The 56,578-nt window shown below is 70.1% G+C and carries 52 protein-coding genes and 1 pseudogene (2 of these 53 running past the window's edge); 27 read left to right on the forward strand and 26 right to left on the reverse strand.

The genetic code is table 11. The features are described 5' to 3' along the window. From IEY84_RS05425 to IEY84_RS05435, 3 genes are all read right to left on the reverse strand, one after another. A protein-coding gene (locus IEY84_RS05425) for a Uma2 family endonuclease (protein ID WP_183544821.1) crosses the window boundary here: on the reverse strand, positions 1-394 show its 5' portion. 176 nt of this gene lie to the left of the window's left edge; the window shows 394 of its 570 coding nt (coding positions 1-394); it begins with the start codon at positions 392-394; its stop codon lies off the left edge, out of view. A 722-nt stretch (positions 395-1,116) separates the two neighbouring features. Next, entirely contained in the window at positions 1,117-2,379 is a 1,263-nt protein-coding gene (locus tag IEY84_RS05430) for an HNH endonuclease signature motif containing protein (RefSeq protein ID WP_183544820.1), read from the reverse strand. A 468-nt stretch (positions 2,380-2,847) separates the two neighbouring features. Further along, entirely contained in the window at positions 2,848-3,243 is a 396-nt protein-coding gene (locus IEY84_RS05435) for a hypothetical protein (protein WP_183544819.1), read from the reverse strand. Between the two features lie 106 nt (positions 3,244-3,349). Between IEY84_RS05435 and IEY84_RS05440 the strand changes: the two genes are divergently transcribed. Genes IEY84_RS05440 through IEY84_RS05455 form a run of 4 tightly spaced genes read left to right on the forward strand, consistent with a single transcriptional unit; the run spans position 3,350 to position 6,742 of the window. After that, complete coding sequence (locus IEY84_RS05440; RefSeq protein WP_183544818.1) at positions 3,350-4,564, forward strand: homogentisate 1,2-dioxygenase; 1,215 nt, start codon at positions 3,350-3,352, stop codon at positions 4,562-4,564. Beyond that, a complete protein-coding gene (fahA, locus tag IEY84_RS05445) occupies positions 4,561-5,763 on the forward strand; it encodes a fumarylacetoacetase (RefSeq protein WP_183544817.1) in 1,203 nt (400 codons plus the stop codon). Before IEY84_RS05440 ends, fahA begins: the two co-directional genes overlap by 4 nt. Next, the gene (locus tag IEY84_RS05450; RefSeq protein ID WP_183544815.1) at positions 5,760-6,149 is read left to right on the forward strand and encodes an acyl-CoA thioesterase; all 390 of its coding nucleotides are present in this window, start codon (positions 5,760-5,762) and stop codon (positions 6,147-6,149) included. The genes fahA and IEY84_RS05450 overlap by 4 nt, the downstream gene beginning before the upstream one ends. 53 nt (positions 6,150-6,202) lie before the next feature. Then, entirely contained in the window at positions 6,203-6,742 is a 540-nt protein-coding gene (locus IEY84_RS05455) for a pyridoxamine 5'-phosphate oxidase family protein (RefSeq protein WP_183544813.1), read from the forward strand. On the opposite strand, the gene IEY84_RS05460 is transcribed toward IEY84_RS05455, so the two are convergent. Genes IEY84_RS05460 through IEY84_RS05470 form a run of 3 tightly spaced genes read right to left on the reverse strand, consistent with a single transcriptional unit; the run spans position 6,717 to position 10,197 of the window. Then, complete coding sequence (locus IEY84_RS05460; RefSeq protein ID WP_183544811.1) at positions 6,717-8,264, reverse strand: acyl-CoA synthetase; 1,548 nt, start codon at positions 8,262-8,264, stop codon at positions 6,717-6,719. The two genes, IEY84_RS05455 and IEY84_RS05460, sit on opposite strands and share 26 nt — an antisense overlap. Positions 8,265-8,276: 12 nt before the next feature. Then, positions 8,277-9,413 carry a DUF5938 domain-containing protein gene (locus IEY84_RS05465; protein WP_183544809.1) on the reverse strand — a complete coding sequence of 379 codons (1,137 nt, stop codon included), beginning with the start codon at positions 9,411-9,413 and terminating at the stop codon, positions 8,277-8,279. A gap of 1 nt (position 9,414) precedes the next feature. Continuing rightward, entirely contained in the window at positions 9,415-10,197 is a 783-nt protein-coding gene (locus tag IEY84_RS05470; protein ID WP_183544807.1) for an SDR family NAD(P)-dependent oxidoreductase, read from the reverse strand. A 137-nt stretch (positions 10,198-10,334) separates the two neighbouring features. On the opposite strand from IEY84_RS05470, the gene IEY84_RS05475 reads away from it, so the two are divergent. Then, the gene (locus IEY84_RS05475; protein WP_183544805.1) at positions 10,335-10,967 is read left to right on the forward strand and encodes a TetR/AcrR family transcriptional regulator; all 633 of its coding nucleotides are present in this window, start codon (positions 10,335-10,337) and stop codon (positions 10,965-10,967) included. Positions 10,968-10,983: 16 nt separating this feature from the next. On the opposite strand, the gene IEY84_RS05480 is transcribed toward IEY84_RS05475, so the two are convergent. Beyond that, complete coding sequence (locus tag IEY84_RS05480) at positions 10,984-12,480, reverse strand: amidohydrolase family protein (RefSeq protein WP_183544803.1); 1,497 nt, start codon at positions 12,478-12,480, stop codon at positions 10,984-10,986. A gap of 82 nt (positions 12,481-12,562) precedes the next feature. Here IEY84_RS05480 and IEY84_RS26625 point away from each other — a divergent pair, with 82 nt between their 5' ends. The 12 genes from IEY84_RS26625 to IEY84_RS05535 all read left to right on the forward strand — a co-directional run bounded on the left by IEY84_RS26625 (position 12,563) and on the right by IEY84_RS05535 (position 25,712). Next, the gene (locus IEY84_RS26625; RefSeq protein ID WP_229788373.1) at positions 12,563-13,294 is read left to right on the forward strand and encodes a serine hydrolase domain-containing protein; all 732 of its coding nucleotides are present in this window, start codon (positions 12,563-12,565) and stop codon (positions 13,292-13,294) included. Then, positions 13,291-13,962 carry a serine hydrolase domain-containing protein gene (locus tag IEY84_RS26630; RefSeq protein WP_229788375.1) on the forward strand — a complete coding sequence of 224 codons (672 nt, stop codon included), beginning with the start codon at positions 13,291-13,293 and terminating at the stop codon, positions 13,960-13,962. The genes IEY84_RS26625 and IEY84_RS26630 overlap by 4 nt, the downstream gene beginning before the upstream one ends. A 94-nt stretch (positions 13,963-14,056) precedes the next feature. Beyond that, the gene (locus IEY84_RS05490; protein WP_183544801.1) at positions 14,057-15,613 is read left to right on the forward strand and encodes an ABC transporter substrate-binding protein; all 1,557 of its coding nucleotides are present in this window, start codon (positions 14,057-14,059) and stop codon (positions 15,611-15,613) included. An 11-nt stretch (positions 15,614-15,624) separates the two neighbouring features. Continuing rightward, positions 15,625-16,626: an ABC transporter permease gene (locus tag IEY84_RS05495; protein ID WP_183544799.1), complete on the forward strand. Its 1,002-nt coding sequence runs from the start codon at positions 15,625-15,627 to the stop codon at positions 16,624-16,626. Further along, on the forward strand, positions 16,626-18,479 hold the full coding sequence (locus IEY84_RS05500) for a dipeptide/oligopeptide/nickel ABC transporter permease/ATP-binding protein (protein ID WP_183544797.1): 1,854 nt from the start codon (positions 16,626-16,628) through the stop codon (positions 18,477-18,479). The genes IEY84_RS05495 and IEY84_RS05500 overlap by 1 nt, the downstream gene beginning before the upstream one ends. Next, positions 18,476-19,237: an ABC transporter ATP-binding protein gene (locus tag IEY84_RS05505; RefSeq protein ID WP_183544795.1), complete on the forward strand. Its 762-nt coding sequence runs from the start codon at positions 18,476-18,478 to the stop codon at positions 19,235-19,237. Before IEY84_RS05500 ends, IEY84_RS05505 begins: the two co-directional genes overlap by 4 nt. Beyond that, positions 19,237-20,622: a serine hydrolase domain-containing protein gene (locus IEY84_RS05510; protein WP_183544793.1), complete on the forward strand. Its 1,386-nt coding sequence runs from the start codon at positions 19,237-19,239 to the stop codon at positions 20,620-20,622. The genes IEY84_RS05505 and IEY84_RS05510 overlap by 1 nt, the downstream gene beginning before the upstream one ends. Next, entirely contained in the window at positions 20,623-21,747 is a 1,125-nt protein-coding gene (locus tag IEY84_RS05515) for a M20 family metallopeptidase (RefSeq protein WP_221208733.1), read from the forward strand. It begins immediately after the preceding gene. Next, positions 21,744-22,526, forward strand: coding sequence for a GNAT family N-acetyltransferase (locus IEY84_RS05520; protein WP_183544791.1), 783 nt, complete (start codon positions 21,744-21,746; stop codon positions 22,524-22,526). The genes IEY84_RS05515 and IEY84_RS05520 overlap by 4 nt, the downstream gene beginning before the upstream one ends. Continuing rightward, positions 22,523-23,653: an o-succinylbenzoate synthase gene (gene menC, locus IEY84_RS05525; RefSeq protein ID WP_183544789.1), complete on the forward strand. Its 1,131-nt coding sequence runs from the start codon at positions 22,523-22,525 to the stop codon at positions 23,651-23,653. Before IEY84_RS05520 ends, menC begins: the two co-directional genes overlap by 4 nt. Before the next feature lies 1 nt (position 23,654). Beyond that, positions 23,655-25,304, forward strand: a complete 1,650-nt coding sequence (locus tag IEY84_RS05530; protein WP_183544787.1) for a PucR family transcriptional regulator — start codon at positions 23,655-23,657, stop codon at positions 25,302-25,304. Between the two features lie 144 nt (positions 25,305-25,448). Continuing rightward, entirely contained in the window at positions 25,449-25,712 is a 264-nt protein-coding gene (locus tag IEY84_RS05535; protein ID WP_183544785.1) for a hypothetical protein, read from the forward strand. 3 nt (positions 25,713-25,715) lie between these two features. On the opposite strand, the gene IEY84_RS05540 is transcribed toward IEY84_RS05535, so the two are convergent. Further along, positions 25,716-26,582 (reverse strand): hypothetical protein, encoded by an 867-nt coding sequence (locus IEY84_RS05540; RefSeq protein ID WP_183544782.1) that lies wholly within the window; start codon positions 26,580-26,582, stop codon positions 25,716-25,718. Positions 26,583-26,669: 87 nt separating this feature from the next. Between IEY84_RS05540 and IEY84_RS05545 the strand changes: the two genes are divergently transcribed. Together IEY84_RS05545 and IEY84_RS05550 are read left to right on the forward strand one after the other, a co-directional pair. Next, a complete protein-coding gene (locus IEY84_RS05545) occupies positions 26,670-27,239 on the forward strand; it encodes a DoxX family protein (protein WP_183544780.1) in 570 nt (189 codons plus the stop codon). A gap of 77 nt (positions 27,240-27,316) precedes the next feature. Then, entirely contained in the window at positions 27,317-28,708 is a 1,392-nt protein-coding gene (locus IEY84_RS05550) for a hypothetical protein (RefSeq protein WP_221208732.1), read from the forward strand. Positions 28,709-28,735: 27 nt separating this feature from the next. Here IEY84_RS05550 and IEY84_RS05555 read toward each other — a convergent pair whose 3' ends face one another. The 3 genes from IEY84_RS05555 to IEY84_RS05565 form a co-directional block, all read right to left on the reverse strand. Continuing rightward, complete coding sequence (locus IEY84_RS05555; RefSeq protein ID WP_183544778.1) at positions 28,736-30,010, reverse strand: HNH endonuclease signature motif containing protein; 1,275 nt, start codon at positions 30,008-30,010, stop codon at positions 28,736-28,738. 635 nt (positions 30,011-30,645) lie between these two features. Further along, positions 30,646-32,529, reverse strand: coding sequence for a Na+/H+ antiporter NhaA (gene nhaA, locus IEY84_RS05560; RefSeq protein ID WP_229788376.1), 1,884 nt, complete (start codon positions 32,527-32,529; stop codon positions 30,646-30,648). Between the two features lie 53 nt (positions 32,530-32,582). Then, positions 32,583-33,980 (reverse strand): PQQ-binding-like beta-propeller repeat protein, encoded by a 1,398-nt coding sequence (locus IEY84_RS05565; RefSeq protein WP_183544776.1) that lies wholly within the window; start codon positions 33,978-33,980, stop codon positions 32,583-32,585. A gap of 356 nt (positions 33,981-34,336) precedes the next feature. On the opposite strand from IEY84_RS05565, the gene IEY84_RS05570 reads away from it, so the two are divergent. Both IEY84_RS05570 and IEY84_RS05575 read left to right on the forward strand, forming a co-directional pair. After that, positions 34,337-35,050 carry a TetR/AcrR family transcriptional regulator gene (locus tag IEY84_RS05570; RefSeq protein WP_229788377.1) on the forward strand — a complete coding sequence of 238 codons (714 nt, stop codon included), beginning with the start codon at positions 34,337-34,339 and terminating at the stop codon, positions 35,048-35,050. 51 nt (positions 35,051-35,101) lie between these two features. Next, positions 35,102-35,518 carry a VOC family protein gene (locus tag IEY84_RS05575; protein WP_183544772.1) on the forward strand — a complete coding sequence of 139 codons (417 nt, stop codon included), beginning with the start codon at positions 35,102-35,104 and terminating at the stop codon, positions 35,516-35,518. Here the strand turns inward: IEY84_RS05575 and IEY84_RS05580 are convergent. The 10 genes from IEY84_RS05580 to IEY84_RS05625 form a co-directional block, all read right to left on the reverse strand. After that, positions 35,507-36,382, reverse strand: coding sequence for an NAD(P)-dependent oxidoreductase (locus IEY84_RS05580; RefSeq protein WP_183544770.1), 876 nt, complete (start codon positions 36,380-36,382; stop codon positions 35,507-35,509). The genes IEY84_RS05575 and IEY84_RS05580 overlap by 12 nt on opposite strands. A gap of 78 nt (positions 36,383-36,460) precedes the next feature. Next, the gene (locus tag IEY84_RS05585; RefSeq protein WP_183544767.1) at positions 36,461-37,279 is read right to left on the reverse strand and encodes a sulfurtransferase; all 819 of its coding nucleotides are present in this window, start codon (positions 37,277-37,279) and stop codon (positions 36,461-36,463) included. A gap of 133 nt (positions 37,280-37,412) precedes the next feature. Next, the gene (locus IEY84_RS05590; protein WP_183544765.1) at positions 37,413-38,954 is read right to left on the reverse strand and encodes an AbgT family transporter; all 1,542 of its coding nucleotides are present in this window, start codon (positions 38,952-38,954) and stop codon (positions 37,413-37,415) included. Positions 38,955-38,960: 6 nt separating this feature from the next. Continuing rightward, complete coding sequence (locus tag IEY84_RS05595; protein WP_183544763.1) at positions 38,961-39,941, reverse strand: CE1 family esterase; 981 nt, start codon at positions 39,939-39,941, stop codon at positions 38,961-38,963. 108 nt (positions 39,942-40,049) lie between these two features. Continuing rightward, on the reverse strand, positions 40,050-40,811 hold the full coding sequence (locus IEY84_RS05600; RefSeq protein ID WP_183544762.1) for a creatininase family protein: 762 nt from the start codon (positions 40,809-40,811) through the stop codon (positions 40,050-40,052). Next, positions 40,808-41,497, reverse strand: coding sequence for a FadR/GntR family transcriptional regulator (locus IEY84_RS05605; protein WP_183544760.1), 690 nt, complete (start codon positions 41,495-41,497; stop codon positions 40,808-40,810). Before IEY84_RS05605 ends, IEY84_RS05600 begins: the two co-directional genes overlap by 4 nt. 33 nt (positions 41,498-41,530) lie before the next feature. Beyond that, positions 41,531-42,694, reverse strand: a complete 1,164-nt coding sequence (locus tag IEY84_RS05610) for an NAD(P)/FAD-dependent oxidoreductase (protein WP_183544758.1) — start codon at positions 42,692-42,694, stop codon at positions 41,531-41,533. A gap of 28 nt (positions 42,695-42,722) precedes the next feature. Beyond that, positions 42,723-42,917 (reverse strand): ferredoxin, encoded by a 195-nt coding sequence (locus IEY84_RS05615; protein ID WP_183544756.1) that lies wholly within the window; start codon positions 42,915-42,917, stop codon positions 42,723-42,725. Beyond that, positions 42,914-44,323, reverse strand: a complete 1,410-nt coding sequence (locus IEY84_RS26640; protein ID WP_183544754.1) for a fatty acid desaturase — start codon at positions 44,321-44,323, stop codon at positions 42,914-42,916. Before IEY84_RS26640 ends, IEY84_RS05615 begins: the two co-directional genes overlap by 4 nt. Positions 44,324-44,409: 86 nt before the next feature. Continuing rightward, entirely contained in the window at positions 44,410-45,639 is a 1,230-nt protein-coding gene (locus IEY84_RS05625) for a PucR family transcriptional regulator (protein WP_183544752.1), read from the reverse strand. Positions 45,640-45,737: 98 nt separating this feature from the next. Between IEY84_RS05625 and IEY84_RS27055 the strand changes: the two are divergent. The 6 genes and pseudogenes from IEY84_RS27055 to IEY84_RS05650 all read left to right on the forward strand — a co-directional run. After that, a pseudogene (locus IEY84_RS27055) lies at positions 45,738-46,268 on the forward strand (MFS transporter); the annotation flags it as partial. 62 nt (positions 46,269-46,330) lie between these two features. Next, positions 46,331-46,939, forward strand: coding sequence for an MFS transporter (locus IEY84_RS26645; RefSeq protein WP_229788378.1), 609 nt, complete (start codon positions 46,331-46,333; stop codon positions 46,937-46,939). Positions 46,940-46,979: 40 nt separating this feature from the next. After that, positions 46,980-47,540, forward strand: coding sequence for a Uma2 family endonuclease (locus IEY84_RS05635; protein WP_183544750.1), 561 nt, complete (start codon positions 46,980-46,982; stop codon positions 47,538-47,540). A gap of 266 nt (positions 47,541-47,806) precedes the next feature. Continuing rightward, positions 47,807-49,432 carry an ABC-F family ATP-binding cassette domain-containing protein gene (locus IEY84_RS05640; RefSeq protein ID WP_183545394.1) on the forward strand — a complete coding sequence of 542 codons (1,626 nt, stop codon included), beginning with the start codon at positions 47,807-47,809 and terminating at the stop codon, positions 49,430-49,432. A gap of 116 nt (positions 49,433-49,548) precedes the next feature. Beyond that, a complete protein-coding gene (locus IEY84_RS05645; RefSeq protein WP_183544748.1) occupies positions 49,549-51,882 on the forward strand; it encodes a molybdopterin cofactor-binding domain-containing protein in 2,334 nt (777 codons plus the stop codon). 10 nt (positions 51,883-51,892) lie between these two features. After that, positions 51,893-52,387, forward strand: coding sequence for a (2Fe-2S)-binding protein (locus IEY84_RS05650; RefSeq protein WP_183544746.1), 495 nt, complete (start codon positions 51,893-51,895; stop codon positions 52,385-52,387). Between the two features lie 19 nt (positions 52,388-52,406). On the opposite strand, the gene IEY84_RS05655 is transcribed toward IEY84_RS05650, so the two are convergent. From IEY84_RS05655 to zwf, 5 genes are all read right to left on the reverse strand, one after another. Continuing rightward, positions 52,407-52,976, reverse strand: coding sequence for a TetR/AcrR family transcriptional regulator (locus IEY84_RS05655; RefSeq protein WP_183544744.1), 570 nt, complete (start codon positions 52,974-52,976; stop codon positions 52,407-52,409). Positions 52,977-53,037: 61 nt separating this feature from the next. Continuing rightward, positions 53,038-53,499, reverse strand: a complete 462-nt coding sequence (locus tag IEY84_RS05660; RefSeq protein ID WP_183544742.1) for a GNAT family N-acetyltransferase — start codon at positions 53,497-53,499, stop codon at positions 53,038-53,040. Beyond that, on the reverse strand, positions 53,496-53,957 hold the full coding sequence (locus tag IEY84_RS05665) for a hypothetical protein (protein WP_183544741.1): 462 nt from the start codon (positions 53,955-53,957) through the stop codon (positions 53,496-53,498). Before IEY84_RS05665 ends, IEY84_RS05660 begins: the two co-directional genes overlap by 4 nt. A 20-nt stretch (positions 53,958-53,977) precedes the next feature. Next, complete coding sequence (locus IEY84_RS05670; protein WP_183544740.1) at positions 53,978-55,381, reverse strand: MFS transporter; 1,404 nt, start codon at positions 55,379-55,381, stop codon at positions 53,978-53,980. 401 nt (positions 55,382-55,782) lie between these two features. Then, positions 55,783-56,578, reverse strand: partial view of a glucose-6-phosphate dehydrogenase gene (gene zwf / locus IEY84_RS05675; protein WP_183544739.1) — the 3' portion only. 647 nt of this gene lie beyond the right edge of the window; only the last 796 of its 1,443 coding nucleotides appear in the window; its start codon lies off the right edge, out of view — the gene reads right to left on this strand; it ends in the stop codon at positions 55,783-55,785.

Below are 56,578 nucleotides of genomic sequence, written 5' to 3' on the forward strand. Positions count from 1 at the left end.
CGGCGTACTTCTGCGGCTTGACGGCCCGGTCGCGGTGCTCGGACTCCGGCGAGACCACCTCGACCACCAGAACCACCGTGTCGGCCTCATAGAACGAGGCCTGGTCCGAGATCCGCGCCGTGCTCACCAGCACGTCCGGCTCCGGCCGGTTGCGCCTGTCGAGCACCACCGTCAGCTCCCGATCCACCTCGAACCCGTCAGGCGCCTGCGCCGTCAGCGCGTTGGTCAGGGCCGTGACGAGCCGACTGTGCCAGCGGCGCTGCGGTGACATGTTGAAGACCAGGGCTCCGTCGATGAGTTCGGTATGACGCGGCGCCTCGACGAGCATGTCAAGGTCTTCGGAGTACCAACCCTCCTCACGAGGAGGGTGCATCCACTCGGGCAACGCGGTCATAGTTCGAGGATACCGTCCCTTGCTGGTGTCGGTGGTCGAGCTTTTCCGTCCCGGTTTGGTCTCGGGAAGCCTCGCGGAAGTGACTGTTGCTGGACTCGGTGTTCGCCGCCGACCCTCGTTCAATTGTTTCTCGATCGCGCACCGCGTCAAGGACGGGCTTCGCCCGCCGCTTCGCGGTGGCCTGCGGCCATCCTTGACCCGGCACCCGATCGAGAAAGATTTCGCCTGTATCGGGTCGGCGGCGGGGTTTGGCGCAGCGGACTCAGTTCGGCACGGGCTTGAGAGCCGTGGCCGGCGTGTTGCTGCTGGGCGAGGGGCCGGGTCGCTGGTGCCTACGCCAGTGGGCGAGACCTTGTGAATCGCTCACAAGGCTGCCTGAACCGGCGACGAGCCGCAGGGCGGCGGTTCTCCACTCCTCCACACTGACGCCCACCCCCACGGAGTTTTCCCACCCTCCGGAGCGTGGGGAAGCTCCGTGAGCGTGGGGAAAGATCTGCACGCGTGGGAAAGTCCGCCAGGTGGGGACATCAGGCTGTGCGGGCGGCGCGAGTCCGCCCCTGCTCTGCGAGCGGCATCGGCGAGGGTCTGAACCATTGACGCGATGCCACCGAGGCCACCTCGAGAGCCCAAGTGAGCCGTCCTGGCCCGGGGCAGGCGTAAGTGCCCGCGCATAGGCGGGGTCTTGGCGCGATGCCGTGGCGGGGTGGTCTCGGCTTGCCGGTTTAGGGCCGGCGGGTGAACCGGACGGTGCCGTCGGGCAACCGCTCATGGACATAGGCAGGGTTGTGCGCCAGACGGTGATGATGCGGACACAACAGGACCCCGTCCTTCAGGTCCGTTCTTCCGCCGGCTGCCCATGGTTCTAGATGGTGGGCGTCGCACCATTCCGGTGGCATGTCACACCCTTCGGCTTGGCAGCACTTCTGCTGGAGTCGGAGTGCTTTGCGCTGGATAGGCACGAAGAACCTGCTGCCTCGACCGACATCGAGGACCTCACTGTCACCACCCAACACCCACGGGATGATGGTGGCGTTGCACGCCATTCTGCGGGCTTCGGCGGCGGTGATGGTGGTGCCGTTGGTCTCGTCGTAACCGAGGGTCGCGGTGCCGAGATCTTTGCGGAGCTCCTCAAGCGAGATCACGACATTCACGACCGTGGCGTCGCCACCGTGACGGGGCAGCGCAGTCGGGTCGATGGTCTCGATCAGCCGGGCGAAGCCCTGACCCATCATCCGCTCCCACGGCGGCAACGGCGCACCCTTGTCCACCAGTCGCTGCTTACGCGGCTGGGCCCAGGCTTCGACCTGCTTCTTGAACCGCATTCCGATCGATGTCGGGAGAACACCGTCGAAGCCGATGGTGCCGTCGTGGTTGTCCCACACCCGCAGCGCGGTCTTCTGCTGGGCCCGTTCTTCTTCAGCGAGGAGGGCTTTGGCTTCGGCTTCGTCGAACCGATCGGGGTCGATCGCAGTCAGGACCCGTTTACCGGCGTTGTGGAGTTCTTTGGCGGTGGCCTGGGTGGCGTAGTCGACCAGCAGCTTCCCAGCGAGGACCAGGTCCTCACCGGTGGTGACCGGGTCGGCCTCGATCTTGTCGAGTGTCTCGGTGATCACCCGAGCCTTCGCCTCAGAGACGACACCGGCAGTGAGGCCGGCGGCGACCAACTCGTACTTCGCCACCGCACGGGCGAGCTTGATCTGCGAACGAGCCGCACCTTTGTCGACGAGCAGCTCGGCCCGCATCCACGCCGAGGCGTCTTTGTCGCCGGTCTCTGCGGCGATGTCACCCGAAACGGCCAGCACCCGCAGCGTCAACGCCGTCTGTTGGGCTTGGAGCTTCTCCACCCGGGCCAGGTAGTCCTTCTTCTGACTGGTGCGCCAATAGGTCGGGTCCATCGCGAGCAGCTGCTCGAGGGAGGTTTCGATGGCAGCAAGAGCCACCTCAAGAACGTCTCCAGGACTGGTGCCCCAGTGGTCGATGCTCATTGCTGTCTCCTCCCTTCAAAGGCGTGTCGTAGTGCCTCCGATTCTATGCCAACCGAGCCTTCTCGAAAACCTATTTGTGCAGGTCAAACCGACTGTTCGCGGTGAGTGAACGGCCTCAAACCTGTGGATGGTAAGTGGCCCGAAGGGCCACCCTCGCACCCCACGCGCCCCACCGTTTCGAAGCATGATTTCGCTGCGCCACACCCGGGCCGCCGCCCCGATAGCCAGCCAAATCTTTTCTCGACATGGTCCGGTGTCAAGGATCGCCGAAGGCGACCGGCGTAGCCGGCGCCCGGAGGGCGTCCTTGACTCCGGGGCAGGTCGAGAAGACCCTCGAAGGAGGGTCGGCGGCCCCGGCCGGCGTTCGGGTGGGAGGTTCCGGTAGGGAGGTCTCGACAAGCTCGACCACCGGGGGCTGGTCGTCCAGGCAGGGAGGTCTCGACAAGCTCGACCACCGGATCTCCAGATTCACCCGAAGTCGATGAGCCGCCCATCCTCGTGCATGACACACCCTCGCCCGATCCAGGCAACCGCATGCTCCTTGTCCCCGACCGCGATGTAGGAGTAGCTGGGCGGAACCCAGACGAGGTCGTAGTCGACGCCGCCCAGCGCCCGCTCGGTAGGGCGAACCGCGTCGCCGGAGGGGTCGAGGGTGCGTACCGCCTGCTCGACGGAGTCGAAGTACCTTCGACCGTTCTCGGAGAGCTCCTTCGCGCACCAGGCACACGTGCCGAGCGCCTCGATCTGTGCGGAGGTGGCGGGGACCGGGGCGTCCAGACCGAGAAGCTGGGGGCAGGCCCGGACGTGCAGGAGACGGCCGCGCGCATGCGCCACGAAGAGGGTCTCGGGAGTCTCGGAGGGCATCTTCGGAGCCTAGGGGAGCGAGTCATGCCCCTGGAGGTATCTGAGACGAATTCGGGACGTTCGGCCCCCGTAATCGGTGTGGTCGAGGTCACGTACGATCCGGGGTATGGCGCATTACCAACAGCGCGGGCACATCCCGCCCAAGCGGCACACCCAACACCGCGACGGAGAAGGGAACCTCTACTACGAAGAACTCATGGGCGAGGAAGGGTTCTCCTCGGACTCCTCCCTGCTCTACCACCGCCACATCCCCTCGGCGGTGAAGGACGTACGCATCTGGGAGCTGCCCGACCACGGCACCACCCCCAACCATCCCCTGCGCCCGATGCACCTCGGGCTTCACGACCTCGTCCCCGGCGAGGACTGGAAGGGCCACGACGCGGTCACCGGGCGCCGACTGGTGCTCGGCAACGGCGACGTACGCATCCACTACGCGGTGGCGGGGGAGACCTCGCCGCTCTACCGCAACGCGATCGGCGACGAGTGCGTCTACGTCGAGTCCGGGACCGGTGTCGTCGAGACGGTCTTCGGCGACCTGATGGTGGGGCAGGGTGACTACGTGGTGATCCCACGCGCCACCACCCACCGCTGGGTGCCGGTCGGCGATGCTCCGCTGCGGGTCTACGCGATCGAGGCGAACTCCCACATCGCCCCGCCGAAGCGCTACCTGTCCCGGTACGGCCAGTTCCTCGAGCACGCGCCCTTCTGCGAGCGCGACCTCCGGCTCCCGACCGACCCGCAGGCGGTGGACGCGTCCGAGGCCGAGGCCCAGGGAGTCGAGGTCTACATCAAGCACCGCGGCCCCGGTGCCGGCGGTATCGCCGGCTCGGTCCACGTCCTCCCGCACCACCCGTTCGACGTCGTCGGCTGGGACGGCTGCCTCTATCCGTACGTCTTCAACATCGCCGACTACATGCCGATCACCGGCAAGGTCCACCAGCCGCCGCCGGCCCACCAGGTCTTCGAGGGCAACAACTTCGTGATCTGCAACTTCGTGCCACGCAAGGTGGACTACCACGAGCTCGCGGTGCCGGTGCCCTATTACCACTCAAACGTCGACTCCGACGAGGTCATGTTCTACGTCGGCGGCGACTACGAGGCCCGCAAGGGCTCCGGGATCGGCATCGGCTCGATCACCCTCCACCCCGGCGGCCACGCCCACGGCCCGCAGCCGGGCGCGATGGAGCGCAGCCTGGGCGCGGAGTTCTTCGACGAGCTCGCGGTCATGGTCGACACCTTCCGGCCGCTCGAGATCGGCGAGGCCGGAGCCGCTGTCGACGACGGCAAGTACGCCTGGACCTGGGCAGGGGGCCGCAAGTGAGTTCGTGGCTGGACATCGAGGACAGTCAGTTCGGCCTCGAGGCGCTTCCGTACGCCACCTTCCGCACCACCGCCGACGCGACCCCGCGGCTCGGGGTGCGGATCGGTGACCTGGTGCTCGACGTCGCCGCGGCGGCCGAGGATCTGGCCGAGCACTGCGAAGGCGGGCTCGACGGGCTGCTCGCCGCGGGGCCCGAGGTGTGGGCGGACGTACGGGCGGAGGTGACCCGGCTGCTCAGCGATCCTGCCTGCGAGGCCGAGGTCAGGCCGCACCTGGTGACTCTGGCGGACGCAGAGCTGCTGCTGCCGTTCACGGTGGCCGACTACGTCGACTTCTACGCCTCCGAGCATCACGCCTCCAACGTCGGGAAGATGTTCCGCCCCGACTCCGAGCCGCTGACGCCCAACTGGAAGCACCTGCCGATCGGCTACCACGGCCGCTCCGGCACCGTGGTCGTCTCCGGCACGGACGTCGTCCGGCCGACCGGGCTGCGGAAGACCCCCGACGGGATCGTCGACGGCCCCTCGATCCGGCTCGACATCGAGGCCGAGCTGGGCTTCGTGGTCGGCGTCGGCTCCGAGATGTCCCACCCCGTCCCGCTCGCCGAGGCGGCCGACCACATCTTCGGGATCACGCTCCTCAACGACTGGTCAGCCCGTGACATCCAGGCCTGGGAGTACGTCCCGCTGGGCCCGTTCCTCGGCAAGTCGTTCGCCACCTCGATCTCGCCCTGGGTGCTCCCGCTCTCGGCGCTCGCGGCGGCACGGGTGAGCCCGCCGAAACGAGACGTCCCGCTGACCGGCTACCTGGACGACTCCAGGCTGGAGCCGTGGGCTCTCGACCTCGCCCTCGAGGTCCGGCTCAACGGGTCGGTGGTCTCCGAGCCGCCGTACGCCACCATGTACTGGACCGCGCCGCAGATGCTCGCGCACATGACCGCCAACGGCGCCTCGCTGCGCGTCGGCGACCTGTTCGCCAGCGGCACGATCAGCGGCCCCGATCCGGGCCAACGCGGCTCGTTCCTCGAGCTCAGCTGGTCGGGGGCGGAGCCGTTCAAGCTGGAGGACGGTTCGGTGCGTACCTTCCTGGAGGACGGCGACGAGGTCACCATCACGGCGACCGCGCCGGCGCCGAGCGGCGGCCGAATCGCTATCGGCGAGGTCAGCGGGCGGATCCTGCCCGCGAAGGAGCGTCCGTGACGACGGTCTACGAATTCACGCCCCGCTACCTCGAGGTCGACATGCAGGGGGTGATGTTCAACGGCTGGTACCTCACCTACGTCGACGAGGCGATGACCCACTTCATCGACACCCGCGGGGTGCCGTACAGCCGCTGGCAAGAGCTGGGCGTCGACGTCCAGCTCGCCCACGCCGACCTGGACTGGAAGGCCGGCATCGGTTTCGGCGACCGGGTCCAGGTGCCGGTGCGCACCACCCGCATCGGCACCAAGAGCTTCACGCTCGAGTTCGAGTTCCGCCGGGGCGAGGACGTCGCGTGCGCGGTGTCGGTCGTCTACGTGGTCGTCTCCGCCGACGGGTCGGGGTCGACCGCCATCCCGCCGGAGATCGCCGCCGCGATCGGCTGATCTGCGCAAGAACGGTCAAGCGTCCAGGAGGCGGGCGGTGTGAGACTTCTCGTGTGCACGAGACAGACGAAGAGATCACCGACCTGCAACGCCTCCTGGACGCCTCGATCGGCCGCGCGAACGGCCATCTGACCGGAATCGTCAACGACGAGAGCCGCCTCGATGCCCGTCAGCTCGTGACCGAGCTGACGGGCATGAAGGTCTTGGTGCTGGCCACCGTGACCGCAGCAGGCGAACCGCGGACCAGCTGCGTCGACGGCCACTTCCGCAACGGTCGCTGGCTGTTCGGGACCGCTCCCACCGCCGCCAAGGCCAAGCACATGCTCGCCCGACCGGCGGTGAGCGCCACCTACGTCGACGGCGAGCGCATCGGCGTCTTCACCCACGGCAAGGCGCACGTGGTCTCCGAGGGGCCGGAGTTCGAGGACTACAACGCCTTCTTCACCGAGTACTACGGCTCGGACCCGCAGACCTGGGACGGGCCGGGCGTCGTCTACGCCACCATCGAGCCGAGCTGGATGGTGGCATACGCAGCCGAAGCCTCCACGTTCCCGAGGGACTCAGCGGCTACGGCCCGATCAGCTCCTTCTTGATCTCGGTCTTGAGCACCTTGCCGACCTTCGAGCGCGGCAGATCCGGCCACACCTCGATCTGCTTGGGGGTCTTGACCGCGCCGATCCGCTCCTTGACGTACGCCTTGAGCTCGGCGACGTCGACCGCGGCGCCGGGCCGGGGGAGGATGACGGCGGTGACGCGCTCGCCCCACTTCTCGTCAGGCAAGCCGACCACGGCGCAGTCGGCGACGGCGGGGTGGGTCATCAGCGCCTGCTCGACCTCGGTCGAGTAGACGTTGAAGCCACCTGTGATGACCATGTCCTTGGCGCGGTCGACGATGTGCAGGAAGCCGTCTTCGTCGAGGAAGCCGATGTCGCCGGTGTGGTGCCAGCCGTGTGCGCTCGCCTCGGCGGTGGCCTCGGGGTTGTCGAGGTAGCCGCGCATGACCAGGGAGCTGCGTACGACGATCTCGCCACGCTCCCCGGATCCGAGCAGCGCACCGCGCTCGCCCATGATCGACACGGTCACCAGGGGCGCGGGCCGACCGGCCGAGGAGAGCCGTTCGGTGGCGACGGTCCCGTCGCCGTGGAAGTGGTCGGCGGGCGACATGGTCGCGATCATCATCGGCGCCTCGGTCTGCCCGAACAGCTGCGCCATCACCGGCCCGATCCGGGTGAGCGCCTCCTCGAGTCGCGTCGCCGACATCGGCGCCGCGCCGTACCAGAAGCAGCGCAGCGACCTCAGGTCTGAAGAGGGCAGCGCCGGATGGTCCAGCACCAGGTAGATCAACGTCGGTGGCAGGAACGTGTGGGTGACCCGCTCCCGCTCGATGTGCTCGAGGAAGGCCCCCACATCGGGAGTACGCATCACGACGATCTTGCCGCCCAAGCACAGCACCGGGAAGCAGAGCACTCCGGCGGCGTGGGTGAGCGGTGCGAGGGCGAGGTAGGTCGGCCGTTCCGGGGCGGCGGGCCACGGGTAGGCCATCAGGGTGATCGCCGACATCGACTCCAGGTTGGTGCCGGTGAGCATGACGCCCTTGGGGCGCCCGGTGGTGCCCCCGGTGCCGACGACCATCGCGAGGTCGTCGGCACCGGGGGGCTCGTGCGCCTCGACCGGCTCAGTCGCCGGCGGGGCGAACTCGTCCCACGTCAGCGCCCAGTCGTAGGACCCGTCGAGGCAGACCAGTGTGGTCAGCTCCGGCAGGTCCGAGCGGATCTGGTCGACCAGCGCGGCGAAGGCCGACTGGAAGATCAGCGCCGAGCAGCCGAAGAGCTCGAGGAGCTCCCGGTTCTCCGCGGCCTCGCTGCGTGGGTTGATCGGACACCAGACGCCCCCTGCGCGACTGATGCCGAAGACCGAGGCGAAGGCGACCGGGTCGTTGGCCGACAAGATGGCCACCTTCGCGCCCGGTGCGACGCCGCGGTCCCGAAGGCCCGCGGCGACGCGGTTCGAGAGGTCGACGACCTCGGCGTACGTCCAGGTGTCCTCGCCGCAGACGAGACAGGGAGCGTCCCCGCCGAGGGAGGCGCCCTTGTCGAGGTAGTCGACGAGCCGCATCCGGGCGCCTCCTCAGTTCCGCTGCCGGGTGACGACCGGCTCCGCGACCAGGCCGAACGCCTGCAGCTGGCCGAGAAGCTCACGGTGGCCGAACGCCTGGCAGCCGGAGGCGAAACCGACCCGGCGCGGCGGCTGCTGCAGCAGCGAGTAGGCGACGTACGCCTGCAGCAGCCCGGTCTGCTTGTAGTTCTGGTTGCCGTGGATGACGCAGTGCGCGCGTCCGAGCGGGCCGGAGGCGTGCACCGAGTCGAGCGACTTGTTCAGGCGCGGGTTCTCCCGCGGCGGCATCTGGTTCATCACCTGGGCCGCGGTGGCGGTCAGCGCCTCGTCGCGCTGCTCGGCGTCCATGTCCTTGGTCGCCTCCAGGGCACCCGCGACGATCTGCGGAACCCCGTTCATCAGCGCGGCGTTGAAGACGCCGCCCTGGGCCTTGCAGCTGGCCACCTTCGGGTCGCGTCGGTACCAGACCGGGTGCGAGGTGCCGCCCCACGGCAGCGAGAGCGCCAGCTCGTGCTGGCCCGGCACCACCAGCGGGACCAGCCCGGCGGTGGGGTCGAACTCGACGTACGCGTTCTGCTCGAGGTAGTGCGCCTTCGAGGTCGCCGCGTTGACCAGGATCGTGCGGGTCGAGGCGATCGTGGGGGAGCCACCCCAGAAGACCGCGATGTCGAGGGTGTCGAGGCCGGGCTGCTCGAGGCAGATCTCGGCGGCGATCTCGCCGGTGGTGTACATCTGCGCGATCCCGGGCGCGAGCAGCAGGCCCTCGTCCGCGAAGTCGGCGCCGTACGTCTCGTCGCAGGTGATCAGCCAGTCCTGCTCGCCGGTGGTGTCGGTGTAGTGGACTCCCGCCGCCAGGGCCGCCTCCACGACATCGGGACCGTACTGGGAGAACGGCCCGACGGTGTTGAGGACCACCTTCGCGCCGGTGAACAGCTCGGTGAGCGCTTCGACAGAGTGCTCGACCTCGGCGATCTCGTAGTCGGCGGTCTCGATGCCGGGCACGTTGGCGGCCATCGAGGCGACCAGCTTGTCCTTGGAGCGGCCGGCGGCCACGAACGGCACTCCGAGCTCGCGCAGGTATTCGCACACCAGCCGGCCGGTGTAGCCGGAGGCGCCGTAGACGACGACGGGCTTCTTCTGCTCGCTCATGTCACATCCCCATTCCGCCGTCGACCGCGAGGCCGACGCCGTTGACGAAGGCCGCCTGGTCGGAGGCCAGGAAGACGACCGCGTTGGCCATGTCCTCGACCGTGCCGAGACGTCCCGAGGGGGTCAGCTCGATGACCCCGCCGACAGCCGCCTCCGGAGACTCGAAGAGACCGAGCTGGGCAACGTCGTTGGCCAGCCCGGCGCCCATCTCGGTCGGGACCAGCCCGGGGTAGAGGCAGTTGACGCGTACGCCATACCCGAGCTTGCCGCTCTCCATCGCCGCCACCCGGGTCAGCCGGTCGACGGCGCTCTTGGTGGCCGAGTAGACCGAGATGCCGGGGAAGGCGATGGTCGCCGCGACGGAGGCGATGTTGACGATCACGCCGCCCTTGCCGGCAGCGCCGTCGGGCCGCATCGTACGCAGGCCGTGCTTGAGGCCGAGGGCCGTGCCGAGCACGTTGACCTCGAGCATCTTCTTCACATCGGCGGGGTCGAGCTCGGTCACCAGGCTGGTGACCTCCACGCCGGCGTTGTTGACCAGGATGTCGAGACCGCCCAGGCCGGCGACCGCGGCGGCCGCGCCCGCTTCCCAGGAGGCGTCGTCGGTGACGTCGAGGTGCACGAAGACCCCTCCGATCGACTCGGCCACCTTGGCGCCGAGGTCGTCCTGCACGTCAGCGACGGCGACCTTCGCGCCGGCCGCGGCGAGGGCGCGGGCCATCCCTTCGCCGAGGCCCTGGGCCCCGCCGGTGACGAGCGCTGTCCGTCCGCTCAGATCGGTCATCTGTGACTCCTTCATCGCTGTGATGTGACTCACAGACAATCGCGGATCTTGACAAGTGTCAAGATTTCTTTTGACAGTTGACCAGAAAATGGAACGGCCGGGTCCGCGAGGGGTGCCGGAGGAGTATCGTGCGGCCCATGACCCAGGTCGCCGCTCCCAAGGCGTCTCGCCGCACGCCCGCCGACAAGCACGACGAACGCCGCAAGGCGCTCGCCGAGTCGGCGCTGCGTACGTTGGGGGACCTGGGCTATGCCCGGGCCAGCCTGCGCGAGATCGCCAACAACTCCGAGTTCAGCCACGGCGTCGTGCACTACTACTTCCACGACAAGCTCGAGCTCATCGTCTACTGCGTGCGCTACTACAAGCAGACCTGCGTCCACCGCTACGACGGCGTCGTGGCCGAGGCGACCTCACCCGGCGACCTGGTCGAGCGGTTCGCTGACAAGCTCGTCGAGACCATCGTCGAGGAAGCCCCGATGCACCGGCTCTGGTACGACCTGCGCTCGCAGTCGATGTTCGAGGAGAGCCTGCGCGAGGCCGTCACCCAGATCGACCAGAGTCTCGAGGACATGATCGCCCGGGTCCTGGCCCGCTATGCCGAGCTCGCCGAGACCCAGCCTGCGCTCGCCTCGCCGGTGGCGTACGGGATGTTCGACGGCATCTTCCAGCAGGCTCTGCTGGGCCACCTCAACGGACGTGACGGTGCCCTCGAGGAACTGAGGACCCGGGTGGTCGAGCTGATGCCGATGCTGCTGGCGCCGAAGGCGTAGCCCGTCGGTCGGCCGGTCAGCGGCGTACGGGCCGGCCGGGATAGGCGGTGGTGTCCAGGGCGCCGTCGCGGACGACGAAGGTGCCGTCGACCAGGAGATGGACGACACCGGTCGAGGGCCGGGTCGGGTCCAGGTAGGTGGCCCGGTCGGTGATCTGGTCAGGGGAGAGGACGACGAGGTCGGCGTCGGCGCCCGGCGCCAGATACCCCTTGGTGCGCATCGCGGGGGTGAACGGGGCGAGCACCTGGGCCGGTAGATAGGCGCAGCGGCGAAAGGCCTCCGACCAGGTCCAAGCACCGGTCTCGCGCACCATACGGCGCAGCGAGCGGGCATAGGTGCCCGCGGTGCGAGGATGGGTCTGGCCTCCCGGAGGCAGCGGCCACTCGCGGGTGTCGACGACGCCGCCGGGCCACTCGACCCGCATGGCGTCGCTGGCGACGATCGCGTCCGGGAAGGCGAGGGCGCGCTGGAGCATGGCGTTGTCGGCAGGGGAGTCCTCGTCGAGGAAGAGGACCACGCAGACAGCCCCCGGGTCGGTGGCGCGCAGCTCGGTCAGGCGCGCCAGCGAGGCGATCCGCTCGCCGGTGCTCACCATCGTGATCGAGGACGGCACCAGTCCCCAGGCGCCGAGGCGTTCGGGGGCCAGGAAGAACGCGCCGATCGCGGTGGAGCCGGCGCCGTACGGGTAGGCCTCGACGGTCACGTCCGAGCCGGCCGAGCGCGAGCCGTCCAGCAGGCCGAGGACACGGTCGACGTGTCGGCGGGAGGTGCTGTTGACGTGGCAGTGGTGCATCCGGGCGCCGGTCTCGGCGGCGGCCCGGGTGATCTCCTCGGCACCGTCGACCGGGGTGGTGGGGTCGGCCTCGACGATCTCGCGGACGTGGGTGAAGGTCGCCGTCCCGGTGCTCGCGGCGAGCCGGGCGACGTCGAGGAACTCGGCAGGGTCCGAGCGCGGCGCATAGCCCATCAGCACCCCGATCCCGAGTGCTCCTGCGGCCAGCTCCGACTCGAGCAGCTCGAGCCACGCGTGCCGCTCCGCGGCCGAGGACGTACGCTGCCACGCCGGGTCGCCGAGCATGGACAACGAGGCTTCCAGATCGGCCTCCGGCGCCATCCCCAGGTGAGCGACGGCACGCGCGTCACCCCAGGAGGCGGAGAAGCCGTAGTGGAGCACCCGGCCGTCGGCCGCGGCGCGCGCGTAGGCGAGCTCGATGGGGAGCAGCCCGGCCTCCAGGTCGAGGGTGGTGGTGACCCCGTCCATCGCCTGGAGCCGCTGCCCGGCGATCGAGTGGACGTGACTGTGCAGGTCGATGAACCCAGGTCCGACGACCAGCCCGGTCACGTCGATCACCTCGGCGCTCGGGTCATCGGGCACGCTCCCGACGGCCACCACGGACCCGTCGGAGACGGCCACGTCGGCCACCTGCTCTGTCCCTGTTCGGGGGTCGGCCACCAGGCCTCCGCGGAGAATCAGCACACGGCCATCCAACCGTCGACCGCCACCGTGGGCCATTGTGCGATCGGACAACAGCCTGGCCGCTCGACTGTCCGATGGGACGAACACGCACACCCCCGGGACTCCCTACGGTTTCGGCATGCCCCACGACCAGACCCGCCCGCGGCCCCATTCGGAGGGCGCCCGGTTCCTGCAGGAGAGCTTTGCCGAGCTCGTCGCCGAGCACGGTGTGCCGGGCGCCTCGATCGCCGTGCTGGCCGGGGAACAGGTGATCACCGCGGCCGCCGGCGTGACCAGCCTGGCCACCGGCGTCGAGGTCGACACCGAGACCGTCTTCCAGATCGGCTCGGTCACCAAGATCTGGACCACGACGCTGGTGATGCAGCTGGTCGACGAGGGTCTCCTCGACCTGGACCGCCCGGTGCGCGACTACCTGCCCGAGCTCGTCATCGGCGACCGTGCGGCAGGCGAGGCGATCACGACCCGGCAGCTGCTCAGCCACACCGCCGGCTTCGAGGGCGACATCTTCACCGACACCGGGCGCGGCGAGGACGCCGTGGAGCGCTATGTCGCCTCCTTGACCGATCTTCCGCAGCTGTTCGCACCCGGGGAGACGTTCTCCTACAACAACACCGGGTTCGTCGTGCTCGGCCGGCTGGTCGAGGTGCTGCGCGATCAGCCCTACGACCAGGTGCTCCTCGATCGGATCGCGCGCCCGCTCGGCCTCACGAGCGTCTCTCCGAGCCCGTACGAAGCGATCCTGCATCGTGCCGCCACCGGTCACATGCCGACGAGGACGGCACCCCGCAGGCGGCGCCGACCTGGGCACTGGCCCGCTCCAACGCGCCGGCCGGCTCGATGCTCGCGATGACCGCGAGCGACCTGCTCGGGTTCGTCCGGATGCACCTCGACCAGGGCACCGCGCCGGACGGGACCCAGGTGCTCTCCGCCACCGGCGTCGAGGCGATGCGCGAGCGTCAGGTCGAGCTGCCGCTGCTCTCCGGGATGGGCAGCGCCTGGGGCCTCGGCTGGGAGCTCTTCGACACCCCTCAGGGCACCGTCGTCGCCCACGACGGCGGCACCATCGGCCAGGCCGCGTTCCTCCGGGTCGTGCCGGAGCAGGGGCTGGCCATCGCCCTGCTCACCAACGGAGGCGAGGTCTTCGGGCTCTTCAACGCGACCGTCGCGCACCTGCTCGAGGAGCTCGGCGGCGTACGCCTTCCCGACCGTCCCACACCACCGGCCGCCCCTGCCGAGGTCGACGTCGCCCGGTTCCTGGGGCGTTACGCGGACACGATCTACGACATCGAGGTCACCGAGGACGGCGCCAGTGGTCTCGTCCTCCAGCGCACCCCCAAGGACATCATCGCCGAGATCGGTGAGCAGCCGATGCGGTTCTCCCTCGTCCATCTCGACGGTGACTCGTTCATCTCCGCCGAGCCAGTCCGCGGCATCCATGTCGTCTTCACCTTCATCGGCGAGGCGGACGGCAAGGCGAAGTACGTCCACTACGGCCGCGTGGTCGCACGTGCCGACTGACGATCCCCCTACCCGAGCAGCTGCACAAGAAGAGGTACGCCCCATGAAGCCGCACCGCTCTCGACCGGCCCTTCAGAGACCAGTCCTCCTGGCCATGACCCTGTCCCTGGCCACCGCCGGCCTGGCCGCATGCGGCTCCGGCTCGGGCGGCACCGAAGCCAAGGCGTACGTCGATGGCCAGGCCTTCACGATGGCCCTCGCCGCGGACCCCGGCGCCCTCGACCCGCAGGGCGGGGTGAGCAGCACGCTGCTGCAGCTGAACCGGTTCGCCTACGACCCCCTGGTCAGCGTCGACGCCAAGGGCGAGGTGAGCGCACAGCTCGCCGAGAAGTGGAGCGTGGACGGCACGACCGTCACCTTCGACATCAAGGACGGCGTGACCTGCGCCGACGGGGCCGAGTTCACGGCTCAGACCGTCGTCGACAACATCAGCTACGTCGAGGACCCGAAGAACCAGAGCCCGTTCCTGGGCGTGTTCATCCCGGCAGGCGCCACCGCGAAGGCGTCCGGGCAGACGGTCACGGTCACCCTCGCCGCCCCCGCCCCGTTCGTGCTCGCCTCCTTCGCCCACCTGCCGATGGTGTGCGACAGCGGCCTGACGGACCGGGCGAGCCTGAAGGCCGGGACCGCGGGCACCGGCCCCTACACGCTGACCGAGGCGGTTCCCGGTGACCACTACACCTACGAGGTCCGCGAGGACTACGCGTGGGGACCCGGCGGCGCCAAGGCGTCGGCCAAGGGCACCCCGGCCACCATCGAGGCCAAGGTCGTCGGCAACAACACCACCGCTGCCAACCAGCTGCTCTCCGGAGACCTGAACGCCGCCTCGATCACCGGCCAGGAGGCAGCCCGGCTGGAGGCCGCGAAGGTCAGCCGGGTCGACGCCCAGGCTGTGGTCGGGGAGCAGTGGTACAACCACGCCGAGGGCCACCCGACCGCCGATCCCGCGGTGCGCGCGGCGCTGACCCAGGCGCTCGACCTCGCCGAGCTGCAGAAGGTGATCACCGCCGGCCAGGGCGGCCCGGCCACCCAGCTCGCCGTCGTCGCGCCGGCCGGCTGCACCGGCTCCTCGGTCGAGAGCAACCTGGCCGACGACGACGTCGCGGCCGCCGAGAAGGCGCTCGACGAGGCCGGCTGGGCAGCGGGTGCGGACGGGGTCCGGGCCAAGGACGGGAAGCCGCTCGCGATCACCGTCCTCCACGACTCCTCGGTCGGCGCGGCCGGGACCGCCGCGGCCGAGCTGGCCGTGGCCGCCTGGAAGAAGGTGGGCGTCGAGGCGACCGCGAAGTCGCTGGACCAGACCGCGATCCAGACCGCGATCTTCGGAACCGGCGACTGGGACGTCGCCTGGGTGCCGATCAACGTCAACACCCCCGACCAGATCGTTCCGTTCCTCTCCGGACCGGGCCCTGCCGAGGGCGGGAACAACTTCGCCGGCATCGCCAACCCCGACTACGACGCCGCGGTCAAGACGGCGATGGGCAAGAACGGCGCCGAGGGCTGCTCCGACTGGCTGGCCGCGGAGGCGAGCCTGTTCGAGGCATACGACGTGGTGCCGTTCGCCAACAACCTGCTGCCCTTCTTCTCCCAGGGCGCCGAGCTCGAGGTCGTCGGCAGCGTGGTCCCGACCAGCATCCGGATGCTGGGTTGAGGGAGGGACTGATGGCGGCTGAAGCACCGACGGCCTCCCGCCCGAGGCTCGGGCTCGGGCTCGGCGGACGGTGGACCCGGTTCACCGTCCGCCGCGGCGGTCGGCTGCTGGTGTCGCTGTTCGTGCTGGTGACCGCGGCGTTCCTGATGATCCATCTGGTGCCGGGCGACCCGGTGCGCGCCGCGCTCGGGACTACGGCGCCGGCCGACCTGGTCGAGGCACGCCGGCACGAGCTCGGCCTCGACGACCCCCTGCTGACGCAGTATCTGAACTACCTCGGGGGCCTGTTCCGCGGGGACCTCGGGGAGTCGATCCAGACCCAGCTGCCGGTCGGCGAGACCATCGGCCGGCGGCTCGGCGCCACCGTCTCGCTCGGGCTGCTCGCCTTCGCCCTCGCCCTCCTGATCGCCGTCCCGCTCGGTGTCGCCGTGGCGGTCGCGACCCGTCGCGGACGCCGGCAGCGTACGTCGCTGGGGTTCGCCTCCGGCAGCGTCGTGATCGGCTCCATCCCCGACTTCCTGATCGGCGTGGTCCTGGTCGCGGTCTTCGCGGTCGGCCTCGGTTGGCTCCCGGTCGCGGGCCGGGAGGACGGGGCCGCCTCGTACGTCCTGCCCGTCCTCGCCCTTGCGATCGGCCCAGCGGCGGTGCTCGCCCGGATCGTGCGCGTCGAGATGACCTCGGTGCTGGAGTCGGACCATGTCCGCACCGCACGGGCCAAACGGCTCCCGGCCCGCCGGATCCACCTGGTGCACGCGCTCCCGAACGCGGTCACCGCGACCCTGACCCTCGGTGGGATGCTGCTGGCCTCGATGGTCGCCGGCACGGTGCTGGTCGAGAACGTCTTCGCCTGGCCGGGTCTGGGCAGCAAGATCGTCGAGTCGATCGTCACCAAGGACTATCCGGTCGTGCAGGGCACGGTGCTCGTCTACGGCGTCATCGTGCTGGTGGTCAACACGCTCGTCGACGTCGCCCTGACGCTCCTCGATCCCCGTTCGACGATCGGGGAGGCGTGATGAGGGCGCTGCGTACGCCGGTCGGCGCCGTCGGCGCGACGCTGCTCGCGGTGGTGCTGCTGCTCGCCGTCCTGGCGCCGGTGCTGTTCGGCGACCGGGCGGCCGCCGTCGACACCGATCAGCTGCTCGCCGGACCGTCGGCGGAGCACTGGGTCGGCACCGACAACCTCGGCCGCGACCTGTTCATGCGGGTGCTGGTCGCGACCAGGCTCTCGATCGTCCTGGCCCTGCTGGCGACGGCGATCGCGGTGAGCGTCGGGCTGGTGCTCGGCTCGCTGCCGTGGCTGCTCGGACCGCGGCTCGGGCGACCGGTGACGGCGCTGGTCAACATCCTGGTCGCTTTCCCAGGACTGCTCCTGGTCCTGTGTCTGGCCACCGTCTTCGGGGTCGGGGCACGTGGTGCGGTGCTGGCGATCGGGTTCGCCGGTGCCCCCACGTTCGCTCGGCTCTGCCAGACGCTGATAGCCGGCGTCGCCTCCCGCGACTACGTCGCGGCGGCGCAGATCGCGGGCCTGAGCCGACTGCGGATCCTGCTGCGCCACGTGCTGCCCAACGTCGCCGAGCCGCTCGTGGTCAACGCGACCATCGGCGCCGGGGGCGCGCTGCTCGCCTTCGCCGGGCTCTCGTTCCTCGGTCTCGGTGTGCAGGCGCCTGCCTACGACTGGGGACGCTTGATGCAGGACGGCCTGGCCGGGATCTACGTCCACCCGCTCGCCGCGCTGGCGCCGGGGATCGCGGTCGTCGTCGCCGGTCTGGCCTTCAACCTCACCGGGGAGGCGATCGCCGGGGCACTCGGGGTCACGCCGGTCGTCGGGCCTCGGGCCTGGTCTGTGCCGGGCCGCTCGGCCCGCTCGACGGCATCCGCGCCTGCCGCGGACACCGTGCTCGACGTACGCGATCTCGCTGTCGCCTTCCCCGGTCCGTCGGCTCCGGTGACCCCGGTCCGCGGCGTCTCCCTCTCGCTGCGGGCCGGCGAGGCGGTCGGGATCGTGGGGGAGTCGGGTTCGGGCAAGTCGCTGACCGCGCTGGCGGTCGCCCAGCTCGTGGAGGAGCCGGGCCGGGTCACCGGGGAGATCACCTTCTGCGGCACCGACCTCAACGACGGCAACCGCCACGACGATCTGCTCGGCACCTCGCTCGCGGTGGTGTTCCAGGACCCGATGACCTCGCTCAATCCGACCATGCGGGTCGGCAGACAGCTCGCCGAGGTGAGCCGTTTCCACCAGGGTCTGGGGTGGCGCGACGCGCTCGCCCGGGCCGTCGACCGGCTCCGCGCGGTGCACCTGCGGGACCCGGAACGAGCTGCCCACGCCTACCCGTTCGAGCTCTCCGGCGGCATGCGCCAGCGCGCCATGATCGCGATGGGCCTGATGGGCACCCCGCGGCTGATCATCGCCGACGAGCCGACGACCGCTCTCGACGTCACCGTCCAGAAGCAGGTGCTGACCCTTCTGGAGGACGTGCGTCGCGAGCACGGCACGGCGCTGCTGCTGATCTCCCACGACGTCTCCGTCATCGGCGAGGTCTGCGGCCGGGTGCTGGTGATGTACGCCGGCCGGATCGTCGAGGAGATCGCTGCGGCCGACCTCCGTGACGGTGCCCGGCATCCCTACACCCGGGCGCTGGTCGCGGCGGTCCCGTCGATGACCACGGCCCTGGACGAGCCGCTGACAACCATCCCCGGCCAGCCGGTCGATCCTGCCGCGCTCCCGCCCGGATGTGCGTACGCCGCCCGGTGCCCGCTCGCCACCGACCAGTGTCGGAGCGAGGACCCGGCGCTCGTCGACGGAGTCGCGTGCTGGCGCGCAGGCGAGCCGCTCCCGGCCGAGCTGGAAAAGCAGGTGAGGGTATGAGCTTGAGGTTCGAGCAGGTCAGCGTGCGGTTCGGGCGGACCCAGGTGCTCCACGACGTCAGCCTCGACGTGCCGGCGGGCACGATCGTCGGGCTGGTGGGGGAGTCGGGATCGGGAAAGTCGACGCTCGCCAAGGCGGCCGTCGGGCTGGTGCCGGTCAGCGGTGGGCACATCGTGATCGAGAACAGCCAGGTCGACGGCGTTCCGGCCGGTCGGCGCACCAACCCCGGGGTCCAGATGGTCTTCCAGGACCCGTACTCCTCCCTCGACCCCCGGATGAGCGTCGGCGAGAGCATCGCCGAGGCGATGCCCGGACGGCCCTCGCGCGCCGAGAGGACGAACGAGGTCGCCAGGCTCCTGGACCTGGTCCACCTCGACCCCGGCCGCGCCGGCCAACGCCCCGCCAGCCTCTCCGGCGGCCAGCGGCAGCGGGTCGCCCTGGCCAGGGCGCTCGCCGGGAAGCCGAAGGTGCTCATCGCCGACGAGATCACCTCCGCCCTCGACGTCTCGGTCCAGGGCGCCGTACTCAACCTCGTCCGCGAGATGCAGCGCGAGCTCGGCCTCTCGATGCTGTTCATCTCCCACAACCTGGCAGTCGTGCGCTACGTGGCCGACACGGTCGCGGTGATGAGCCAGGGGCGCATCGTCGAGCACGGGCCGACCGTCGACGTGCTGGAGCACCCGACCCACGACTACACCCGAGAGCTTCTCGCCGCCGTACCGGGCGGGACTTCGCACACCCCCAAGAAGGAGACCTGATGACCATCGATTCCGCTCACTGGCTGACCCGGCTCACCGAGCTGACGAAGAAGCACGGCGTCCCCGGAGCCCAGCTCGGCATCCTCCGCCTCGGCCGTGACGGCGCCGAGGACGAGCTGTTCACCACCGCCACCGGAGTGCTCCACCTCGGCACCGGCCAGCCCGCCACGACCGACTCGGTCTGGCAGATCGGCTCGATCTCCAAGGTCTGGACCGCGACCGTGGTGATGCAGCTGGTCGACGAGGGCAAGATCGCCCTCGACACCCCGGTCAAGGAGATCATCGAGGACCTCGACCTGCGCGACCCCGAGGTCACCGAGAAGGTCACGATCCATCACCTGCTCACCCACACCAGCGGCATCGACGGGGACGTCTTCACCGACACCGGACGTGGCGACGACGTCCTGGAGAAGTACGTCGCCCGCCTGGACGAGGCTGCCCAGAACCACCCGCTGGGCGCCACCTGGTCCTACTGCAACTCCGGCTACGTGCTGCTCGGTCGGGTCATCGAGGTGGTCACCGGGCTGACCTGGGACCAGGCGATGAAGGCACGGCTCTTCGACCCGCTCGGCCTCACCCGCACCGGCACCCTGCCGGAGGAGGCGATGGTCCACGCGTTCGCCATGGGCCACCTCGGCACCGGCGACGACACCGCTCCCGCACCGGTCTGGGGCCTGCCGCGCTCGTGCGGGCCGGCGGGCCTGATCACCGCGACCGCCACCGACGTGCTCGCCTTCGCCCGGATGCACCTGACCGGTGGGGTCGCGAAGGACGGGACCAGGGTGCTCTCTGCCGAGTCGGTGGCGGCGATGGCCGACTTCCAGGTCGACTGCCCGGAGAAGGACCTCCTCGGGGACTCCTGGGGTCTGGGCTGGTTCCGCTGCGACTGGCACGGCGCCCGCGCGATCGGCCACGACGGCAACACCATCGGCCAGGCCGCGTTCCTGCGGTTGCTCCCGGAGGCCGGCATCGCGGTCTCGCTCAACACCAACGTCGCCAGCGCGATCGCGCTCTACCAGGACCTCTTCGAGGAGATCTTCGCCGAGCTCGTCGACGTACGCCTCCCGGACCGCTTCGAGATCCCGGCCGACGCGCCCGAGGTCGACATCACTCCGTTCCTCGGCGAGTACTCCCGCGAGTCGGTGCTGATGGAGGTCCTCGTCCTCGACGGCAAGCCGGTGATGCGTACGACCGTCTCCGGTCCTGTCGCCGAGCTCGAGGGGGCCTCCGAGCCGGAGGTCCACGAGCTGGTGCCGGTCGCCGAGGCGCTCTTCGCCGTCAAGCCCGACAAGTCCTCGGCCTACTTCCCCGTACGCTTCTATACGTTGCCGACCGGCGAGGAGTACCTCCACTTCGGCGCCCGCGCGACCCCGAAGAAGGCCTGAATGCGTCAACCTCAGATCGATCTGGACCGGCTTCTGGACGACCTCCGGGAGCTGGTCGAGATCGAGTCACCATCCTCCGACCTGGACGCCGTCGCGCGCTCGGCCGAGGTCGTGGCGCGCGTCGGCACCGCCCACCTCGGCGTGGCACCGGAGCGTGTGGTCGTCGACGGGGTCACCCATCTGCGCTGGCGATTCGGGTCCGGGCCGCACGTCCTCGTGCTCGGTCACCACGACACGGTCTGGGCGCACGGCACCCTGGCGCGGATCCCGTACGCCGTCACCGACGGTGTCCTGCGCGGCCCGGGCTGCTTCGACATGCTCGCCGGGCTGGTCATGGCCTTCCATGCGGTCGCCGCGCTGCCCTCTGCCGAAGGTGTCTGCCTCCTGGTCACGGGCGACGAGGAGCTCGGCTCGCCGTCGTCGCGTGCGCTGATCGAGGCCTCCGCACGAGAGGCGTCGGCCGTGCTCGTGCTCGAGGCCTCTGCGGACGGGGGCGCGCTCAAGACGGCGCGCAAGGGCACCTCGATGTACGAGGTCGAGGTCGTAGGTCGCGCCGCGCACGCCGGCCTGGAGCCGGAGAAGGGTGTCAACGCGACCCTCGAGCTGGCCCACCAGGTGCCGGCCGTGGCCGCGCTCTGCGACCCGGTCGCCGGGACGACGGTGACCCCGACCTCCGCGACCGCGGGCACGACGCTCAACACCGTCCCGGGCTCGGCGCGGTTCACGGTCGACGTGCGCGCCTGGAGCGGGGCCGAGCAGGAGCGGGTCGACACTGCGATCCGTGCCCTGGAGCCGGTGCTCGAGGATGCGAAGCTGGTCGTGCACGGTGGGATCAACCGGCCACCGCTCGAGGAGGCGCTCTCGACGGCGCTGTTCGAGCGTGCGGTCTCGGTCGCCTCCCGGCTCGGGCTGCCGGTGCCGGGACAGGCAGCGGTCGGCGGAGCCTCCGACGGCAACTTCGCCGCCGGGGTGGGCACGCCGACCCTCGACGGTCTCGGCGCGGTCGGCGGCGGGGCGCACGCGGAGGACGAGCACGTCCTGGTCGAGCGGCTGGTCGATCGTACGGTGCTGCTGCACGGGCTGCTGGCCGAGCTGCTGGCTGTCCCCGTGGGAGACAGGCCGTGACCGAGGCGTGGGGGGCATACGAGCGGGCCGCCGCGGCCGCCCGGATCACCGTCCGTGAGCTCGACGACATCCGCGAGCTGCAACGGGCCGAGCAGGTGCTCGCCGGCATCTGGGGAGTGCCCGAGAACCCGCCGCTCGGGTCCGAGCTGATGCGTGCGATGCGCAAGGCCGAGGGCTACGTCGCCGGGGCGTTCGAAGGCGATGAGATGGTCGGCGTCTGCGTCGGGTTCCACTCGGTGCCGGCAGCCCGGACGATGCACAGCCACATCGCCGGCGTGGTCCCGGCGATGGCAGGCCGGCACGCGGGTATCGCACTCAAGCTGCACCAGCGGGCGTGGTGTCTGGAGCGCGGGATCACGCTGATGGAGTGGACCTACGACCCGCTGGTGGCGCGCAACGCCCACTTCAACCTCGCCAAGCTGGGGGCGCACAGTGCGGAGTACCTCCCAGACTTCTACGGCTCCATGGCCGACGGCATCAACGACGCCGAGGACGCCAGCGACCGCATCCTGGTGCACTGGCGCCTGGACTCACCTGAGGTGGCGGCAGCCTGCGACGGCCGTCCCGCCGAGGTCACTGACGTGGCCGGTGGATCCTGGGTCGAGATTCCTCGCGACATCGAGGCGCTGCGGATCACCGACCCCGCCCAGGCCCGGGAGTGGCGTACGAAGGTCCGTGAGCAGCTGCTGAGTGGCTTGGAGACGGGCCGGCTCGCCGGCTTCCACCGCGACAAGGGCTATCTGCTGGTCGACACCAGCCCGACGGAAGGAACCGAATGAAGCTGGAAGGCGTGGAGCTGCGCCGGGTGTCGATGCCGCTGGTGTCGCCGTTCCGGACCTCCTTCGGCACCCAGACAGAGCGCGACATCCTGCTGCTGCGGGCGGTGACCTCGCAGAGCGAGGGCTGGGGCGAGTGCGTCGCGATGGCTGACCCGCTCTACTCCTCGGAATACGTCGAGGCGACCGCCGATGTGCTCCGCCGCTTCCTGCTCCCGGCCCTGGCCGCAGCACCCGGGGAGCTCGAGCAGCACGGGGCGTACGCGATCGGGAAGGTCCTGCATCCGTTCAAGGGACACCGGATGGCGAAGGCCGCGCTGGAGATGGCGGTGCTCGACGCCGAGCTGCGTGCGGCCGGGCGCTCCTGGGCCCGGGAGCTGGGCGCCGTGCACGACCGGGTGCCGAGCGGCGTCTCGGTCGGCATCTTCGACTCGATCCCGCAGCTGCTGGAGGTGGTCGGCGGCTACCTGGATGCCGGCTACGTGCGGATCAAGCTCAAGATCGAGCCGGGCTGGGACATCGAGCCGGTGGCCGCGGTCCGGGAGCGGTTCGGCGACATCCCGCTGCAGGTCGATGCCAACACCGCCTACACGCTGCGCGACGCCCGCCACCTGGCCAAGCTGGATCCCTTCGACCTGCTGCTCATCGAGCAGCCGCTGGAGGAGGAGGACGTGCTCGGCCACGCGACGCTCGCCCGGCAGATCCGCACCCCCGTCTGCCTCGACGAGTCGATCGTCTCGGCGCAGACCGCCGCCGCCGCGATCAGCCTGGGCGCCTGCTCGATCATCAACATCAAGCCCGGTCGGGTGGGCGGCTACCTGGAGGCCGTACGCATCCACGACCTCGCCGCTGCGCACGGGCTCGCGGTCTGGTGCGGTGGCATGGTCGAGACCGGCCTGGGCCGCGCCGCCAACGCGGCGCTGGGGGCGCTGCCGGGGTTCACGCTGCCCGGCGACATCTCCGCCTCCGACCGGTTCTACCGCACCGACATCACCGAGCCGCTCACGATCGAGGACGGCCACATGACCGTCCCGACGGGACCGGGCCTGGGGGTCACCCCGGTGCCCGAGGCGCTGGCGGCGTTCACCACCTCGACCGAATGGATCCCGCTCGACTCGGCGACCACCTAGGATGCCGGGCGTGAGCCAGCGTCCGCGCGCGAGTCTGGGGCGAGTCCTCGACGATCTGGGCGACTCGCTCCTGGAGCTGTTGGCCGGCGACCCGGCACACGAGGGCGAGATCGGGGGAGTGGTCATCCACGACCCCGACGACGAGCCGGTCCATCCTGCCGGAGCGCTCGTCCTGGCCGTCGGGGTGCCGGCGGGCGAGCTGCCCGGCCTCGTCCGGGAGGTCGGGCGGCGCGGGGCGGTCGGACTGGTCGTACGCGCGCCCGTCGTGCTGACCGCGGACCTGTCGGCCGCGGTCGAAGACGCCCGGATCGCCCTGCTCGGGCTGCGTCGCGGGGCGACCTGGGCGCAGCTGACCGCCCTGCTGCGCTCGCTGCTGGCCGAGGGCGACATCGGCCCGGCCGAGGCCGAGACGCTGGGCGGGCTGCCCTCTGGAGACCTCTTCGCGGTCGCCAACGCGATCGGTGCCCTGCTGGACGCACCGGTGACGATCGAGGACCGCAGCTCGCGGGTGCTCGCCTTCTCCGGCCGCCAGGACGAGGCCGACGCCTCCCGGGTCGAGACGGTGATCGGTCGCCAGGTGCCCGAACGCTACGCCCGGTTGCTCACCGAGCTCGGCGTCTTCCGCGAGCTCTACCGTGAGCACCGGCCCGTCGTCGTCGACCCGGCCCGGCTCGACGAGGACAGGATCAGCAAGCAGCGGGTCGCGATCGCCGTGCGCGCCGGCGACGAGGTCCTCGGCTCGATCTGGGCCGCGATGGACGGGGAGGTCACGCCCGAGCGGAGCGCCGCGATGCGTGACGCGGCCAGCCTGGTCGCCCTCCACATGCTGCGCGTGCGGGCCGGCGCCGATGTGCAGCGGCGGCTGCGTACGGACCTGGTCAGCTCGGTGCTCGAGGGCGGTGCCGGCGCTCGGGATGCGCTGGGCCGGCTGGGCCTCGCCGGACGTCCGGTGGTGGTGCTCGCCCTGGCGCTACGACACGAGTCGGTCGACCACGAGCCCGACCCGGGCGGCGCCAGCAGCCTCGAGCGCGCTGCCGACGCGCTGGCCGTGCATCTCTCGGCTGCCGTTCCGGCCTCGGCCGTGGCGGTCGTCGGCGGCGTGGCGTACGCCTTGGTCCCGCTGCCGGGCGATGGCGCCGAGCCCGAGGAGCGGGCGGCTCGGCTGGCCCGGGAGTTCTGTGAACGCCTGGGCGCCCGGCTGCCGGTCGTCGTCGGTGTCGGCGGCGTCGCCCCGGACGTCAGCGCGATCGTCGCCTCGCGCGAGGCCGCCAACCGGGCGCTGCGGGTGCTCCGCGACGGCGTCGCCCCCGGGACCGCGTCCCGGTCGGTGGCCCGGCTCGCCGACGTCTACACCCAGTCGCTGCTCCTCGAGCTCCGCGACCTCGCGGCCGCGCGCGGCGAGCGCCCGGTCGGCCCGATCGCGCGGCTCCTCGACTACGACGAGCGCAACGACTCCGGCCTCGCCGAGACCCTGGACGCATGGCTGGACGCCAACGGCGATGTGCGCACCGCAGCCGCGGCCCTCTTCATCCACCCGAACACGCTGCGCTACCGGCTGCGCCGACTCGAGCAGGTCAGCGGACTGGAGCTCTCCGACCCCGAGCAGCGCTTCGCCGCGATGCTCCAGCTGCGGATCCTGGCCCCGCGCTGAGCCGTCAGCGCCGATGCCGTCAGCGCCGATTGGGGTGGACGGTGACACCACCGGTGATCACAATGTCCCTGGCGTGGTCGACGATGTGCAGGATGCCGTCCTCCGTCGAGAGAACCGCGATCACCACGAGCCGGGAGAGATGCCATGACGCCGATGATCGGCCTGCCCACCGGAGCCGAATGGGCGTACCTGATCGGTGGCATCATGCTGCTGCTGGTCTGGTGCGCAATCACCGTGTGGTGGTTGATGATGCTGGTGCAGGCGCTCCGAACACCGGACAGCGTGTGGACCGCGGCCGGTCAGAGCAAGATCCTCTATGTCCTGCTGATGATCTTCCTGGGCTGGCTCGGGGCGCTCCTCTACGTCTTCATCGCCCGGCCCGGGCTCCGTCCCGGGCTCCGTGCCTGAACCTCACACCACCATCGCGACCACAGCCGCCGCTGCGAGGACCGTCGCTGCGACGCGTACCCTCCCGATCGGTTCGTGCAGCACCAGCGCAGCTGAGAGCGCGACCCAGATCAGGCTCGAGCTGCGCACTGCCGCGACCAACGACACCGGCGCGTGCAGGGTGGCGTAGAGGGCGAGGACGTACGAGGTGGGGATGAGCACTGCGAGGGCGGCCACGGTCCGCGCGTGGATCCGGAGCTGGCGCAGCCCCTCGGCGTGCTTCCCGCGCACGACCACGCTCCACAGCGCCACCTGGATCACTGTGCCGACGGCGTAGTAGGCGATCGGATCCAGGCCGCGCTCCACGACCACCCAACCGTCATAGGTCGTGTACGCCGCGATGGAGACGGCGATGCCGGCCGACCACAACAGCGGCTTCGCCTGCAGCGAGCCTCGGGTTCGGACGGTCTCGAACAGCAGCGCCCCGACCGCCGCCGCCATCAGGAGTACGCCGCCCCACTGTGTCCAGCTCAGCCACTGCCCGAGCGCCACCATGCCGGTGAGCGCCACCACCACCGGCGCGAGGCCGCGGGAGAGCGGGTAGATCTGGCTGACGTCGAAGTCCTGGTAGGCCACCTGGACCAGTCCCATGCTCAGCGCGTGCATCGCGGTGCTGCCCAGGGAGAGCAGGAGGAGCTCCCACGACAGCGTGATGCCGTGCCCACGCACGATCATCACGATCGTGGTGACCGTGACGACCAGGCAGCACTCCACGATCGCGACCGCCCAGAGCGCGGGTCTCCCCGCAGGTGCGATGGTCTTCGACGCCGTGTTCCAGGCGGCGTGGGCGATCGCGGAGCCCAGGGCGAGCATGACTCCGAGCAGCAGCACCCGGGTGAGCCTACGGCGTCCCTCCGCGCACCTTTACCGGACCACTAGGGTGGGCCCTCCGTACCCCGACCCCCGAGGAATTCTGTGATGGACCCCGTCGACCTTGCCCTGATGCTGCTCCGTCTTGCCGTGGGCGGCACGATGATCGCTCACGGCGTCAACCACTGGCGCGGGGGCGGAAAGATCGCCGGTACGGCGGGCTGGTTCGAGAGCCTCGGCCTGCGTCACGGCACCCTGCAGGCATGGGCGAGCGTGGTGACCGAGATCGGAGCCGGCGTGCTGCTGATCCTGGGCCTCATCACGCCGCTGGCCGCCGCCGGTGTCGTCGGGGTGATGCTCGTCGCCGCGCTGCTGGCGCACCGACCGAACGGGTTCTTCATCTTCAAGGAGGGCTGGGAGTACGTGATGATCCTGGCCGTCGTCGCGGTCGTCCTCGGCGTCACCGGCCCCGGGACGATCTCGCTCGACTCGGCCCTCGACACCGTCTACGACGGCTGGATCGGTGGAGCGGTGGCGCTCGGCGCCGGTGTTCTCGGCACGGCCCTCCTGCTCGCCGCGTTCTGGCGCCCGCAGCGCCAGGGTGCTGCCGCGGAGGCCTCGTCGGCGGAGGAGCCGACCGCGGAGGAGTCGTCAGCGGAGTCGTCGCCGGAAGCCTGAGCCTGCGGCGACCAAAGTCGAGACCGCAGCGACCGAAGGTCGATGTGGCCGAGCTCCTGGGTTCATAGCCTGGACCCATGAGCTATCGACGGCTGGGCCCGGCCGGACTGCTGGTCGCGGGGCTCGCCCTGATCGGACTGGGCGTCGTCGGCCCGCCGGCATCCGACGGCGGGCTCCGGATCCCGCCCGGCGTGCCGATTCTGCTGGTCGGCGCGGCGGCCGCCTCGTGGTTGCGCGGCACTGCCGGTGCCATCCTCGGGCTGGCCGCGGTGGCCGTGGTGACGGTCGCCTCCGTCGGCGCCGGCATCGGGCCGGATCTGATCGGTGACCGCGGACTGCCGGTCACCGCCGCGCGTTGGGTCCAGGTGGCCGGGCTGGTGGTTGCGGCGTACGCCTTGGGTCGACGGGTCGCGGCGCGTCCCTCTCCCGCGGGGACGCCAGGTGGACGCCGTCGGGGTCGGGGTCGCGTGCTCCAGATCGCAGGCCTGCTGGTGCTGTGCGGGGTCGGGGCCGAGCTGCTGGCAGCGTACGGGGACAGCACGGGCGACCCCGGTGGCATCACGTTCGCCCTGGTCTTCTTCGGCGCCCTCTACGGAGCGCCGGCGTTGCTCGCCCGGGAGCTGGTCCGCCGTCTGGGCTGGGGCTGGCCGAGCCTGCTGCTGATCTTCGCGGCTCTGGGTACGGCCCAGGCGGGTCTCATCGACCAATCTCTGTTCAGCACCGACTACGGCGGGTACGACGGGTGGGAGGAGAACCGGGAGCCGACCCTGGTCCCGTCTCTGGGACTCAGCGGCTACAACGCCTACTCCTTCATCATCGGCCACGTGATCTACAGCTTCGCCGCGCCGGTGGCGCTGGCCGAGGCGTGGTCGCCCGCCCGGGCCAGGAAGCCCTGGCTCGGCCCGATCGGCACGGTCCTGGCCGTGGTCGCCTACGCGGTCGCCGCAACCCTGATCGTGACCGACCCCGAGTCACGCTCAGGAACCCCGGCTCAGCTCATCGTCACCGTCGGCGTGATCGGCGCGATGCTGCTCGGTGCCGCGCTGATCGGCAGTCGGCGACGACCGGGCCACGCTCCGGCCGGCGCGCGAGACCTCGCGATCTGGCAGGTCCTCGGTGTCTCCCTGATCTTCGCGACGGTTCCCGATCTGCTGCCCCCGACCTGGCTGGGCGTCGTGCTGGCAGCGACGACCACAGCCACGCTCGGGATCCTCATCGCCCTGGCCTCGCGGAGGAGTGCATGGACGATCCGGCACACCGCAGCAGTCGGCGCCGCGTACCTCCTCGAGCGGGGTCTGCTGGCCTTCACCTACTTCCCCCTCATCGGCGACGTCGCGCCAGGACCGAAGTACGCCCACAACGTGATCATGCTCCTGATCGTCGTGCTCGCCACCTGGGTCGCACTGCGCAAGCGCAGCGGCGAACGGGCCGAAGGCGCGGTCAAGACGCCCAGCTCTGCTGGGAGCTAGCTGCGCGGAGCGGCTTGCCCGCCGGGCTCAGGGGCGGCGGGTGAACCGGATGGTGCCGTCGGGCAACCGCTCATGCGTGTATCCGGGGGCATGCGCGAGCCGGTGATGATGAGGGCACAGCAGGACCCCGTCGTTCAGGTCTGTTCTTCCGCCGGCGGCCCAGGGTTTGAGGTGGTGCGCATCGCACCACTCTGGTGGCATGTCGCAGCCTTCGGCTTGGCAGCACTTCTGCTGTAGTCGGAGTGCTTTGCGTTGGATGGGTTGGAAGAACCTGCTTTCCCGGCCGGCGTCGAGGACCACGCTGTCACCGCCGAGGACCCAGGGGATGATGGTGGCGTTGCACGCCATCCGACGGGCCTCGGCTGCAGTGATGGTGGTGCCGTTGGTCTCGTCGAACCCGAGTGTCGCGGTGCCGAGCTCGTTGCGGAGGTCAGCGAGGGAGATCACGACGTTGACCACGGTCGCGTCGCCGCCGTGACGGGGCAGTGTGGTGGGGTCGATGGTCTCGATCAGCCGGGCGAACCCTTGCCCCGTGAGCCGTTCCCACGGAGGCAGCGGAACACCCTTCTCCACCAGCCGCTGCTTGCGGGGCTGGGCCCACGCCTCGACCAGGGTCTTGAACCGCATCCCGATCGCGGTCGGCAGCACACCGTCGAACCCGATCGTCCCGTTACCGTTGTCCCAGACCCGTAGCGCGGTCTTCTGCCGGGCACGTTCTTCCTCGGCCAGGAGGGCTTTGGCCTCGGCCTCTTCGAACCGGACAGGGTCGACCTCGACCAGGATCCGTTTGCCCACGATCCGCAGCTCGTTGGCGGTCATCTGGGTGGCGTACTCGACCAGCAGCTTCTCCGCCAGGACCAGGTCCTCGCCGGTGGCGATGGGATCGGTCTTGATCTTGTCGAGCGCACGAGTGATGACCCGGGCCTTGTCCTGGGAGACGACACCCTCAGCCAAGCCGGCAGCGACCAGCTCATACCGAGCCACGGTGGTAGCGAGCTTGATCTGGGCGCGGGCGGCACCTTTGTCGACAACCAGCTCGGCCCGCATCCAGGCCGAGGCGTCCTTGTCACCGGTCTCAGCAGCAATGTCACCCGAGGAAGCCAGGACCCGCAGCCTCAACGCGGCCTGCTGGGCTTGGAGTTTCTCGACCCGGGCCAGGAAGTCCTTCTTCTGGCTGGTGCGCCAATAGTCCGGGTCCATCGCAAGCAACCCAGCAAGAGAGGTCTCGATGGCGTCAAGAGCCGCTCCGATCGCATCAGCGGGGTTGGTGCCCCAGTGGTCGATGCTGCCGTCCAGACTCATCGCCACCCTCCCTTCCGAGTGTTCGAAGGCGTGTCGTGATGGGTCTGATTCTACCCTTCATAAACCCGCGAATCCATCTATTTCCCCAGGTCAAACACGTTTCTCGTGGTTAGCGAACGAGCATCAGACCTGTGGACGCTAAGTGGCCCGAAGGGCCACCCTCCACCCCCACGACAGCACCTTCCGAAGCATGATTCCGCTGCGCCACACCCGGGCCGCCGCCCCGATAGCCAGCCAAATATTTTCTCGACGGGCCCCGGTGTCAAGGACCGCGGTAGCGGCCGGCGAAGCCGGCGGCCGAAGGCCGTCCTTGACTCCGGGGTTCGTCGAGAAGACCGTAGAACTCGGGTCGGCGGCCCCGCTGGCCGAAGAAGAAACCCTTCCGGCAGGGAGGGGTCGACAAGCTCGACCACCGGTGGCCAGACGATCCGGCAGGGAACCGTGTTGGTCTCGACACGCCTCCGCCTAGCGGCTCCGGCGGCTCGACCAGCGGGGCAAAGGGTCTCGACCAGCGGGGGACGGAACAGGCTCGACCAACGGGGGACGGAACAGGCTCGACCAACGGGGGACGGAACAGGCTCGACCAACGGGGGACGGAACAAGCTCGACCAGCGAAACAAGCCGACACCGCCCCCTCAACGCCGAGACCGCACCCCAAGCCTCGCAGTCTCCCCAGTAGCCGACCGCTCGAGCGCAGCAATGAGGGTGCGAGCGTCGTAGCGACCCTCATGACGATGAGCCCCGACGAAGAACGTCGGCGTACCCCGCGCCCCGCTGGCGTCAGCGGAGGCCATGTCCTCGCGAACGTGCTCGGCGAGGACAGGATCCTCCAGGTCGCGGAGGAACTGCTCGACATCGAGCCCGAGAACAGCGGCATAGCCGGCGAGATCCTGGTGCTCGAGCTCGTTCTGATGCGCGAAGAGGTGCTTGTGCATCTCCCAGAACCGTCCCTGCCGCCCGGCAGCCTCGGCAGCGACCGCGGCGAGCTCGGCGTGCGGGTGCTGGGGGAGCGGGAGGTGGCGTACGACGTAGCGGATCCGAGGGCCGAAGTAGTCGCGGACCTCGTTGGCGGTGCCGGTGGCTCGGGCGCAGAAGGGGCACTCGTAGTCGAGGTACTCGACGAGCGTCACCTCGGCGGACGCGTCGCCGTAGATGTGGTCGCGCGAGGGGTCCACGGGCGGCGAGAGCAGCTTCGGCAGGGCCGCGTCGCGCTGGCCGAGGAAACGCGCGGAGAGCTGGAAGATCAGCCAGCCGAGCGCGGAGGCGATCACGACGGCGAGAAGCACGCCGACGATCGCGTCACGCTGCAGAGTCTCCGAGTCGAAGGCGAGCGTGATGATCAGCAGCGCGACGGTGAAGCCGATCCCCGACAGCGCCGCGCCGCCGAGGACGTGGCCGCCGCCCACCCCCTGGGGCAACCGACCGAGCCCGAGCCGCGTCGCAGCGAGCGCGCCGAAGCCGATCCCGAGCGTCTTGCCCAGCACCAGGCCGGCGATGACCCCCCAGGTGACCGGCGAACGCAGCGCCTCGCCGAGCACACCGTCGCGCAGGTCGACACCGGCGTTGGCGAGTGCGAAGACCGGCACGATGAGGTAGCTCGTCGGCACGTGCAGCGTCTCCTGGAGCCGCTCGTTGACCGAGATCGTGCGGGTCAGCTCGTCACGCGTCTCCCGCTGCAGCGTGGGCAGCGGCGACTGCCGGAACGCCCGGAACCGCGAGGTCGCGACCTCCATCTGGGCCCGGGTCGGCTCCGCGGCCGGCACGAGCAGCCCGGCCAGCATCCCCGCGATCGAGGCGTGCAGACCGGCGCCGAGGGTCGCCACCCAGGCGACCAGGACGAGCAGCACGTAGGGCCAGGCCCGCCACACCTTCGCCTTGTCGAGCGCGAAGATCCCGGCCAGCGCCAGCGCGGCAACGACCAACGGCCCGATCGAGAGGTGGTCGGTGTAGGCCACCCCGATGACGCTCACCGCGACGATGTCGTCGATGACGGTGAGCGTGAGCAGGAAGATCCGCAGCTGGGTCGAGACGGCAGGTCCGACCAGCGCGAGCATGCCGAGCAGGAAGGCAGTGTCGGTGCCGATCACGATGCCCCACCCGCGGGCTGCCTCGCCGGACGGATTGAGCAGCAGGTAGATCAGCGCGGGCAGGATCAGGCCGCCCGCACCGGCGATCAGCGGCACCACCATGCGGCTGCGGTCGGTGAGCTCGCCGACGGCGAGCTCGCGGCGTACCTCCAGGCCGACGACGAAGAAGAAGATCACCATCAGGCCGTCGTTGACCCAGTGATGCAAGCTCATCGAGAGGCCGATGTCGCCGAGCCGGATCGACAGCACCGTCTCCCACAGGTGCTCGTAGCCGTGCGACCACGGCGAGTTGGCCCAGGCCAGCGCCAGCAGCGAGGCGATCACCAGCAGCCCGGCGCTCGTCGACTCCAGGTGCATGAAGTGCCTCAGCGTGGTGCCGAGCTGCCCGGTCAGGTCTGCGTCGCGACGACCGCGCGTCTGCTCATTCCCCACAGGACAAGCCTAGGCCGCGCGCGCGTCCCCGGCCGCGACTGTCCGTGAGAGGCTCAGCGCCGCACGGCGACCAGCCCGCTGAGTGTTCCTTGGAGGAGAGTGCCGTCAGGGAGGATCGTGCCGACCATCTGCAGGGTGTTGGCCAACGGTCCGAGGCCGAGGAAGGTCTCGGAGAGGAGCTCGCCGTCCGCAGGGTCGATCCGGGCCACGCGCCAGGTCGGCGCGATGCCGCGCCGGGTGACGGTGTAGAGGACGTTCTCGCCGCGGGAGAGCCGGGGGACTGCGGCCGAGGGGACCTCGTTGCGCCACACCGACTCGCAGGTGCCGTTCTGCTCATCGACGTCGATGCGCTCCATGCCTCCGACGAAGTCGGCCTCGGCCGGGACGGACACGCCCGCGTCCTCGGTCGCTTGCGCAGGGTAGGGGTAGCCGTACGTGCTGGCGATGTAGACGGAGTCTCCCCAGGCCACGGGGGAGTTCTCCGTGCCGCTGCTGTCGTCGGTGAGGATCGGGAGCCGGCAGACCTCCCGCCCGTCGCGGGCCCGGTAGACGAGGAGGTTCTCGCGCGGGGAGGCGTTGTCGGTGATCACCACGAGATCGGCGCCGGTGCGCTCTCCGAAGAACGTCGGCGTCGAGCCGCTGCCGTGACTGAGCTGTCCCGGCTTGCGGGCCACACCGCGGTCGTACGCCTGGCGCCAGACCGTCTCCACCTCGTCGGCGTCGCCGTCGGCACGAAGAAGGTACGTCGCGTGGTCCGTCGTCACCGCGACCCCGCTCGGGGCGCTGGAGATGGAGTTGGCGACCTTCTCCTCACCGGCACCGAGGCTCGTGGTGACCACGTCACCCTCGGGCGTGGCGTACCCGGCTCGGCCCTGGGCGGTGGCGAACCAGACGTTGGCGTCGTAGCCGGGGCCGACGGTGGTGACCGCATCGCCGTCAGGCAACGGGATCGGCACCTCGCGCTCCACGTCGATCGACCAGCCGAGCAACGACCTGGAGTGCGCCAGCCAGAGCAGCGAGCCGGATCCGTCGACGGTGACGAGCCGCGACTCGTCGTCGATGTAGGCGTACACGCCACCGAGCAGGGATCCGGCAGAGAGGTGGCGGCGGGCGACGGGCAGGAGCGTGGTGGGGTCGAGGAGGTAGAGGCTGGGGGCCCGGTCGACGTACTCGGTGCAGAGCGCCTGGACCATCCCGTCGGCGCCGCTGAGGATCGTCGGGCACACCGCCGGCAGGGTCACCGGCTGTGCGGGGGAGGGGCGAGCACCCGGCCCTGCGAACGGCGTCGTGTCGGAGGCGCCGGCGTCACCGTGCATGTTCCAGGTGCCGTCGGGACCGGCGTACGGATTCGGTGGCATGGCCGTTCCGGCTGCCGAGCCGGCCGCTGCGAAAGGAGAGACGCCGGCCACGAGGGCCAGCAGGGCGATGGCGACTGCACTCCGGCGAACCATGGGGAGGATCTAAGCACGGGCGGATCGAGCGCGCGTACGAATCATCAGGTGGCCGTCACCACAGGCGTTACACGAGTTTCCAACAGGTGCGTGACCTGTCATCCACAACGTCGTTAGCCCTTTCGACGGCAGGTGGAAACCGGATGACAGCGCCGAAGCACATGGCGAGACCCGGCCACCACGCCGTTCATGGGGGCTTCAGGTGCATGTGAACGGGTACTGCCCGACGCAAACAAGCACATCCTGGACATAGCCCAACCTAACTATGTCCAATAGGTCCTATGACTCATTTTTCGTAGAGGATAAAGTCCTTTCAAGTCTTCCTTGAAAGTCCGGAGGGGAGTTAGATGGGCAACATGACAACTAGGCGCTCTCGGCCCGGCCGCCCTAGGCATGTTCCCGACTCAGGTACGACCTCACCGCGTGACCAGATCCTGGACGCAGCCTCGCGGCTGTTCGTCTCCCAGGGTTTCGCGGCGACGTCTACTCGCGAGATCGCCGACGTGGTCGGCATCCGCCAAGCTTCGCTCTACTACCACTTCGCGGGGAAGGACGAGATCCTCGGCGAGCTGCTTCGCCGGTCGGTCCGACCGACCACGGAGAAGGTCGAGAAGATCCTGAACCGCGTGCCACCGCTCGACTTCGAGACCGCGCTCTACCTGCTGGTCCTCGTCGACGTACGCACCTTGGCCGACGTGCCGCACAACGTCGGCATGCTCTACCAGCTCCCCGACGTGGCCAAGTGCGAGGTCTACGACGAGTTCCGCAACGAGCACGCCGAGCTGGCTGCCCACTACGCGGACTTGGCCAGCGAGGTCGCCTCGAAGACGGTGCGCTCGACGGTCAGCCGCAAGCAGCTCGGCGACCTGCTCATCCAGCAGGTCGAAGGTGTGATCAACATGCGCACCGAGGAGCCGGGGCGGCGGATTCCGTGCCGCGAGGCTTGGGCGATCGCCGCCACCTGCCTCCGGATCTGCGGGGTCACGCAGGAGAAGATCGACGCCGCCTCTCCGATCGCGATCGAGTTGCTCCCGCAGTTCATGGAGGAGCAGGTCGCCGAGTCCGCCTGAGGTCTGTGATACCCGGTGGACTAGGGTGCGCTCGTAGGCTTCGATGTCGGCATGACTCTCTTCGTGTCGCACACCACCATCGACTGCCACGACGCGTACGCGCTCTCCGAGTGGTGGAAGGCCCTGCTCGGCTACGTCGACGTGGAAGGCGATCCGAACCTGCCGGGCCACGAGGAGTGCATGATCCTCGACCCCGAGACCGGCCACCGCCTGCTGTTCATCGAGGTGCCGGACGAGGAGCTGCCCGCAAAGCGGATCCACCTCGATCTCCGCCCGCGCACCGGCACCCGCGACGAGGAGGTCGAGCGGCTCCTCGAGCTCGGCGCCACGCAGCTCGCCGACCACCGTGGGAAGTACGGCCCCGGGACCGGCTGGGTGATCTTCGCCGATCCCGAGGGCAACCAGCTCTGCGTGCTCCGCTCGGAGGCGGAGGTCGCCGCCTGGGAGGCGCAGAAGTCAGGGTCGTAGCAGCTCGTACATGCTGGAGAAGCCCTGATCGCCGTGACCCTGGGCGATCCGGCGGTCCATCAGCGACTTCACCTCCCGCATCCGCACGGACTCGACACCGGCCGACTCTCGGTGCCCGATCAGGTCGTCCATCAGCGCGGCCTGCACGTCGAGCGAGCCGAGGTCGGGGCCGTACGTTCCGCTCTTGATCGCGCCGGTCATCATCCGCAACAGCCCGGCGTAGCCGGCGAGCGATCCGGCGAGCCGTTCGGTGAACGCCTCGGTGTCCATGCCCTCGCGCTCGACGAGGTCGAGGGTGTGCAGGAAGCCGATCAGGAACTCGTAGCCCATCGCGACCTGGGCGTTGAACTCCACGGCCGCGTGCCCGGCGTCGGGCCCGTGGTAGGCGACGGTGCCGAGCTGGTCGAGAGCCGGCCGGACGGTCTCGAACACGTCGCGATCGCCGCTGAAGGCCAGTGAGACCCTGGGTGTGCCGACGTCGGGCGGGTCTCCCATGATCTTCCCGTCGACGTACGCCGCCTGGTGCTCGGCCGCCCAGGACGCGTTCGCCCGGGCCTGGGCAGGGGAGCCGCTGGTCAGGCTGACGAGGGTCCGGCCGGTGGCCGCGTCGCCGATGGACTCGAGCACGTCCTCGACCGCGGTGTTGTCCAGCAGACTGAGGATCGTGACGGGGCTGGCGGCCACCGCCTTCGCCGCGGTGGACGCGACTTCGGCTCCTGCGTCAGCCAGCGCCTCGGCCTTGTCGGCCGTCCGGTTCCAGACCGTGGTCCGATAGCCGCGCTCGAGGTAGGCCCGGGCGACCGCCGATCCCATGTTGCCCATCCCGATCACGGTGATGGCCGGTCGGTCGTTGCTCTCCGTCATGGTTCAACTCCATCTGTCGTGGTGTGCCACCATCGTGAAAGATGAAGTTGACTTGAGGTCAAGGCTGTTGTTCCCGATCTAGTCGGTCGCGACCGGAAGGTCGTGGTTGCTCCACTGGCTCCAAGAGCCCGGATACAGCGCGGCGTCGTAGCCGGCGATGGCCAGCGCGGCGATCTGGTGGGCAGCGGTGACGCCGGAGCCGCAGTAGGTGGCGGTGGGGGAGTCGGCCTCGACGCCGAGCTCGGCGAAGCGGTCCCGAAGCTCCTTCGCGGCGAGGAAGCGGCCGTCGGGGCCGAGGTTGTCGACGGTCGGTGCGGAGACCGCGCCCGGGATGTGCCCGGCCTTCGGGTCGACGGGCTCGACCTCGCCGCGGTAGCGCTCGGCCGCGCGGGCGTCGAGAAGAAGACCCTCGAAGGCCCCGACCTGCTCGAACGGCAGCACCGGCAGATGACCAGGGGTGAGCGTCACCGTGCCGGGCGTGGGCACGACCTCGTCCGTGACCAGCGGGTGGCCGGCGGCGGTCCACGCGCCGAGGGCGCCGTCGAGGAGTCGTACGTCGGCAACACCCGCCCAGCGCAGCAGCCACCACGCGCGGGCCGCGGAGGTGTTCCCGACGGCGTCGTAGACGACGACCGCGTCGCCGTCGTCGATGCCCCAGCGGCGGGCCGCGGCCTGCAGGTCGGCGAGCTCGGGAAGCGGGTGACGCCCGTCGGTGGGCTCGCCGTGACGGGCCAGCTCGGTGTCGAGATCGACGTAGACGGCGCCGGGAAGGTGGCCCTCGAGATAGGACTCGTGCCCCGGCGGGCCGCCGAGCTGCCAGCGTACGTCGAGGAGAACCGGGGGCTGGCCGGAGTCGAGCGCGGTAGCCAGCTCGTCGGCGCTGATGAGTACGTTCACGGGTCGAAGTCTTTCAGTCGGGCGGCGCCGGCACGTGTAACACGTCGTTCGTAGGTCTATCCGGTCGTTATAACGGGCGAGTAGTACTACGAACAACGTGTTACACGAGGTGACGTTGCGCGCCCCGTCTCGCTCAGCGGACCGGTGCCCCCGGGCCCAACGGGATGCCGAGGCCCCACCAGAGGAAGAACAGTGCGGTCCAGGCCAGGCTCATCGCGATCGCCAGTGGCAGCGTGTAGGAGGCGAGGGTGCCGATGCCGGCGTCCTTGCGGTAGCGCTGCAGGAAGCCGAGGGCCATCACGAAGTAGGGGCTCATCGGGGTGATCGCGGTGGAGCCGGAGTCGGCGATCCGGAAGAGCGCCTGGGTGGTCTCGGGCGGCACCGAGAGCAGCATCAGCATGGGCACCAGGACCGGTGCGGCGATCGACCACATCGCCGAGCCGCTGGTCACCATCACGTTGACGACGCTGAGAAGGCCCAGGACCAGCAGGAAGACCACCCAGACCGGGATGTTGCTGGTCTGCAGCGCCTCGGCGGAGTTGACCGCGATGACGTCACCGAGGTTGGACCACTCGAAGTACGCCAGGAACTGCGCGATCGCGAAGAACAGCACCAGCACCGGCGCCATCTGCTTGATGCCTTGGGCCATCAGGGCCGGCACGTCCCCGGCCTTGGTGATCGACCCCGACAGGGTGCCGTAGACGATGCCGGCGAGCCCGAAGAGGATCGCGACGATCGCAGCGATGCCGGTGAGGAACGGAGACTCGGTCAGCGACCCGTCCTCGCCTCGCAGCGGCGAGGACGGCGGGATCACGATGGCCGCGACGACCACGATCGAGGCGAGCAGGGTGACCACTGCCCAGCGCAGCGCCCGGCGCTCGCGCCCGTCGAGCTCCAGGGTCCCGAAGTCGCCGTCGTCGGCGTCCTCGTCGGCATCGAGGTCCGGCCGCTTGGAGAGGACGAGCTTGGTCATCAGCGTGATCACCGCGGCCAGCAGCACCGAGGAGGCGATGTTGAAGAACCAGTTGCTCACCGGGGAGACGTACGCGTTCTCGTCGATGATCTGTGCCGCGGCGGTGGTGATGCCGGCGAAGATCGCGTCGTTGGGCGTCGGGATCGGGCTGGCGTCGTACCCGCTGGCGATCGCGGTGTAGGCGACCACGATGCCGAGGATGGGGGAGCGGCCGACGGCGCGGAAGGCGAGGCCGGCCAGCGGGACCAGGATGATGTACGCAGCCGCCGAGGCCACGTGGGCGACGGTGCCGGTGAACGCGACAGCGAAGACCACCCAGCCCGCCGGCACCCGGGAGATCCCGACCTTCATCGTGGACGTGAGGAAGCCGGTGCGCTCGGCGACGGCGACACCCATGATGACCACGACGATCGTCGCCATCGGCGGGAACTCGGCGAAGTTGGAGACCATCGTGGAGACGGCCATCGCCAGGCCCTCGCCGCTGAGCAGGTTCTGTACGACGACCTCCTCGCCGTCACCGGGGGAGATGACCGAGACGCCGGCGGCGGCGCAGATCGCGCTGATCACGGCCAGGATGGCGGCGAGGATCCAGAAGAGCCAGAACGGGTGCGGCAAGGCGTTGCCGACGCGCTCGATCACGCCCATGGCGCGGATGATCCACGGCAGTCTCTCGCTGCTGGTCGGGGTTGCGGTGCTCGTCATCGCAGGTCACCCTTCGCTGGTGAGGCGGTGACGGGAGAAGAAGTCCCAGATCACCGACGCGGACTCGATGGTGTGGGTGACGTGACCGCCACCGGAGTAGATGTCGGCGCCCGGCCAGACGTGGCCGCCGCCCTCGACGGCGACGTGCTGGACCTCGGCGCCCTGGTCGCACCCGGCCCAGCGGGTGGTCTCGATGTCGCGCTTGGTGCGCGTGGTGGAGGTGGTGCAGCCGTTGTGCTCCGCCCAGCCCCGGACCCACTCGGGGATCGCGGGCAGGTCGCGATCGGCATCGCCCGCGTAGGGGATGGTGGCATCGGCGACCCCGTGGATCTGCAGGATCGGTGTCGGCGGTGCTTCCGAGCACCCGGTGCGGGTGCCCGGGTAGAGCGCGGGCGCAACCGGGGCGACGGCGGCGAAGGTGCCGGGCATCCGGCAGGCGAGGAGGGCAGCGAGGCCGCCCCCGTTGGACTTCCCGGTGGCATAGACGCGGTTGGTGTCGATGCAGTGGTCGGCATCGATGGCGGCGAGCAGGTCGCGGGTGAAGGCGACGTCGTCGACACCGGGAGCCTCGTACGGCGCGCCCTGCCAGGCCTTGCGGTGACCCGACCCGGTGCCGATCGCGCCGTCGGGGTAGGCGACCACGGCCGGCAGGTCGGAGAGCTCGGAGTAGCCCTCGACCTCCACGCCGGTGCTGCCACGGCCGTGGAAGGCGACGATCAGCGGCCAGTCGTCGCGGCGGTCGTACCCCTCGGGCAGGCGGAGCACGTAGCTGCGCTCGAGGTCGCCGCTGGTCAGGTCGTGCTTCTGGCTGCTGTCGGGCTCCTGGTCAGTGGGTGTGGCACACGGCGTCCTGCTCGCGGTGGTCTCGGCTCCGGCCTTGGCGGAGGCGGGAGCCAGGGCGGTGACGGCACTGGGGGCCAAGGACGCTGCGGCCACGGCTGTGACGGCGATGGCCGGCGCCAGGAAGCGGAGGTGTCGTGGGGACATGTCGTGCTCCTTTCGGGGCAGTTTGGTGCGGTTTCGGGTGTGCTGGATCGCCCGGCGACGCGGTGTGCGTCCCGGTCGGGTCCCGAGCGTGTGGGTGAGGCCGGTGGCCTAGGTGTCGAGCCACTCCTTGATGAAGGCGACGAGTCGGTCGGTGGCCTCGGCGAAGATCGCCCGGCCGTCCTCGGCGGTGGCACGGCGGGGATCGCCGAGCACGCCGCTGGGGGAGAGTCGGTCGTAGGGGAGGGCCATTGCGGGATGGCTCACCGAGCGGGCCAGCCGGGCGAGCGGATCGAGCTCGTCGGGCGTGGTGGTGCCCGGGGCGAGCAGATCGTGGCGTACGAGGTGAGGGGCGATGTGCAGCATCTGGGCGGTCTCGGCCTCGCCGCTGTGGCCGCTGATCGGGCTCAGCTCCATGGCGGCCACGCTGTCCTTGGCCAGCACGGTCACCGGTGCCCAGGCGAGCTCCAGGTCCGGCCGGTCGCGCAGCAGGTCCTGGGCCAAGGTGCCGAGGGTGGCGTTGTTGCCGCCGTGGCCGGTGATGACCAGGAACCGGTGCCAGCCGTGGGCGGCCAGCGACTCCACGTACTCACGGACGACGGCGGCGAACAGCGCGGGGCGCAGGCTCACGGTGCCGGCGAAGGCCTGATGGTGCGGCGAGACCCCGACCGGTACGCCGGGGCCGATGACCACCTTCCCGGGCAGCGCCGCGGCGACGGCGTCGGCGAGCGCCTCGGCGCGGATCTGGTCGGTGGCGAGGGGGAGGCCGGCGCCGTGCTGCTCGAACGCGCCAACGGGGATCACCGCGACCGTCCCGGCCTCGACCGCCCGTGCGGCCTCGAGGGTGGTCATCTCGGCGAGCTTCGCGGTCATCGGGGCTGCTCCGTGCCGAGGGTGGCGGCGAGGGCCTCGCGGATCGCAAGCAGGTGCTCGCGGGTCAGTGCGGCCGCGGCGTCGGGGTCCCCGTCGCGTACGGCCTCGACGATCCGGAGGTGGTCGGCATGGTCGCGGTCGCGATCGGTGTAGCGGTGCCGGATCTCGATCTGGTCACGCGCCCTCACCTGCAGCAGCGCCTCGACGGTCTCGCGCAGCAGCAGGTTGCCGGAGGCGCCGGCGAGGGCGACGTGGAAGTGCAGTTCGGGCCGCTCGTCGGCGTACTGCGGCTTGAGCGCGTTGTCCGCCGACATCGTCAGTGCGGCGAGGTCGTCGTCGGTGCGCTGCGCGGCCGCGGCTGCGGCGACCGGTGGCTCGAGCACGATCCGGGCATCGAGGAGCTCGAGGACGGACTCGCTCCGGGATTCCGAGACGTGCGGGTTGACGAGCAGGCGCCGGTTCACCCCGCCGCTCACGTAGGTCCCTGACCCGTGGCGGAAGCGGATCACGTCGGTCGCCTCCAGGCGGCGCAGCGCTTCCCGGATCGTCGGGGTGGTCACCTCGAATCGTTTGGCCAGCTCGCGCGAGGAGGCCAGGGCGTCGCCCGGCTCCAGGCCTGCGGCCTCGATCATGGCGACGATCCCGTCGGCGATGCGTTCAGAGAGCGATGATGTGTTGCTGGTCACAATAAGTGACTAAATCACTTATTGACCTAGTCGTCAAGGGTTGGTCTGCGCAGTCAGGGCGCGACGCAGTCGGGCCATCGGGCCGGGGCTGTTGATGCCGACCGCGCCCACTGCGGCGCCGCGGCGCCGGTAGAGGACGAAGCCGTCGCCGTGGTCCTCTTCACCGGCAGCGGTGGTCTCCCCGACGACCTGGATCCGGTGACCGTGCCAGCTGGACCAGGCGAACGGGACGGCGGCGAAGACCTCGGTTGCGCCACCGGCGTCGGCTCCGGCGGCGTTGGCGCCGGCGACCCGGCCCTGCTCGCCGGCGGCGGTCCAGTGCTCACTGCGTACGCCGTCGACACAGGCGATGTCGCCCGCGGCCCAGACGCCGGGAGCGCTCGTGGCGAGGCGACTGTCGCAGAGGACGCCGCCGGAGCGAGCGTCCAGCTCGACGCCGCTGTCGCGGAGCCACGCGGTGGCCGGGCGTGCGCCGATGCCCAGGACCACCGCATCGGCGGCCAGGGTCTCGCCGGTGCTCAGCTCGACCTTGTCGACGCCGACGTCGGTCGAGCGGACGCCGGACACGGTCGTCGCGGTGAGCAGCCTGACCCCCGCGTCGGCGTGGAGCTGCATCAGTCGTACGGCGGCGGCCGGCCCGACCGCACGCTCGAGGGGTCGCTCGCTCGCCTCGACGATGGTGACGCCGATGCCGCGGGCCCGTGCGGCCGAGGCGATCTCGGAGCCGATGAACCCGGCGCCGACGATCACGACCTCTCGCGAGCGGGCCATGGCTTCACGTACTGCGAGCGCGTCGTCGTAGCGCCGGAGCACATGCACCCCGCGGACGCCGGACAGCTCCGGCACGGTCGTGGCGGCGCTGCCGGTGGCGATGATCAGCGCGTCGTAGCCGAGCTCTCCGGAGGTGGTGGTCACCATCCGGCGCTCGGTGTCGAGGGCCTCGGCCCGCACGCCTGGCAGGTGGCGTACCTGCAGCGTCTCGAGCACCTCTTCGGACCGGAGTGCAGGTACGGGCGGGGGCTCGTCGGCGGCCAGCACCGCCTTCGACAGCGGCGGCCGGTCGTAGGGAGCGTGCGGCTCGTCGCCGACGATCGTGATCCGCCCGGCCCAGCCGGCGGCGCGAGCTCCCTCGACGGCGCGAAGCCCGGCCAGGCCGGCGCCGACGACGAGGAGGTGGCGGTCGTGGGGAGTTGACATGGGTTCGGTTCCGTCTCGATGGGCGCGCTCAGCCGAGGAGGCGGAGCGCGGAGACCGGGCAGGAGTCGATCGCGGCTTTGACGTAGCCGCGGTCCGGGTCGGGCACCTCGTCGGCGAGGACCTCGACGAGGCCGTCGTCGCCGACCTGGAAGTAGTCGTCGGCCTGCGCCTCGCACATGCCGATGCCCTCGCACACGGTCTTGTCAGCTTCGATCGCACTCACAGCATTGACTCCTTCAGCGGAATGAAGTCGACCTTCTCGCGCACGCCGCAGTCGGGGCAGCACCAGTCGTCGGGGATGTCGCGCCAGGCCGTGCCCGCGGCGAAGCCCTCGAGCTCGTTGCCGGCCGCGACCTCGTACACGTAGCCGCAGCCGGGGCACCGACCCGCGGCGACCTCGTCGTCGAAGCTCTGCCGGGTCACGTCCTCGACCTCATCGAGAGTCGGCTCGGCAGCAGGCGGCGGGAACGCGCCCAGCAGCTTGTCGAGCCGTCCCGGACGTACGTTGGCCAGCCGGACGTCACCGTCGAAGTGCGCGACGACCCGCTTGTCCATCACCCGGCGCCACAGCGGCGGGACCAGAGCCAGCACGATCATCCCGGCGTAGCCGGTCGGCAGGGCCGGGGACTCCCGGTAGTCACGCAGGGTCTGGTAGCGCCTCGTCGGGTTGGCGTGGTGGTCGCTGTGGCGCTGCAGGTGGTAGAGGAGCACGTTGGTGGCGATGTTGTTGGAGTTCCACGAGTGCATCGGCAGCACGCGCTCGTAGCGCCCGGACGTGGTCTTCTGGCGCAGCATCCCGTAGTGCTCCAGGTAGTTGACGACCTCCAGCAGGGAGAAGCCGATGACCGCCTGGAGGACGAGGTAGGGCAGGATCCCGACGCCCAGCCACAGCGTCATGCCGGTCCACAGGACCGCGCTCATCAGCCAGGCGTTGAGGACGTCGTTGCCGAGGTGGAACGGGTGGGTGCCCTTGCGCCGGTAGCGCTTCGCCTCCAGGCCCCAGGCGCTCTTCAGGGAACCGGACACGGTGCGGAACCAGAACGTGTAGAGGTTCTCGCCCAGCCGGGAGGAGGCCGGGTCCTCGGGGGTCGCGACGCGGACGTGGTGGCCGCGGTTGTGCTCGATGTAGAAGTGGCCGTAGAAGCTCTGGGCGAGCGCGATCTTGGACAGCCAGCGCTCGTTGCTCTCCTTCTTGTGGCCGAGCTCGTGGGCGGTGTTGATGCCGATGCCGCCGATGAACCCGATGGTGAGGGCGAGGCCGATCTTGTGCGCCAATGGCCAGTCCTGGGTCGCGATCAGGTACATCGCGAAGGCGAATCCGGCGTACTGGATCGGGAGGAACGCGAAGGTGATGTAGCGGTAGTACCGGTCCTCCTCGAGCTCCTCGATGACGTCGTCGGGCGGGTTGGAGCGGTCCAGACCTGCCATGAAGTCGATGGCCGGGACGAGGCCGAGGACGACGATCGGTCCGGTCCACAGGAACACGCCCCATCCGGTCAGGGCGTAGCCGCCGACCGCGATGAAGGCGAAGGAAGGCACCACGAGGCCGAGGAGCCAGAGGTAGCGCTTCCGGTCCCGCCACCTCGCGGTGGAGCTCTGGTCGACGGTGCCGCTGGCGTCGAGTGTCATCTGCTGCCTCCTGTGAGGTCGGTTACGTCTCCTGTCAGAATGGACGTACGAAGCAGCGAAGTCTCTGGCCGATCACGCCGAATCGGTCATCGGAAACTGTGAGTTTTCACAGTCGGTGTCGCGAGAAAGGCGTCGTGGTAGTCGAGCGCGAGAAGCAGGTCGCCGGCGCGCTCGCGCAGCGGGTGGCCCAGGAGACCCTCGGCCTGGGTGATCCGATAGCGGATGGTGTTCTTGTGGATGGCCAGCCGCTCGGCGATCTTGTCGGCCGTCTCGGCCGAGGTGAGCACCTCCCGCACGGTCTCACGCAGCCGGCCGTGGGGCGGGTCTGCCAGTCCCCGCAGCGTGGTCCGGGCGAACCGCTCGGCGGCGGCCGGGTCGTGAGCGATGAGGACCAGCGCGGCCACGTCGTCATAGGCCGTCACGGGTTCGTGGCGTCCGGGAGCCAGGGCCACCCGTTGGGCGGCCTGCGCGTCCAGGTGGGCGGCGACGAAGCCGTCGAGACCGCTTCCGCCGACGCCCAGGGTCACCCGGACGGTGGTGGGATCGATCCCGGTCTCGGTCATGGAGCCGGTCAGGGATTCTGGTCGATCGCCCAGCGCGACCCAGGCCCACATCTCTCGGCCACCGGGCCGCACCAGCACCGACCGGGCGTGGCCCGCGTGGCGGGTGACCGCCGTGAGCGAGGCCTCCAGCTGTTCGATGGAATCGGCGGTGAGCGCGTGCGCGACCAGGGCGAGGTGGCCCGGGATGTTGATCGGGTGGCCGGCCAGCGCGGCGGACAGCTCGGCAGAGGAGACGCTGCGGGTCCCCAGTGCCTGGGAGACCACCTCGAAACGGCGGGCGTCCCCGCGCTGCCGGATCCGGTTGGTCTCGGTCTGATGGATCAGCACCGATTGCTCCACCGAGGAGCCGAACCAGGTGGTGGCCTTCGTCCAGAACCAGACCAGCAGGGCCTCGTGGTCGAGATCTCTGGGTGCCTGCCGGACGACCTGCACGGCGAAGTCCCAGCTCTCCTCCTGGGCCCGCTGGTAGACCTTGAGCAGCAGCGGCAGACCGAGATGGCGGCGCGCTGCCTCGAGGGCGATGGTGCGTGCGGAGGGGACCAGCTCGAACTCTGCGTCCGGCACCGTGATCCGGTCGAGGAAGGCGTACCAGTGCTCTTCGACGGCCTTCAGGAGGAGTGGTCTGAGATCGGCGAGATCGACCTCGCCGTCGACCAGGATCGCGTCGGCGGTCGACGCGGCCCACCGGGCCACCTCGTCGGGCCGGCGCTGCTCGTCGGCGAAAGCCGCCAACCAGGCAGCGAGGTCTGTCATCACGCTCACCTCTCCATGGACGGGCGGTGCGTCCCGGCAGTGTATAAACCTTCGATCCGGCGACACCGAGACCTACGGCATGCGAGAGGCTCCTATCGATGACTCCCACCGCACAGAGGGCAACGATCGCCGCCGTCCAGGTCCTCGGGCTCGCGGTGTGGTTCTCGGTCTCGGCCGTGGTCCCGAGCATCCAGGGGGAGTGGGAGGTCAGCGCCGGCCAGGCGGTGTGGCTCACCGGCACAGTGCAGCTCGGCTTCGTCACGGGCGCGCTGACCTCGACCGTCCTGAACCTTGCCGATCGGTGGCCCGCGCAGGTCCTGATGGGCGCAAGCGCGTTGCTCGCGGTGGTCTGTACGTCGCTGGTCGCGTGGTTCGCCGACGGCCTGGCCGGCGCGCTGGCCCTGCGGTTCGCCACCGGCTTCTTCCTCGCCGGCGTCTATCCGGTCGGCATCAAGCTGATGGCCTCGTGGGCGCCTCGCACCAACCGCGGCCTGGCGATGGGGCTGCTCATCGGTGCGCTCACGATCGGCTCGACCCTGCCGCACCTGATCGGCGGTCTGGTGCCCCTTCCCTGGCGGGACGTGCTGCTGGTGACGTCGGTCGTCGGGGTGCTGGGTGCCGTGCTCGCCGTCGGCGTCGTCCACCTGGTCCGCACCTGGCTCGTGGGCCGGTCACGTTGTATCCGCGGTATGTGCTCACGATGTTCGCCGAGCGCGGTCCCCGAATGGTCAACCTCGGCTACTTCGGCCACATGTGGGAGCTGTATGCGCTGTGGACCTGGATCCCGGCGTACCTTCTGCACTCCCGTGCCGCCGGTCAGCTGGGCGATGCCCGCTCGCTGCTCGTGTTCGTCAGCATGGGGCTCTTCGGTCTCGCCGGTTGCCTCGTGGGCGGATGGGCCGCGGACCGCTTCGGCCGGCGCGCCGCAGCTGTCGCCGCGCTGTCGGTCAGCGGCGCCTGTTGCGTACTGTCGCCGTTGGCGTTCCTTGCGCCGGCGTCCGTGGTCGCGATCTTCTGCGCCGTCTGGGGTGCATCGGTCATCGCCGACTCCGGCGTCTTCTCGACCGCGCTGTCCGAGGTCGCCGACAGCCGCTTCGTCGGCACCGCGCTCAGTGCCCAGACCGCCATCGGCTTTGCCCTCACCGTCGTGAGCATCCAGCTGACCCCGCTCGTGGCTGCCCTCGCGAGCTGGCAGTACGCCTTCTTGCTCCTGGTGCCTGGTCCTGTGCTCGGGGCGGTCGCCATGTCGAGGCACGGTCGCGCTCGTCCGGAGCCAGTCACGAGAGTGGGTGGCTCGTGAGTCGCCGTCCGAGGACGCCGCCAGTTGTTACCCTTGGACCATGACCACCTCCGCACTCCCTGACTGGTTGACGCCCCCGCGTCCCGAGGGCTGGTTCGCCGAGGACCTGGACCACCTTCCCGACGCGCCCAAGCACGTCGAACTCTGGGACGGAGCACTGATCCTCAACATGTCGCCGCAGCGTCGCTGGCATCACGACGTCATCCGGCTCCTCGACCACGCGCTGGTCGAGCAGGCTCCCGACGGGCTCACCGTGCTGACCCAGTTCACCGTCCGCCTGGACAACCGCACCCGCCCGGAGCCGGACCTCATCATCACCAGTGCCGAGGTCCCCGAGGACGCCACCATGGTGGAGGCCACCGACGTCCTGCTCGCCGTCGAGGTGGTCTCACCCGAGTCCTCCCAGCGAGACCGCAAGGCGAAGCCGCCCCGCTACGCAGAGTCCGGGATCGCCAACTTCTGGCGCGTGGAGGACGAGCACGGCAAGCCCGTCGTGCACACCTTCGAGCGCGACGAGACCACCGGCGCGTACGTGGCCACCGGCATCCACCGGGGCAGCCTGCGCGCTGTCCAGCCGTTCGAGATCTCCATCAGCTTGTGAAGATCAATCACGTCGCGGGCGGGTGCTCCGTCCGCTATCGTTGATCTCGATGGGAACTCTGAAGTAATCGATCGGGACGCTGCGTCGAGGTTTCTCCGCAGCGGGTCCTGAGCGACCGCGTCGTCTGATCGGCGCGTTCGAGGTCTGTTTCTGATCCTGCATCTGCTGATGCGTTTCGCTGCGACGCTCGATCGTCGCGCAGAGGAGTCCTCTTGTTCCCGTCTGCCCCCATCACCTCCATCGTCCGCAGCCACCGCGTCTGCGAGCTGCGGTCGGCCACGGTCCGCTTCGCCGAGCGGGTCGTGCTCGACCGTGTCGACCTCGTGGTCGGCGCGACCGACCGGCTCGCCGTCATCGGCGACAACGGCGCCGGCAAGTCCACCCTGCTCGACCTTCTCGCGGGCGTTGGCGCGCCGGTCGCGGGGGAGACTCGTGTCGTACTTCCTGGCGGTATCGCACACGCCTCGCAGGCGCCCCGGTTCCCGTCCGGGGCGACGGTGCACGATGCCGTCGACCTCCTGCTCGCGGACCTGCGGGCGCTCGAGTCGCGCATCCAGTGTTGCTCGGAGCGCCTGGCCGTCGCCGGCGAACCGGACCACCCGGTGCTGCTCGCGGAGCTCGGCGACCTGATCGACAGGTTCGAGGCTCGCGACGGCTATGGCGTGGACCGGCGCGTCGACGCCGCGCTGGATCAGCTCGGCCTGGGTGGCCTCGACCGGCGTCGTCTCGTCGCGGGTCTGTCCGGAGGCGAGCGCGCGCGGCTCGCTCTCGCGGTCGCGCTCTCGGCCAACGCCGAGCTGCTGCTGCTCGACGAACCGACCAACGACCTGGACGACTCCGCGCTGGCCTGGGTCGAGGAGCGCCTGGCCGCGCACCGCGGAGCGCTGGTCGTCGTCACCCACGACCGTGCGTTCCTCGAGCGGTTCGCGGACGACATCGTGCAGGTACGCGACGGTGGGCTGCGTCGCTACGGCAACGGCTACGCCGGATTCCTGGTGGCCCGCGCGACCGAGCGCCGCCGCCAGGCCGAGCGGCACGAGCAGTGGAAGGCCGAGCTGGCCCGCAACGAGGCTCTCGTCGAGGCGAACGCCTTCCGCCTCGAGGTGATCCCGCGCAAGCTCGAGCTCGATGGCTTCGGGCACGGCGCCTTCCGCGCGCGCAGCCGCGACCACGGGGCGATGGGCCGGATCCGGATGGCGAAGGAGCGAGTCGCTCGGCTCCGGGCGGAGCCCGTGGCCCCGCCGCCCGAGCCGCTCCGGTTCTCCGCCGGGCTTCGGTCCGAGGCGCCGCCTGCGGAGGGGCGCTACCTCGCCCTTCACGACGTACGTCGGGAGGACGGTGCCCGGCTGCGGATGGCCGAATGGACGATGAAGCCGGGGGACCGCTGGCTGGTGACCGGCCCGAACGGGGCCGGCAAGACCACGCTCCTGCGGCTGCTGGCCGGCGAGATCGCTCCTGATACGGGCGTCGTCGAGCGCTCCCCGGGAGTGCGGGTCTCCTGGCTGAGACAGGAGGTGACGACCCCGCCCTCGGGCACGGTCGTCGCCGTGTTCGCCCGCGCCCTCGGGATCCACAGCGACGACGCCGTCGAGCGGCTGCGCCGCTTCGGGTTGCTGCGCGAGGACGACCTGAGGCGTCAGGTGCGGGCGCTCTCGGTCGGTCAGCGTCGCCGTCTAGACCTGGCGATCGCGCTGGCGGACCCTGGTGACGTACTGCTGCTCGACGAGCCGACCAACCACCTCGACCCCGAGCTCGTCGACCAGCTCGAGGACGCCCTCGACGAACACCCTGGCGCCGTCGTCACGGTGACGCACGACCGCCACTGGATCCGGCGCGCCGGCGGGGCACAGCGGGTGAGCGTGCGGGACGGGGAGGCGGAGGTCGTCAGCTGAACCACCCTCCTTCGTGGGTGGTGGGTGGGTGTGACGGGTGCCACGATGACGCATCGGGGAGGGAGCAGAACCTCCGGACGCAGGCGTCCGGAGCCTCGATCTCGGAGGTGCTCCGCATGACAGAAATTCAGGAAGACATCGGCACGGAACCGTCCATCGGACGGCACTCCGTGGGCAGGCGACGGTTTCTCGGCTACCTGATCGGCGGCACCACCGTCGTCGCGGCCGCGGAGCTCGGGCTGCTGAGCGGGCAGGCCGCGGCCAAGATACCGAGCGCGCCACAGGTCTTCGATGCCTACGATCTCAGCGACCTGCTCACCCACGCCGCCCAACCGACCTCGAGCCTGATCACCGTGACGATCAACGAGGACGGCACGGCGAGCTTCGCGCTCCCGCGCGCCGAGGTGGGACAGGGCATCACCACGGCGGCGGCGATGATCATCGCCGAGGAGCTCGATCTTCCGCTGAAGAAGATCGACGTCACCCTCGCGCCGGCCCGGCCGGAGCTGATCTGGAACCAGATCACCGGCGGGTCCAACACGATCCACGCGATGTACACCCCGATCAGGGTCGCCGCAGCGGTGGCGAAGAAGACGCTGCTGGAGGCCGCCGCGGCCCAGCTCGGCGGCGTCGTCGACGAGCTCGAGACCCGCGACGGCGTGATCACCGACGCGCTCGGCAACAGCCTCACCTACGGCGAGCTCACCGCGCAGGCGGCCAGCCCCGACACCAAGGCGGTCGAGGTCGGCCTCAAGGACGAGGCGACGTTCACCCTCCTCGGCAAGCCGACCAACCGGATCGATGCGCTGGATGCGGTCACCGGCAAGAAGGTCTACACCACCGACCTGGACGTGAAGGGCGCACTGCCGACGATGGTCTGCCGGGCGCCCACGCTCAACGGCAAGCCGACGAAGGTGCTCAACGCCGCTGAGGTGAAGGCGATGCCCGGCGTCACGCATGTGGCGATGGTCCCGACCGGGGTCGCGGTGCGGGCGCGGACCTTCGGACAGTGCATCGACGGCGTACGCGCCCTGCGGGTCGACTGGGAGGACGGCCCGGTCGTGGGGGAGTCGGACCAGGACATCCTCTCCGGGGTGAAGGCGGCCGAGCTGCCGATGCCCGCGCTGCCCAACACGCCGCTCGCCAAGACGATCGCGTACGACTTCACGTTCTGGTTCCGCAGCAACTCGCCGATGGACACCAACAGCGCCATCGCCGACGTACGCAGCGACCGAGCTGAGATCTGGTCCGGGCTCAAGAACCCGATCGTCACCCAGCAGCAGATCGCGCTCGAGCTGGGCCTGACGCCGGACAAGGTGAAGGTCAACGTGATGCAGGCGGGAGGCTCCTTCGGTCGCCGGCTCTTCTTCGACGGAGCGATGGAGGCGGCTCAGGTCTCGAAGGCGATGGGCGTCCCGGTCAAGCTGATGTGGCACCGCTCCGACGACGCCCGGGTCGGCCGGGCCCACCCGCTGGCCACCTCACGTGTGCGTGCCATGCACGCCGCCGGCGAAGTGCTCGCCTTCCAGCAGAGCCACACCGCCGTCGAGATGGACCTGCGTCACGGTTTCGGTGAGATCGTCACCGCGCTCGCCGCCGATCTGCCCGCCGGGCTGGGCAACCTGGGCTACGCCCAGACGATCTTCGCGCTCACCACGGGTATCCCTTACGACTTCGGGGTTCTCCTCCAGACGCTGAACGAGACCGACACCCGGTTCAACACCGGCGCGATGCGCAACGTGTACTCCCCGGACGTACGCACGGCCAACGAGCTCGTCGTCGACCAGCTCGCCAAGGCGATGCGGAAGGACCCGCTCGCGTTCCGGCTCGAGTTCTGCCGCAACGAGCGCGTCCGCGGCGTTTTGAAGAAGGCCCGCGAGGTGGCCCAGTGGGGCAAGCCGATGCCGGCTGGGACCGCGCAGGGCATCGCCGTGCACACCGAGTACAAGGGCGCCTCGGCCTGCGTGGTCGAGATCGACTGCCGGCCCGAGACCGTCGGACGGCGGGTGCGGGACGCGGTCACCGGTCCGCGGGTCATGAAGGCGACGATGGTCACCGACGTCGGCCAGGTGATCAACCCGCGCGGCGTCGAGGCGCAGATGCAGGGGGCCATCAACGACGGCATCGCGATGACGCTGACCAGCAGCCTGCACCTGGTCGACGGGCACTTCGAGGAGGCCAGCTGGGACAACTACTTCTACACCCGGCAGTGGAACACGCCGCCCGAGATCGAGGTCGTCATCATGGACTCCGCCGAGCCCCCGGGCGGCGTCGGCGAGGCCGGCGTCGCGCCGACCGCGGCAGCGGTGGCCTGCGCCTATGCCCGGGCGACGGGCAAGGTGCCGACCGAGTTCCCGATCAACCACCGTGACCCGCTCGCGTTCGAGCCGAAGCCGCGGACGCCACCGATCCCGCCGTCCCCGACCGACGGCCTGCGCTGGACCTACTGAGGAGACCGAGATGCCTGAACAGACCTTCATCCTGAACGGCGAGCCGGTCACCGTCGACGTCGAAGACGACGTCCGCCTCCTGTGGGTGCTCCGCGACATCCTCGGCGTCAAGGGCCCGAAGTACGGTTGCGGGATCAACGTGTGCAAGGCCTGTACGTCGCACATCAACGGCAAGGCCTTCAACCCGTGCGCGGTGCCCGTCGGCAAGCTCGACGCCAAGGACGAGATCACCACCATCGAGGGACTTCCCGGCGAGGTGCCCGAGTCGAAGCGCGGCGAGCACGGACTGCACCCGATGCAGGAGTCCTGGCTCGACAAGGACGTCGCCCAGTGCGGCTACTGCCAGCCCGGCCAGATCATGGCTGCTGTCGCGCTGGTGAAGAAGGTGCGCGCCGAGGGCCGCACCATCACTGACGCCGACCTCGACGGCATCCGCAACATCTGCCGCTGCGGCACCTACACCCGGATCCGTGAGGCGATCCGGGAGGGGGAGCAGCGGATGTGAGCGACGCCGCGGGCCGCCCTCACTCCGGGGCCGTGAGGGCGGCCTGGATGGTGCCGTCGATCAGCCCGGCGGCTTCGGCGGCGTCGATCTCGCCGCGGTAGACGGCGCCGGAGGCGGCGTGCAGGACGCTCTGGAGCAGGGTCAGCTGCCACTGGAGCGGCTGGTCGTCGCGGAAGCTGCCCTCGCTGCGGCCGCGCTCCATCAGCGGCTTCCAGCGGTCGATCAGCCCGACGTGGATCGCCTGGAACTGCTCGTGGGGCATGCTCTGCTCGGCGGCGACGATCAGCGCGCCGTACTGCTGTGTCAGCTTCCACGACGCCTCGAGCAGTCGGCGCAGGGCAGCGCGGGGATCGCCGTCGAGGTCGACGGCGCCGAGCGCCTCGTCCGACTGCTGGATCGCGCGCGCGACGACCTGGGTGACCAGCGTCGCGCGGGACTCGAAGTGGCCGTAGAGGGTGACCCGACCGACGCCCGCGGCCTTGGCGATCTCAGCGACGCTGACGTCGGGGTCGCGGGCGAGGCAGGCGGTCGCCGCATCCATGATCGACTCGATGTTCTTGCGCGCGTCGGCACGTTTGACGGCCGTCATCGACGAATCCTCCCCGGAGATAGTGAACGTCAATGTACAGGTTAAGGGTTTCTGGATCTGGTCACCGTCGTTGGGCCGGCCAGGCGCACATCACCTTCGCGCGGACCGTGGCGCCCAGGCGTCGATAGAACCGGATGGCGGCGTCGTTGTCGGGCTGTACGCCCCAGGTGATCGTGAGGTCGCCGGAGCGGTTCGCCAGCTCGGTCATCAGCAGCTTGCCGACGCCGGCGTCACGATGCCCGGGGCGGACGTAGAGGTCGTCGAGGGCGATGATGTCGCTGCCCGACCACAGGTGCAGGCGGCGTACGGCGGAGACGTAGCCGACCGGGTCGCCGTCGCCCTCGGCGAGCAGGACGGTGATCTCCGGGCGCTCGAGATAGCCGGCCCACTGCTCGGCGGTCACGGTCACCGAGGCGGACTGTGCCTGGTGGGCCGCGATCTCGCCGACGAGCGTGTGGACCGTCTCGGCGTCGTCAGGGATGGCGGCTCGTATGACGATCTCTGGTTGTGAATGCTCGGTCATGTCAGCTCCTGGTCGGCGGCGGTGTTGGCGTCGGTGTGGGCGTGGTGTGTATGGCTGACGGTGTACTCGCCGGGGCGGGCGAGCATGGCGACGAGCATGAACAGCAGCATGAGTACGTGGCCGAGCAGCATCAGGCCGGCGGCGTCGATGACCCCGAGCCAGAGGAGCGGGAAGAGGACCGCGAAGCCTGCGTACATCGCGGCCGACATCTCGACGATCGGTTTCGTTCCGTGACCCCGGAAGCGCATCCACGCGGCCATCGGGATCACCATCGTGGTCGCCATGGCCAGCGAGTCGACGTCGGCACGATGCACCCACGCGCTCGGCGGCTGGTCGCCGGTGGCGAGCTCCCAGAGCGGGTAGAGGACCATCATCCCGACGACCATCGCGATGACCATCTGGAGGTAGTGGAGCGCGAACGATCGGGCGCGGGATCTCGGGGTTCGTGTCGTGGTCATGACTCGGTCTCCTCGTGGTTTCAGTGGGTGTCGGCGGATGCGGGTCGTCCGGGGATCAGCACGCCCGCGACTACGGCGGCGAGCGCGGCGATCACGGTGGCGACCAGGTAGGCCCGCTCGAAGCCGGCGGTGGTGCCGTCGACGAGGCTGGCCGCGGCGACGCCGGACATCACGGCGGCGCCGAGTGAGGCGCCGAGCTCGTGGAAGGTGCTGAGGATGCCGGAGGCGACACCCGCGAGATGCGGCTCGACCTGGCTGAGCGCGGTCGCGGCTGCGACGACGAAGAGGACACCGAGCCCGGCCGAGCCGACACTGACCGCGACGACCGTCGTCTGCGTGCTCATGCCGAACGCGGGCACAGCCAGCCCGGCGGCGGCGATCAGCAGTCCGGTCATTCCGAGGGTGCGTGCGCCGAGGCGCCCGATGAGCCTGCCGCCCAGCTGCGCGCCGATCATGGTCGCGGCGGCGACCGGCAGGAACAGCAGCCCGGTCGTGAGCGGCCCGTGCCCGGCGGCGCTCTGCAGATAGAAGGTCCCGAGGAAGAACACCGCCACCATCAGCCCGGTCGCGACGAACAGCACGAAGGTGCCCGACAGGACCGGTCGCCGGTAGAGCAGCGCCGGGTCGATGAGCGGGTGCCGCGTACGCCGGAGCCAGCCGACCAGGAGGGCGTACCCGACGACTCCGCCGACGAGGAGGGCGATGGTGCGGCTCGAGGTCCAGCCCTCGTCGCCAGCCTCGATGAAGCCCAGGATCAACAGCCCGGTGGCGGCGGTGACGACGAGCGCGCCGATGAGGTCGAGACGTACGTTGCCTCCCCAAGCCGGCAGTGCCGGAAGCTGTCGGGCCAGCACGAGCGCCACGACGATGCCGACAGGCACGTTGATCAGGAACACCCACTCCCAGCCTGGCCCTGCAGTCAGCGCCCCGCCGAGAAGTACGCCGATGGCTGCTCCGCCTGCGCCCAGCGCCGACCAGATCCCGAGCGCCCGGTTGCGCTCCTCGCCGTCGAAGAGCCGCACCACGATCGAGAGAGCAGCGGGGGAGAGCATCGCCGCCCCGACCCCCTGCGCCACCCGCCCACCGACCGCCAGCTCCGCGCTCGTGGCGAGACCGGTGGCCAGCGAAGCCACGGTGAACGTCGCGAGCCCCGCGAGCACGACCGGCTTCGGCCCGAACAGGTCAGCCGCCCGACCCCCGAGCAGCATCAACCCACCGAACGCGAGCGTGTACGCGCTCACCACCCAGGTCAGCGCATCCCGCCCCAGCCCGAGGTCGGCACCCATGTACGGCAGCGCGATCGCCACCACCGTGACGTCGAGGATCAGCATGAACTGCGCCAGCCCCAGCAGGCCGAGCAGCCGCCATCGGCGCGGATCCGCGGCCTGCTTCGCGGTCCCGGTCTCGGCTGTCCTGTCTGTCATGGGACGGCTCCTCGGCTCGCTTAACATGTACACTACTGTTCGAGATTAACTTGAACAGTAGTGTTCGACAAGAGAGTTTTCGAGGTCGCCCTTGGCGGTGTGCTTGCGACTGCTCAGGGGGAGCGCGCGCGAGCAGCCGCAAGATCGGCCGCGCAGGTGGCCGTCGCCGCGGCTGGCGGGTCGCTAGTGAATGTTCACCGAGGTAGCTCGGTCAGCGCTAACCTCCCTCGCGGAGTTCCACGAAGGAGGTTAGCGCCCACTGAGTTACCTCGGTGAACATCCGCGCCCTCGCCTAGAGGTAGCGCCCGCCTGCGGGGTCTCCGAAGCAGCCAGGTGGAGGCGCGTCGAGACGAGCGGAGTCGATTCCGAGTCCGAGCCCGAGCCCGAGCGCCGTACGCGGCCTAGGCCGAGTGGTTCCTTCCCAGCCGCCAGCCGCCGAGCGGCAGCTCGAGCGCGGACTCCGGCCCCCACGATCCCTGCGGGTAAGGCTCCGCGGTGGGCCGATGCTCGAGGACAGGCTGGCAGATCTCCCACAGCCGCTCGACCTCGCGCGCACTGGTGAACAGGGTCCGGTCGCCGTTCATGACATCGAGGAGCAGCCGCTCGTACGCCTCCAGCGGCCCGGCATCCGGCGTGTCTTCGGCAAGATCGAGGCGGAAGACGCCCTCGACCAGTGCCATGCCGGGGCCGGGGCGCTTGGCGCGGACGTCGATCTCGATCCGGGCGTCGTCGCTGAGCTCGATCACCAGTTCGTTGGGCTCGGCGCGCCCGGGGTCCGCGGGCTGCAGCCACTGGTGGCGTGGGTCGATGAAGCGGATCGTGATCGTCCGCCGCCCGGCGGCGAGCGCCTTGCCGGTGCGAAGGTAGAACGGCACGCCGCGCCAACGGTCGTTGTCGATCCACGCCTCGATCGCGACGTACGTCTCCACGTCGGAGTCTTCGGCGACATCGGGCTCCTCGCGATAGCCGTCGTACTGCCCGAAGACCACGCGCTCGGGGTCCAGCGGCCGGACGGACGCGAAGGCGGCGGCCTTCGCCGCGCGGATCGCGCCTTCGCGGAAGGCGTGAGGATCCTCCATCGCCACGAAGCCGAGCAGCTGGCACAGGTGGGTGGTGACCATGTCGCGCAGGCAGCCGGTGCCCTCGTAGAAGCTGCCGCGCCCCTTGACGGTGAGCGTCTCCGGGACGTCGATCTGC

The organism is Nocardioides albus (assembly GCF_014648255.1).
Classification (GTDB): Bacteria; Actinomycetota; Actinomycetes; order Propionibacteriales; family Nocardioidaceae; genus Nocardioides; species Nocardioides albus.

What these genes read in the sequence shown, in the direction of transcription:
- IEY84_RS05635 (WP_183544750.1), top strand. Translation starts at nt 46,980, where the DNA reads ATGACCACCTCCGCACTCCCTGACTGGTTGACGCCCCCGCGTCCCGAG.
- IEY84_RS05555 (WP_183544778.1), bottom strand. Translation starts at nt 30,010, where the DNA reads ATGAGTCTGGACGGCAGCATCGACCACTGGGGCACCAACCCCGCTGAT.
- IEY84_RS05625 (WP_183544752.1), bottom strand. Translation starts at nt 45,639, where the DNA reads ATGACAGACCTCGCTGCCTGGTTGGCGGCTTTCGCCGACGAGCAGCGC.
- IEY84_RS26630 (WP_229788375.1), top strand. Translation starts at nt 13,291, where the DNA reads ATGACCGCGAGCGACCTGCTCGGGTTCGTCCGGATGCACCTCGACCAG.
- IEY84_RS26640 (WP_183544754.1), bottom strand. Translation starts at nt 44,323, where the DNA reads ATGACACTCGACGCCAGCGGCACCGTCGACCAGAGCTCCACCGCGAGG.
- IEY84_RS05550 (WP_221208732.1), top strand. Translation starts at nt 27,317, where the DNA reads ATGAGCTATCGACGGCTGGGCCCGGCCGGACTGCTGGTCGCGGGGCTC.
- IEY84_RS05495 (WP_183544799.1), top strand. Translation starts at nt 15,625, where the DNA reads ATGGCGGCTGAAGCACCGACGGCCTCCCGCCCGAGGCTCGGGCTCGGG.
- IEY84_RS05645 (WP_183544748.1), top strand. Translation starts at nt 49,549, where the DNA reads ATGACAGAAATTCAGGAAGACATCGGCACGGAACCGTCCATCGGACGG.
- IEY84_RS05545 (WP_183544780.1), top strand. Translation starts at nt 26,670, where the DNA reads ATGGACCCCGTCGACCTTGCCCTGATGCTGCTCCGTCTTGCCGTGGGC.
- IEY84_RS05430 (WP_183544820.1), bottom strand. Translation starts at nt 2,379, where the DNA reads ATGAGCATCGACCACTGGGGCACCAGTCCTGGAGACGTTCTTGAGGTG.
- IEY84_RS05670 (WP_183544740.1), bottom strand. Translation starts at nt 55,381, where the DNA reads ATGACAGACAGGACAGCCGAGACCGGGACCGCGAAGCAGGCCGCGGAT.
- IEY84_RS05475 (WP_183544805.1), top strand. Translation starts at nt 10,335, where the DNA reads ATGACCCAGGTCGCCGCTCCCAAGGCGTCTCGCCGCACGCCCGCCGAC.
- IEY84_RS05435 (WP_183544819.1), bottom strand. Translation starts at nt 3,243, where the DNA reads ATGCCCTCCGAGACTCCCGAGACCCTCTTCGTGGCGCATGCGCGCGGC.
- IEY84_RS05530 (WP_183544787.1), top strand. Translation starts at nt 23,655, where the DNA reads ATGCCGGGCGTGAGCCAGCGTCCGCGCGCGAGTCTGGGGCGAGTCCTC.
- IEY84_RS05480 (WP_183544803.1), bottom strand. Translation starts at nt 12,480, where the DNA reads ATGGCCCACGGTGGCGGTCGACGGTTGGATGGCCGTGTGCTGATTCTC.
- IEY84_RS05535 (WP_183544785.1), top strand. Translation starts at nt 25,449, where the DNA reads ATGACGCCGATGATCGGCCTGCCCACCGGAGCCGAATGGGCGTACCTG.
- IEY84_RS05460 (WP_183544811.1), bottom strand. Translation starts at nt 8,264, where the DNA reads ATGCGGCTCGTCGACTACCTCGACAAGGGCGCCTCCCTCGGCGGGGAC.
- IEY84_RS05610 (WP_183544758.1), bottom strand. Translation starts at nt 42,694, where the DNA reads ATGTCAACTCCCCACGACCGCCACCTCCTCGTCGTCGGCGCCGGCCTG.
- IEY84_RS05600 (WP_183544762.1), bottom strand. Translation starts at nt 40,811, where the DNA reads ATGACCGCGAAGCTCGCCGAGATGACCACCCTCGAGGCCGCACGGGCG.
- IEY84_RS05650 (WP_183544746.1), top strand. Translation starts at nt 51,893, where the DNA reads ATGCCTGAACAGACCTTCATCCTGAACGGCGAGCCGGTCACCGTCGAC.
- IEY84_RS05580 (WP_183544770.1), bottom strand. Translation starts at nt 36,382, where the DNA reads ATGACGGAGAGCAACGACCGACCGGCCATCACCGTGATCGGGATGGGC.
- menC (WP_183544789.1), top strand. Translation starts at nt 22,523, where the DNA reads ATGAAGCTGGAAGGCGTGGAGCTGCGCCGGGTGTCGATGCCGCTGGTG.
- IEY84_RS26625 (WP_229788373.1), top strand. Translation starts at nt 12,563, where the DNA reads ATGCCCCACGACCAGACCCGCCCGCGGCCCCATTCGGAGGGCGCCCGG.
- IEY84_RS05515 (WP_221208733.1), top strand. Translation starts at nt 20,623, where the DNA reads ATGCGTCAACCTCAGATCGATCTGGACCGGCTTCTGGACGACCTCCGG.
- IEY84_RS05590 (WP_183544765.1), bottom strand. Translation starts at nt 38,954, where the DNA reads ATGACGAGCACCGCAACCCCGACCAGCAGCGAGAGACTGCCGTGGATC.
- IEY84_RS05595 (WP_183544763.1), bottom strand. Translation starts at nt 39,941, where the DNA reads ATGTCCCCACGACACCTCCGCTTCCTGGCGCCGGCCATCGCCGTCACA.
- IEY84_RS05470 (WP_183544807.1), bottom strand. Translation starts at nt 10,197, where the DNA reads ATGACCGATCTGAGCGGACGGACAGCGCTCGTCACCGGCGGGGCCCAG.
- IEY84_RS05570 (WP_229788377.1), top strand. Translation starts at nt 34,337, where the DNA reads ATGACAACTAGGCGCTCTCGGCCCGGCCGCCCTAGGCATGTTCCCGAC.
- IEY84_RS05575 (WP_183544772.1), top strand. Translation starts at nt 35,102, where the DNA reads ATGACTCTCTTCGTGTCGCACACCACCATCGACTGCCACGACGCGTAC.
- IEY84_RS05465 (WP_183544809.1), bottom strand. Translation starts at nt 9,413, where the DNA reads ATGAGCGAGCAGAAGAAGCCCGTCGTCGTCTACGGCGCCTCCGGCTAC.
- IEY84_RS05565 (WP_183544776.1), bottom strand. Translation starts at nt 33,980, where the DNA reads ATGGTTCGCCGGAGTGCAGTCGCCATCGCCCTGCTGGCCCTCGTGGCC.
- IEY84_RS05510 (WP_183544793.1), top strand. Translation starts at nt 19,237, where the DNA reads ATGACCATCGATTCCGCTCACTGGCTGACCCGGCTCACCGAGCTGACG.
- IEY84_RS05665 (WP_183544741.1), bottom strand. Translation starts at nt 53,957, where the DNA reads ATGACCACGACACGAACCCCGAGATCCCGCGCCCGATCGTTCGCGCTC.
- IEY84_RS05655 (WP_183544744.1), bottom strand. Translation starts at nt 52,976, where the DNA reads ATGACGGCCGTCAAACGTGCCGACGCGCGCAAGAACATCGAGTCGATC.
- IEY84_RS05500 (WP_183544797.1), top strand. Translation starts at nt 16,626, where the DNA reads ATGAGGGCGCTGCGTACGCCGGTCGGCGCCGTCGGCGCGACGCTGCTC.
- IEY84_RS05505 (WP_183544795.1), top strand. Translation starts at nt 18,476, where the DNA reads ATGAGCTTGAGGTTCGAGCAGGTCAGCGTGCGGTTCGGGCGGACCCAG.
- IEY84_RS05440 (WP_183544818.1), top strand. Translation starts at nt 3,350, where the DNA reads ATGGCGCATTACCAACAGCGCGGGCACATCCCGCCCAAGCGGCACACC.
- IEY84_RS05660 (WP_183544742.1), bottom strand. Translation starts at nt 53,499, where the DNA reads ATGACCGAGCATTCACAACCAGAGATCGTCATACGAGCCGCCATCCCT.
- IEY84_RS05490 (WP_183544801.1), top strand. Translation starts at nt 14,057, where the DNA reads ATGACCCTGTCCCTGGCCACCGCCGGCCTGGCCGCATGCGGCTCCGGC.